Here is a 57,671-nt window from a genome sequence, read left to right as displayed (position 1 = left end):
CTTGGCGTGCTCGCCCCCGTCTGGACCATGTCCCCGTACGAGGTGGCACAGCTGCCCGACAGCATGCGCTTCGACACCGTGCTGCTCGTCGACGCGGGAGCGACCACGCTCGTGGAGAACCTCGGAGCGATCCGCCGCGCCACGCAGGTGGTGGCGTTCGGCGACACCATGACGCAGACTCCGGCCCACTTCGAGATCTCCGTTGGCGCACCGGTCGACGATGCGAGCGACGCCGAAGCGCTGCACCGCCGCTCCGCGTTTGCGGAGCTCGGCGAGGTGCTGCCCACGCTCACCCTCACGCGCAGCTACCGCGCGGGCGGCGAGGATCTCACGCAGCTGGTCAACACTCGGTTCTACGACGGCGCGATCCAGTCGCTGCCGTGGGCCGGCAGCTTCCTCGGCCACTCGAGCCTCACGTACGAGTTCGTGCGCGGCGGCCAGGGGCTGCCCGATCAGCAGACCGGCGCGGTGGAGAGCACCGACGCCGAGGTTGATCGGGTCGTGCAGCTCGTGCTTGAGCACGCCTCCGAGCGCGCCGGCGAATCGCTCATGGTGATCACGGCCAGCGAGCGGCACGCGGTTCGCGTGTACCAGGCCGTGCTGCAGGCGTTCTCGAAGTTCCCGCAGTACCGTGACTTCCTGCTCGGGGAGCGGGCGGAACCGTTCGCGGTGCTCACCCTGGAGCAGGCGACCGCGCAGAGCCGGGACCGCGTGATCTTCTCGATCGGCTACGGCCGCACCCCGCACGGCCGGGTGCTCTCAAACTTCGGTGGCCTCGGTCGGCCCGGCGGCGAGCGGCTGCTCGCGGTCGCGATGACCCGCGCCCGCCGCGCAATGACGATCGTGAGCTGCTTTAAGCCCGAGGATCTCGACTCCGCCCGCATCAAGCACGGCGTGGTTGAGCTGGCGCAGCTGCTCGCGCTTGAGCACCCGGCCCCCGAGCCGCCCGCCCTGCCGGCGGAGCGCGACCCGATGGTGGGGGAGCTCGCCGACCGGCTTGAGGCCCTCGGGCTCACCGTGGCGCTCGACTACCGCGGCGTGATCCCGCTCGCCGCTTCGTACGCGGGGCGCGCGATCGCCATCGAGATCGACCTCGGTGACGGCTCAGACAGCCTGCGCGACACGCTGCGCCTGCGGCCGGCCGTGCTCCGCCGTCTCGGTTGGCACTACCACCGGGTGCAGAGCTTCGACCTGTTCGCCGACCCCGACGAGGCCGCGCGCCGCATCGCGCGGATCGTCGGTCGCGAGGCCGGGGAGGCCGCCGCGGCCGCGGGCCGCGCGTGACCGAGCAGCAGCCGCGCCGCTCGCGGCGCGCGCAGCGCCCCGCGCCCGCGGGCGTGGACCCGCGGCCGTCCGAGCACCCGCTCGACGCGCAGGCCGGCGAAGACCAGGCGGCGGGCTGGGGCGACGGCGACGCCGCACCGGGGTCCGCAGATCGCGCGAACGAGGAGCGGCTGCGCCGCGACAAACCCCCGCACTGGGGGTAGCCCGGGCGTCACCTCGCGGTGCCCCGGAGGAGGTGCGCGGCTAGGAGCTGCTGGAGGAGCTCGAGCTGCTCGATGAGCTTGAGCCTGAGCTCGACGATCCGGATCCGGATCCGCCGGAGCGCGAGTCGGTGCTGTAGAAGCCCGAGCCGTTAAACGTCACGCCGAGCGATCCGAACACCTTGCGCAGCGTGCCCTCGCACTCGGGGCAGACGGTCAGCGCGTCATCTGAGAACGACTGGTAGACGTCGAACGCGTGGCCGCAGTCGGCGCACCGGTAAGCGTAGGTAGGCACAATTACCCATCCTAGTGCCTCTGATCGGGAAAACGCCGGGTGCCCGCCGGGGTGACCGCGCCGTCGACGGGGACATCGTGCGGGTCGCGCGGGAGACGGTCGAGCACGTCCTCGGCAAACACGACCGCGAAGACCGGCACGCGCGGATCCAGCGTGGCGAGCACGCGGTCGTAGTAGCCGAGCCCCCAGCCCAGTCGGGTGCCCGTCACATCGACCGCGCAGGCGGGCACGAGCAGGAGCTCGGCGTCCCGGGCCGCGCTCCCCGGGAGACGCGGCCCAGCGGGCTCCCGGATCCCGTGGCGACCGACGACCTGCGGCGCGACGGAGTGCCGCGCCCAGGCAAGCCCCCGATCCGGCAACGACACTGGCAACAGCACGTCCACGCCGGCGCCGAGCGCCCAGTCGAGGAAGCCGCTCGGGTCCGGCTCGTCCGCCATCGGGAGGTAGCAGGTCACGGTGCGGGCGCCCGCCGCGCGCACCAGCTCGATCAGGTGGTGAGAGAGCTCGGCGGCGTCGCGCTCGCGTCGCTCGGGGGAGCGCGCCGCCCGCCGCGCGCGCACCGTCGCGCGCACCTCGCGCTTGCGCTCGCCGCTCGCCGCACTCGTGGCCGCACCCATAGCCACAGCCTAGCTCGGCCACGGCTCGAATCCGCGGGGGAACTTTGCCTGGGACGCGCACATCATTAGGCTGGCCTGCATGACTGAAGTTCAGCGCGCCCAGAAGTCGGCCGTCACCAAAGCTGTGATCCCGGCAGCGGGCCTCGGCACTCGCTTCCTCCCCGCGACGAAGGCGATGCCGAAAGAGATGCTCCCGATCGTCGACAAGCCGGCGATCCAGTACGTCGTCGAAGAGGCGGCCTCGGCCGGCCTCGGCGACGTGCTCATCATCACGGGGCGCAACAAAGACAACCTCGTGAACCACTTCGACAGCGTCCCCGAGCTTGAGTACTCGCTCGAGCGAAAGGGCGACGACGGCAAGCTCGGCAAGGTGCACGAGTCGAGCGAGCTCGCCGAGGTCTATTTCCTCCGCCAGGGTCAGCCGCTCGGCCTGGGCCACGCGGTGGGCCGGGCGCGCGGCCACGTTGGAGACGAGTCGTTCGCCGTGCTGCTCGGCGACGACCTGATCGACGCGCGCGATCCGCTGCTCGACCGCATGATCGCCGAGCACGACGCCCGCGGCGCGACCGTGATCGCGCTCATGGAGGTGCCGCAGGAGTCGATCCACCTCTACGGCTGCGCCGCCGTCGAGGCCACGGACGACGCCGACGTGGTGCGCATCACCGGCCTCGTTGAGAAGCCGGCCGCCGCGGAAGCCCCGTCAAACCTCGCCGTGATCGGCCGCTACGTGCTGCGCCCCGAGATCTTCGACATCCTCGACGAGCTCCCGCCCGGCCGCGGCGGCGAGATCCAGCTCACGGACGCGCTGCACCAGCTCGCCGAGGGCAAGGGCGAGGCGCCCGTCTACGGCGTGATCTTCCGCGGCCGCCGCTACGACACGGGCGACCGTGCCGACTGGATCAAGGCGAACGTGCTGCTCGGGGTGGACCACGACGAGCTCGGCACCGAGATCTCAAACTGGGTGATCGACTTCGCCGAACAGCTGCGCGCGCGACGCGAAGGCTAGCGGAGCGTGCCGCTCGGCCGCGTGATCGACGTCCCCGCCCCGCTCACCGCGGGCCGGGTGACGCTGCGCGTGGTCCGGGCGGGCGACGCTGAGGCGCTGCGGGCGCTGCTGCGCGGCAACCGCGACTGGCTGCGGCGCTGGGAGGCGACCCACCCGTCCGGGCGCAGCATCGAGCCCGGCTCGGTGCCGATGCGGCCCACCATTCGCGCGTACCGGCGTCAGCTCAAGGCCGGCAGCGGCGTGCCGTTTGTGATCCTCTACGACACCGAGATCGTGGGGCAGCTCAGCATCTCCGAGCTCTCGGGCGGCGCCCTCCAGTCGTCGCAGATCGGGTACTGGGTGTCTGAGCACGCGGCCGGGCGCGGCATCGCGCCCACCGCGGTGGCGCTCGCGATCGACTATGTGTTCGTCACGCTCGGCCTCCACCGGGTGGAGATCTGCATCCGCCCCGAGAACGCGGCCTCGCTGCGCGTGGTGGAGAAGCTGCGCATGCGCCCGGAGGGGCGGCGGGCCGCGTACATCCACATCGACGGGGCGTGGCGCGACCACGACTGCTTCGTCGCGCTGCGCGAGGACGGGCCGATGATCTCGCGGCTGCCGCGAGGCTAGCGGCTCGCGGGTCCGACCCGGTGGCTCAGGTCCGACCCGGTCGGCCGGGTCCGGCCCGGTGGCGCGGATCCGACCCTGTGGCGCGGATCCGACCCGGTGGGCCCGGTCCGACCCGCCCGCCCAGATCCGACCCGCCCGCCCGGATCCGGCCCGGTGGGCCCGGTCCGACCCGCCCGCCCAGATCCGACCCTGTGGGAGAGATCCGACCCGCCCACCCAGATCCGACCCGCTTCGCGCGGGCAGGCCGCCGGGGAAGCGGGTCGGATGTGTGGCTTGGGGTCGGAAATCCAGGCGCCCGAGCCGGCCGCGCGGCCCTCCGATGCGGGGTTGCGGCGTGCCGACGGCTCCACGGCCCGGCGACGCCGTACAGTGAGGCACATGACAGGCGGTGTTCTCGGCGGTGGCGTGATCTTCTTGGTTGCGGCCCTCCTCTGGGCTGCCGTATTGGTGCCGGCGTGGACCCGGCGGCGCGAGTTCCAGGCCGCCGAGAAGAACGCTTTGCGGCTGCAACGCACGCTGCGGGTGCTCGCGGAGACCTCCGAGGTGCCCCAGGAAGTGCGGATCGAAGCGAACGCGCGTGAGGCGCTGGCACACGAGAAGCTGCTGCGGACCGCACAGCGCCAGCAGGAGGCCGAGCGCGCCGCCGATCTCGCCGAAGCCCGCGCCGCGTCAGTGCGAGCCGAGATCCGGGCGCAAGAGATGCGTCGCCGAGAGGCTGCCGCGAAGCGCTCGGCACGACTCCGCCGCCCCAGCGCGCGCAGGCTGCGCGCCGTAGCCGCGCTTGCCGCGCTCTCCGGGGTGCTCGGAACGCTCGTTGGCGTGGGCCTCGCGGTCGCCGGCAGCGGTCCAATGCTGCTCGTGTGCTCCGCCCTGCTCGCGGTCGCGTCCGTCGGCGGACTGGTGCTGCTGGCCCCGGGCCGCGTGCAGGTGCCGCAGATTGAGGCGGAGCAGGTGATCGCGGACGCCGCCCCGGCCGAGATCCCCACCCAGGCCCCGGCGTCGACCGGGGAAACCGGCGATGCCGCGGCGGCTCACGCAGCCGCCCAGCGTGCGGCTGCCGAGCGCATCGCACGAGCCCGCACCATGGCCCGTGCCCGCGCTGAACGGCCGAGCGCCCAGGAAAACCAGACCGACTCGATCCTGCTCCGCGAGGTTCGCGAGCAGGTGGCACGCGAGCGCGCCGCCGGCGCACAAACCACGCCGGCTGCCCCCGCGCCCGCCGCGCCCTCGGTGTCGCAGCCCGAGCGCGCCGCCGCAGAAGCACCCGCGCCCAAGCGCGCCCCAATGTCTGCGGCCGCGGCCGAACAGCGTGCCGCGCAGCAGCGCCTCCGCGGAATGGGCGTGATCGGCGACACCAGCCAGGGGATGCCCGATCTCGACGCCGCCCTGCGCCGCCGCCGCAACGCCGGATAGCGTCGATTTCGCGTCAGTGGCCCTGGATTGCTATGCTGGATCGCTGTAAGGGTCTGTGGCGCAGTTGGTAGCGCGTCTCGTTCGCAATGAGAAGGTCAGGGGTTCGATTCCCCTCAGATCCACTCTGAAAAGCTCCGCGTTCGCGGGGCTTTTCTTCGTTTCGGGGAATCGCGCGGAATCTGGAAACGCTGGCGCGTTTCCGTTGAAGATTCCGCGCCCCTCAGATCCACTCTGAAAAGCTCCGCGTTCGCGGGGCTTTTCTTCGTTTCGGGGAATCGCGCGAGATTTTGAAACGCTGACGCGTTTCATCTGAAAATCTCGCGCCCCTCAGATCCACCACTTTGGCCCCGCAGTAGCGGGGCCTTTTGTCTTCGGGGAATCGCGCGGAATCTGGAAACGCGGGCGCGTTTCCGTTGAAGATTCCGCGCCCCTCAGATCCACTCTGAAAAGCTCCGCGTTCGCGGGGATTTTCTTCGTTTCGGGGAATCGCGCGAAGGCTCGTGCGCGAGCGGCGTTTCGGGACGGGCATTGAGGGTGTGCCATTGCCGGTGCGACCTGGGCCGGAGCGCCACGCGCGCTCGGCGTAGGATTGAGGGATCCGCGCTCGGTTCCGCGCACGGCCCCACACCACACGAGGACGGTGAACTATCGCTCACGAATCGGCTACAGGCGCTCCGCTGGTGCGCTGGGATGCCGCGGGCGCTGCCGAGTCCGCCCTCTGGTGGTCGGCGAACGGACGGCCCGCGCCCAAACGAGTGGTGCCCGTCGACGATCGCCTCACCGCCGACCAGGCCGTGAAGTACGCCGCGCAGGGTACGGCGATGCTGTGGCTGGGCGATTTTCACAACGCGAAGCAGCTGATCGGAGCCGTTGACCGCCGCCTCTCGCGCGAGAAAAAGAAGCCCGCGGCGCGTGCGCCTCTCAGTGACGCCGAGGAGTTCTACCGGATCCGGCAGGCGCGCGCCCAGCGCTCTCGCATGCTCTCGCTGATCCTCGTCCCGCTCGAAGCCGACGCTGCCGGCCGCGGTGTCGTGCTGCCGCTGCCCCGCGCCCCGCGAGTGGCCGAGGCTGTGGCGTTCGCGTACGGGGGGCGTCCCGGTGCGGTCCGCGCCGTTGTGAGCCTGCAGGAGCTCACCGGGGTGCTGAGCGCGCACCAGTGGTATCTGAACGGCGTCGACGTGCCGAGTCTCGGCGCGCGAATCCACCCGCACTACGGCACCTTCCTTCCCACGCGGCACGAGTACGTCGACCTCGTCGCGGGTGCCCCGCTGCCGGCCGAGTCGCTCGCCTTCGATATCGGCACCGGCACCGGCGTGCTAGCGGCCGTGCTCGCGAAGCGTGGCGTGAGCAGGGTGGTGGGCACCGACATTCACCAGCGCGCGGTTGACTGCGCGAACGACAATTTCACCCGACTGGGGATCCGCGAGATCGCCACAGCGCAGCGCACGAGCATGTTCCCGGAGGGCCGGGCCCCGCTGATCGTGTGCAACCCGCCGTGGCTTCCGGGGAGCGCGACCACCACGCTCGACGCGGCGGTCTACGACCCGGGCAGCGCGATGCTGCTCCAGTTTCTCGCGGGGCTCCCGGCGCACCTGACCGAGGGTGGCGAGGGGTGGCTGGTGCTCTCCGATCTCGCCGAGCTCCTGGGGCTGCGCAGCCGACAGCTGCTCCTCGACGCAGTCGCGGGCGCCGGGCTCCGCGTGGTGGATCGGATCGACACGGTCCCCACCCATCGGCGCGCGAGCGACGCCGACGATCTGCTGCACGCCGCGCGCTCGCGCGAGGTCACCTCACTCTGGCGCCTCCGGGTCGGCGCGTAACCGCCACGGTTCGGATCCGCCACTGGATCAGTCCTGCGAATCCCGGTCCGCACTCCGGGCGCGGGTCCAGCCCCGCTCAGCTCCCGCGTCCTGCTCCGCTCCCGCGTCCTGCTCCGCTCCCGTGTCCTGCCCCGGCCCCGGCTGCGCGCCCAGCGCCCCGGGGCTAGCGTTTCTTCGTGCATTGTGACTATCATCGTCAGTAGACGATGCTAGCGATTTGCGGCGATGCAGAATTTGAGTGGACAGTATGGGAATCGGACACGATCACGACGTCACCGGCGGAGCCGCGGGCGCGCACGCCCCCGGTGGGCTCGCGGGTGCTCAGACCGCCGCCACCGCACACCGGAGGCGTCTCAAGATTGTGCTCTCAATCTACGTGACGATCATTCTCGCCGAGGCGATCGGATCCTGGCTCACGAACAGCCTGGCGCTGCTCGCAGAAGCACTCCACATGGCCGTGGACGCGAGCGGGATCCTGATCGCGCTGATCGCCACCTACCTCGCCACCCGGCCGGCAACGAAGCGGCGGAGCTTCGGCATGATGCGTGCAGAGATCGTGGCGGTGCTGATCAACTGCCTGCTGCTGTTCGGTCTCGGCGGCTACATTCTGTTCGAGGCGGTCGATCGCTGGTTCAACCCGGACGAGGTCGCGGGCGGCGGTGTGATCCTCTTCGCGGTCGTGGGGCTCATCGGCTCCGGCATCTCGCTCACGCTGCTGAGCCGTGGCTCGAAGGAGAGCCTCAACGTGAAGGCCGCGTTCCTTGAAGTGATGAGCGACGGGATCGGCGCGGCGGCCATCATTATCTCCGGGATCCTGAATCTGCTGTACGGCTGGAATCAGGGCGACGCGATCGCGGCTGCGGCCATCGGCGTGATCATCCTGCCGCGCGCGTTCATGCTGCTGAAGCAGGCGATCAACCTCATCATGCAGGGCGTGCCGAACGGCATTGAGCTCGCGGAGGTCGAGCTTGAGATCGAAAAGACCCACGGCGTCGCGAGCGTCCACAGCCTCCACGTGTGGGGGCTCACGAGCGGTGTCTCGGTGATGTCGGCGCACATCGTCCCGGACCCCGACGCCACCGGGGGCGTGACCCATGCCCGGCTCCTCGACTCGCTCACCGAGACCATGCGCGAGCGGTTTGGCATCGAACACTGCACCTTCCAGCTCGAAGAGGCCGACCACCTGCTGCACGAGGGGTCGATGCACCGCGATCTCGCCGGGATGAACGAGGCGCCATCCGTGAGCGGCGGCCAAGATGTCGGACACAGCCACTGATGGCGCGCGCGGTGTACGGCGATCGGGCGGTGGGGGCGGGCGCCGGTCCCGCAGGTACCCGCCACCGAAGTATTATCGACTCATGGAGACTACCCCGGGGGAGGAAGCGCCGCACGAGCGCGAGCGTGTGCGCGAGGCCGTCGAGTTGACCCCCGCGGCGCACCTATTTCAGAGCTTTAGCGATCCGTCGCGACTGGTGATCCTGCAGCACCTGCAGCTCGGGGAGCACCGCGTCGTGGATCTCACGCAGCACCTCGGCCTGTCGCAGAGCACGGTGTCGAAGCACCTCGCATCGCTGAAGGATGCCGGCCTGGTCTCGTCTCGGCCGCAGGGGCGCGCCTCCGTGTACTCGCTTCGGCACTCAGCGGAACTGATGGATCTGTTTGCCGCCGCGGAGCGCCTGCTTGCGCTGACCGGAGACATCGTCGCGCTGTGCAAGGTGCACGGTAGCGGGGTCGTGTCGTCCGCCGAGGAAGAGTAGCACTACACTTTCCTGATGACTCTTCCGCTCTGGTTCTCGCTGTTTACCGCGACCGTGGTGATCAGCCTGACCCCGGGGGCCGGGGCGATCAACACGATGTCGAACTCGCTCTCGGTGGGGTGGCGGCGCTCATTCTGGGGCGTCCTGGGGCAGCAGTTCGCGCTGCTGCTGCACATCGCCATCGTCGCCGCAGGAGTGGGAGTTCTCGTCGCAAACACTCCCGCGCTCTTCAACGCGATCCGGTGGCTGGGGGCGGCGTACCTGGTCTATCTCGGCATCCGGCTGATCGTCGCAACGCCGCAGCCCCAGGCCGAGACGGCGGGCGCGGGGGGCGCAAGCGCGTGGGCGCTGCTGCGCCGCGGGTTCTGGGTCAACCTGCTCAACCCCAAAGCGATCGTCTTCTTCCTCGCGTTCCTGCCGCAGTTTATCCGCCCGGACCAGCCGCTCGCGCCGCAGTACCTCATCCTCACGGCAACCGTCGTCGGCGTTGATTTGCTCGTCATGTGGGGCTTTTTCGCCTCGGCGGCGAAGCCGTTCAGGCGCTATGCGGCGACCCCGCGCGGCGCGCGCACGCTCAACTCCGTGTTCGGGGCGCTGTTTATCGCCGTCGCGGGGCTCCTGCTGCTCGTGCACTAGAGCGTCACGATCGGTGCCGGGCGGCCTGCGAGGCGCGGCCGGTGAGGCGCGGGATAGGATCGTTCAGTTCGGGAATCTAGCCCGGGTTGACGAGTCCAATCGGGGTGAGGTGAGGCGTGGACCTGTTTCCGCAGCTCAGTGTGGATCGGGCGCTGCGTGCCCCGCTCGCAGAGCAGCTCGCGACCGCGATTCGCGACGCGGTGCTCGCCGGCCGGATCGCGCCAGGGGAGACGCTCCCGCCGACCCGAGCACTCTCCGCGACAATCGGAGTCTCGCGCGCGGTGGTCGTCGCGGCGTACGAGCGCCTCGTGGGCGAGGGCTTCCTTGAGAGTCGCCAGGGCGCCGGCACCCGGGTGATCCCGGATCTGCCGGGCTGGCGCACCGATCCGGGGCGGGGGGCGCGACGCGGCCGCGACACGGGGGATGACCGCTCCAACTCCGCCGCCGTGGTCGCGCCTCCCCTCGCGGCCGTGACGGCGTCCGGCCCTGGGACCGCGTTCGCGTCCGGCCCTTCGTCCGGCCCTGGCGCCGCGGCCGTGTCCGGCCCTGGGATCGCGCGTGCTCTCGCGGGCCAGGCGCCTGCCGGCGGCGTGATCGACCTCCGCCCCGGCCGACCGCACGCCGCGCCGGCCCCGCCGCGCTCGTGGGTGCGCGCGCTCGGCGCAGCGGCGAAACACCCCTGGTCACCGGACGCCCCCGACCCGCGCGGACACGTCGCGCTGCGGCGGTCCCTCGCGGAGCACGCTCGGCGGGCGCGCGGCATTGGCTGCGCTGCCGACGACGTGACGGTGACCACCGGCACCTCGGAGGCGCTCCTGCTGCTCGCGCTCGCGCTGCGCGCCGTACACGGGCGCGCCCCGCGTATCGCCGTGGAGGATCCCGGCTACCGCGACGGCAGCCGGGTGCTTGAGCGGGCGGGGGCCGAGCTCGTGCCGCTCGCGGTGGGCGCGGACGGTGCGACGGGCGCCGGGTTGCGTGAGCTCGGCGGGGCGCGGCCGATCGACGCCGTGCTGCTCGCCCCGAGCCACCAGTTCCCGCTTGGCGGGCGCATCCCCGCGGCGGAGCGCCTCGCCATCCTGGGCTGGGCGCACGAGTCCGGGGCGATCGTGATCGAGGATGACTACGACAGTGAGTTTCGGCACGCTGGCGCGTTGCTGCCGGCGATTGGCTCGCTCGGCGGAGGTGTCGCCACCATCACCACGCTGAACAAGGTGCTGTCGCCATCGATTCGCTGCGGGGCGATCCTGCTTGGCGGCGGGGACGCGGCTGGCGATGATGACGGCCCGGGCGCTGCGGGCGGTGTGGGTCGCCCGGGGAGCTTGGCCGCGGCCCGGCTCGGCGACGAACTGCGCGCGGTACGCGCCGAGCTCGGGCCGGCCCTGCCGTTGCCGATGCAGCTCGCGCTCGCGGAGTTCCTTGAGAGCGGGGGATTTCGGCGGGAGGTTGCGCGGACGCGGCGAGAGTACCGGCACCGCCGCTCGCAGCTCCTTGACCAGCTTGCCGCGGCAGGGGTCCCCGTGCACGGGGCAGATGGCGGCCTGCACGTGGTGATCCCGCTCGGCGAACGCGATGGTGACGCGGTGGTGGCCGCGCTGGCGCGGCGCGGGGTGCTCGTCGACCGCGTGGCGCACTATCGGCTTGAGCCGGGCGCGGACGGGCTCATTGTCGGCTACGGTGCGGAATCGACGACCAGGCTACAGCGCGGGATTGCGGAGATCGCGGAGGTGCTCGGCGCGGTCCCTGGGCCCTAGCGCACCCGCGCCCGCGTGCGCGCCCGCCCGCGTGTGCGCCCGCCCGCGTGTGCGCCCGCCCGCGTGCGCGCCCGCGCGCCCGCGCACCCGCGCCCGCGCCCCCGCCCCGCGCTCGCACCCCGTCGAGTGGAGCCAAATACACCCGTGGGGGCTCCCGCACGGGGGCCTTACCTACACTCGGCGCGGGAGGACCTCCGTCGACACTGGCGCCAACCCGCGCTGGCCCCTGGTGAGCTGCGAGACGCGGCCGCGTGAGACCCCCAGGATCACGGCCGCCTCGGTGACCGTGAGCCCCGCTTCGCGGAGTGCGCGGGCGACCTCGCGGGAGCGCCGCGCGGCCTCCTCCTGCGCTGACGCGGCAGCCGACGTCGCCTGCCGCGCCGCGCGCACGCGTTCGCCGAGTTCGCCGAGCTCCGGGGCGATGGTGATGTCGCGGTCCGAGTGGTCGACCCCGGGGTGCACGGCGTCGAGATGTTCCCGGATCCGGGCCTCGGCCTTGCCCAGGGCTCGCAACGTGCGCCGCGACCGCGCCGTCGAGCCAGAGGTCCCAGCCCGCACCCTGCCGGGACGCGCGGACGGCGATCTGTGTGGTGGTGCGCAACGCGGCTCCTCTGAGTTCTCGAAGATTCTCAGCGCACTGTCGGAACACCATCCCCCGGCGACCCCCCATGCACTAATGTTTGACTACGAATGTAGTGCATGTGGGCCTGGAGTGAAATCCCAAGCGGTGGGGCTGGGCTGCGCGTTAGAACCGCTCGTCGAGGATCGCGGGCATCACGATCTCTCTGATGTATGCGGAGCCAGAGAGCGCCAGGGTGTGCCGCACCGTGTCGACGACGTCGTGCACCGGGATCAGCGTGCCCGCGCCGCGAGCGGCCGCCCGGGCCCGCGGAACGTCCAGTCCGTCCTCGGTATTGAGGTTGCCGAGCTGCAGGGTGGTGACGGCCAGCCGGTGCGCGCGAAAGCCCTCCCGGAGCGCGTCCGCGAGGCCGTTCAACGCGCTCTTTGTGGCGCCGAATGCGACCTCCGGGCGCCCGCTCCGCGCCAGCGCAGATGTGGATCCTGTCAGGATGATTTTCCGGTGATCGGCGCGCAGGATCCGGGGCAGCAGGGTCTGGATCGTGAGCAGCGGCCCCGTGACGTTGAGCGCGACGAGCGCTTCCGTGGTGGCTGCCGACTGCGCGAGGTAATCGTAGGAGTCGGAGAACGCGTCGGGTTCCCAGACGCCGAGATTCCAGATCAGCACGTCGATCTCGGGCGGGCAGTCGCGAGCGAGACGCGCCGCCGCCTCGTTCGGGCGCGAGAAGTCCGCCTCGATCCACGCGGCGTCCGAGTCCACTGGCGCGCGCCGCGACACCCCGGTGACCTCGTGGCCGTCTGCACGGAGGCCGTCGAGCAGCGCGCGCCCGAGCCCGAGGCTTGCGCCGACAATCACAATTCGCATGACCTCATTATCGGGGGCGGCTCGCCGAGACGGTGACATGCAGTGCGCGGCGCGCGGGGGCTGCCCCACCCGCCCGGCGCTGCCCCGCCCCGCGCTGCCCCGCCCCGCGCTGCCTCGCCCGTGCTGTCCCGCGCCGTTCCCGCTCTGCGCCGCCCTCGAGTGTAGGCAAAGCGCCCCTGCCCTGGGCGCGAAGGGGCACTTTGCCTACACTCGCCCGGGTGACCCGCGCCCGGGCCAGGGCCGGACCGCGCAGACTGGGCCAACCCCGGGAACGGGGAGAGCCCCGGCCTGCAGCTGCGCGCTGCGGACCGGGGCTCCGTGCAGTAGGCCCCGCCGGGCTCGAACCGGCGACCCGCGGATTAAAAGTCCGATGCTCTACCAACTGAGCTAGAGGCCCCTACCTCTCTAATCTATCGTGTTTTTCCGGGCGCCCGATGCACGCACCCGCGACCCGTGCGGCGTAGACTCGCGGGGTCCGTCACGGGGGCGTCGCGCGCAAGTGCCTGCTCCCGCCGCCATCACCCTCGAGGAGTCGCGTGACCCGAGAACACATGCGCCCGGTGCTGCAGCCGAGCACGAGCTTCGACTGGATCATCGGCTCCGACGAAGCGGGGGCCGCGCACCGCCTGGCCCAGGAGACCTCCTGGGCGCTGCTCGACCGCGTCCGCGGCGGCACCGACCCCGCCGTGGTTGAGCGCGTCGTCGGACTTGCGGCGGGCGAGGGGCTGCACGATGTGGCCGAGCTGTGGGCGGGGCAGTCTGCCCATTCTCTCGCAGGGGTGCTGTGGCGGCTCTACCTGTTGCGTCGCGTCGCCGACGCGGATCCCGCGGGGGTGGCGGATCAGTACCGGCGCGGGGTGAGCGTTGCCCACACCATCGACCCGGTCGTGGCCGGTGCCGCCGAACCGGTGACCCCCGGCTCGGTGATCGAGCTGTGCGACACAATTCTGCGGGGCGTGTTCACGGGCGATCTGGGCGCGGCGCTCGACCGCGCGGCGAGCTACTGCCGGGTGATGGCGCTGGGCGCGGCCGACCTCGCCGACACTCGCGACGCGCACGACGACGCGCACGCCGCCGAACTCACCACGCGCGCCCTGCGCTACTCGGCGTTCGCGCAGGAGCTGAGCGCCGGGGCCCGCCGGTGGCGGGACGGCACGCTCGCCTGACCGCTGCGGTCTCGACGAAATCGGGTGCTGCGGTACACTGGAGGTGCCGGGCCGCAGTAACCCCGGGCTCCAATTTTTGCCGCTTCGAGCGGCCTTCCGCCGAGAGGCGTTTCTGCGGCTCGGTCTTTTTCTGCCCGGAAAGCCGCGGCCCTCGCCCGGCCCGGCAAACCGCCCGCCCGAAAGGTGGCGGTCCGAGCCCGGCAAACCGCCCGCCCGGTAGCCCGGCCCGGCAACCGCCCGCCCGGCAGCCGCCCCGCTACCCCACGTGCACCCACGGCCGCCGCCGCGGGTCGGGTTCCGCCTCGCGCAGCACCTCGCGGGTCATCGGCGCGATCTCGCCGTCTCCGAAGAAGAGGAACCGCAGTAGCTGGGTCACCGGGTTTCCCTCGGTCCAGCGGAAGTAGATGTGCGGCGTGCACCCGAGTTCGTTGCGCATGTGGAGTGCCACGGCGGCGATCGCGTTCGGCACTGAACTGCTCTCGACGGTGAGGATCCGCGCGCCGTGGCGCTCGACGCCGCGCACGAGCAGCTCGCCCTCGAAGTCGGAGCTGTCGGAGACGGTGATCTCGATGAAGAGCGGCCGCTCGTCGGGCAGGTGGTGGGCGGCCTTGGCGTGCTCGAGTTTCGCGCGGTAGCGCTCCGAGCTGAGGTCGCTGGGTTCGTGCGCGATGAGCCGGATCGTGCCGGGCCGTTCCGCGACGAACGCCGAGGCCGCCGGGTCGAAGCGCACTGCGGTGGCGCGCAGCTCGGTGGCGCGGCTCACTCGCGAGACGACGCTGACAACAAGGATCCCGAGGATGAAGCAGCCCGCGATTTTGATGCCGTCGGGGCGCTCGATGATGTTCGCGATCGTGGTGTAGACGAAGACGACGCTGATGACGGAGAAACTGACCGTCGCCGCGCGCTGCCGTTTCGCTCGGGCGGAGAGGGTGACGGCGATCGCGGCAGACGTGATGAACACGAGCACGCCCGTGGCGTAGGCGCCGCCCTGTGCATCGACGCTCGCCTGGAAGATGAGGGTGATCGTGAACGCGATGGCCGTGAACACGAGCACCAGGGGCCGTGTGGCGCGCGCCCACGCGGGGGCCATTCCGTAGTGCGGCAGGTAGCGCGGTACGAGGTTGAGCAGCCCGGCCATGGCCGAGGCGCCCGCGAACCACAGGATCGCGATGGTGATGAGATCGTAGGCGGTGCCGAATCCCTCGCCGAGGAACTCGTGGGCGAGGTACGCGAGGGCGCGGCCGTTTGCCTGGCCGCCGGGCGCGAACTGTTCCGCCGGGATGAGCGCGACCGTGGTGATTGACGAGGCGATCAGGAAGCCGCTCATGATGAGGGCGGACGTGGTGAGCAGGCGCTTGGCGCCGCGGATTCTGCCGGCGGGGTTCGCCTCGGTGTCGCTCGCGTCGCCGCGGATCTGGGGCATGACGGCGACCCCGGTCTCGAACCCGGAGAGGCCGAGGGCGAGCTTGGGGAAGACCACGAGGGCGATCGCAATCACGAACAGCGGGTTGCCGTGCTGCGTGGTGAGCACGGTCCACCAGTCGCCGATCACGATCGGGTTGCCCACGAGGTGGGCGATCGCCACCGCGATGACCACGAGGTTCGCGGCGAGGAACAGCCCGACCAGCACGGTGGCGACCCGGATCGCCTCGCGGAAGCCGCGGAGAAACACGATCCCGAGCCCGGCGAGCAGCGCGAGCGTGATCACCACCTCCTGGCCGTGCAGCACGGCCGGGGCGAACGGGTTTTCGACGAGGTGCGCGGTCGCATCGGCGGCCGAGAGCGTCATGGTGATCATGAAGTCGGTGGCGGCGAACCCGAGGAGCGCGAGGATGGTGAGCTTGCCGCCCCAGCGGGGGAGGAGCTTCGCGAGCATCGCGATCGAGCCGGTGCCGTGGGGGCTCTCGTGCGCGACGCGGCGGTACACGGGGAGGGCTCCCGCGAGGGTCACGAGCACGAGCAGGATCGTGGCGATCGGCGCCACCGCTCCCGCAGCGAGCGCGGCGATGGCCGGCTGGTAGCCGAGCGTGGAGAAATAGTCGACGCCCGTGAGACACATCACCCGGAACCAGTGGGTGCGACGGTCTGCGTCGGGGCGGCCGTGCGGTCCGGTGTGCTCCCCGGGCGCCTCGGCGGTTTCCGCAAGGAGCCAGGACCCGAGCGCGGCACGGCCGCGCCGCGCTGCCGGGTCGGTGGGAGGGAATTCGAGGGACGATGTCCCCGAGGTGGTGGTCACGGCGTAACAGTACGCCCGAGCGTGCCCGCGCGGCAAGTGGTGCCGAGGCGACTCCCGGGCATAAAGAACGCGGGCCGGCGGATTCCCCCTGAATCCATCGACCCGCGCCCGGTTTCTGCGGGGCTCCGCTGCCTCTGCGAGGCATGCGATCCCACCCTGGAAGATTACCCGAAGCGACCTGAGACGTAGTCCTCAGTCGCCTGCACGGACGGGGTGGAGAACATGGTGGAGGTGTCGTCGTACTCGATGAGCTTGCCCGGCTTGCCGGTCCCGGCGATGTTGAAGAACGCGGTGCGGTCGGAGACGCGCGAGGCCTGCTGCATGTTGTGGGTCACGATCACGATCGTGTACTCCTGCTTGAGCTGGTCGATGAGGTCCTCGATCGCGAGCGTCGAGATCGGGTCGAGCGCCGAGCAGGGCTCGTCCATGAGGAGCACCTCGGGGGAGACCGCGATCGCGCGCGCGATGCACAGTCGCTGCTGCTGGCCGCCCGAGAGCCCGGATCCGGGCTTGTCGAGGCGGTCCTTCACCTCGTTCCACAGGTTTGCGCCCGAGAGCGACTTCTCAACGAGCGCCTCGGCATCGCCCTTCGACATCTTGCGGTTATTGAGCCGCACCCCCGCGAGCACGTTCTCGCGGATCGACATCGTGGGGAACGGGTTTGGGCGCTGGAACACCATGCCCACCTGGCGGCGCACGAGCACCGGATCCACGCCGGCGCCGTACAGGTCTTCGCCGTCGAGCAGTACCTCGCCCTCGACGCGCGCGCCGGGGATCGCCTCGTGCATGCGGTTGAGCGTGCGGAGGAAGGTTGATTTTCCGCAGCCGGAGGGGCCGATGAACGCGGTGACGCTGCGGGGCTCGATGTTCATCGTGACCCCCTCGACGGCCTTGAACTTCGAGTAGTAGACGTTGAGGTCGGAGACCTCGATGCGCTTCGACATGCGGTGTGTCTTTCCTTTGGGGGCGGGTCGGCGGAAAGTGCGGCTCGCGCTAGCGGCCGAACTTGGGGGAGAACCACTTCGCGATGAGGCGTGCGAAGAGGTTGAGCGCCATGACGATCAGGATGAGGAGGAGGGCGGCGGCCCAGGCGCGTTCCATGAACGCGAAGGCCGGATTGCCCTGGTTTGCGAACTGCGTGTACACGTACACCGGCAGCGACTGCATGCGGTCCGAGAACAGGTTGTAGTTCATCGAGGCGGTGAAGCCGGCGGTGATGAGCAGCGGTGCGGTCTCGCCGATCACGCGGGCGATCGAGAGCATCACGCCGGTGGTGATGCCGGCGATCGAGGTGGGGAGCACGATCTTCAGGATCGTGCGCCACTTGGGCACGCCGAGCGCGTACGACGCTTCGCGCAGTTCGTTCGGGACGAGGCGGAGCATCTCCTCGCTTGAACGCACCACGACCGGGATCATGAGCACCGAGAGCGCGACCGCGCCGACGATACCCATGCGGATGCCCGGCCCGAGGAACACCGCGAACAGGGCGAACGCGAACAGGCCGGCGACGATCGACGGGATGCCCGTCATCACGTCGACGAGGAAGGTGATGATCTTCGCGAGGCGGCCCTGACCGTACTCGACCAGGTAGATCGAGGTCATGAGCCCGAGCGGCACGGAGATGATCGTGGCCGCGAGCGTGATGAGCAGCGTGCCGATCATCGCGTGGAGGGCGCCGCCGCCCTCGCCGGTGACGTTGCGCATCGACGAGGAGAAGAACTCGGCGTCGAAGCGGGCGATGCCGTTGTTCACGACCGTGATCGCGACGGAGACGAGCGGCACCATGGCGAGCAGGAACGCGCCCGTGACGAATGCGGTGATGCAGCGGTCGACCGCCTGGCGCCGGCCCTCGACGAAGCCGGAGAGGATCGTGATGACCGCGACGTAGGCGAGTGCGCCCACGATGATCGCGCCGACGAGCGAGAACGCGCCGCCGGTCGCGGCCGCGAGGAGACCGAACAGCGCGAACGCACCGACGAGGCTCGCGGCGAGCACGATCCACGGGGTGGCGCGTGAGAGCCGGTTGCCGGCCAGGGCCGATCCCGCGTTGACGGGACGGACGGTGAGTGCCACGGGTGTGCTCATCTTTTCTTTCCGTTCAGACTGCTGCAGCATCAGTTTGCGGCCGAGAACTCTGCGCGGCGGCTAATGATCCACCGTGCCAGCGCGTTGACGAGGAAGGTGACCACGAAGAGGATCAGGCCGGTGGCGATGAGCACGTTGATGTTCTCGCCGTAGGCTTCCGGGAACGCGAGCGCGATGTTCGCCGCGATCGTCGACGGGTTCTCGGAGGTGAGTAGCCGGAAACTGACGATGCCGGTGGCGGAGAGCACCATCGCGACAGCCATGGTCTCGCCGAGGGCGCGACCGAGGCCGAGCATCGCGGCGGAGATGATGCCGGGGCGACCGAACGGGAGCACCGCGAGGCGGATCATCTCCCAGCGCGTGGCGCCGAGCGCGAGCGCCGCCTCCTTGTGGAGCATGGGGGCCTGCAGGAAGATCTCGCGGCAGATCGCGGTCATGATCGGGAGGATCATCACCGCGAGCACGAGGGACGCGGTGAGGATCGTGCGGCCGGTTCCGGTCACGACGCCGCCGAAGAGCGGGATCCAGCCGAGGTGATCGTTGAGCCAGGCGTAGATCGGCTGCGCGGCGGGGGCGAGCACGCCGATGCCCCACAGGCCGAACACGACGCTCGGAACCGCCGCGAGGAGATCCACGACGTAGCCGAGCACCTGTGCCAGCTGGCGGGGCGCGTAGTGCGAGATGAAGAGGGCGATTCCGATCGCGAGCGGCAGCGAGATCGCGAGCGCGAGCGTTGCCGCCCACACGGTGCCGAAGACCAGGGGGCCAACGTACGCCCAGAAGTTGCTGCTGAGCAGCGAGGCGGTCTCGTCGGTGGCGACGAATGCCGGGAGGCTGCGCACGATCAGGAAGATCGCGACGGCGGCGAGGGTGACGAGGATCATGCTGCCCGCGAAGAGCGCCGACCGCGAGAAGACGCGATCGCCGAGGCTCAGTACCGGCTTTGATGGGGCGGAGGCGACGCTCACTCAGGCTCCTGGGTTGTAGCGGGTGTGTGTGATGAGGCTACCCGACGTGCGGGGCGCGGCGTGAGCCGCGCCCCGCACGCTGCGGACTAGCTGATTGCGGCGATCGCCGGGGTGATCTTGTCGCGGAGGTCCGACGAGATCGGGGCGGAGCCCGCGGCGTCTGCGGCGACCTGCTGGCCCTCTTCGCTGACGATGTAGGTGAAGTACTCCTTGACGAGCTCGGAGTTCGCCGGGTCGGCGTAGCTCTCGCAGCCGATGAGGTAGCTCACGAGCACGATCGGGTACACGCCGGCCTCGGTGGAGGTGCGGTCGAGCTTGATCGCGAGGTCGTGGTCGGTGCGGCCGTCCTCGAGGGGGGATGCGTCGACGATTGCGGCGGCGGCCTCGGGGGAGTACGCGACGTACTCGTCGCCGACCTTGATCTCGACCGTGCCGAGGTCGCCGGCGCGCGAGGCATCGGCGTAGCCGATGGTGCCAACGCCGTTGGTGACGGCCTCGACGACGCCCGAGGTGCCCTGGGCGCCCTCGCCGCCGAACTCGGTGGGCCAGGACTCGATCGAGCCGACGGTCCAGTCGCTCGGCGCTGCCTCGGCGAGGTAGTCGGTGAAGTTCCCGGTGGTGCCCGACTCGTCCGAGCGGTGCACCGCCGTGATGTTCGTATCGGGCAGCGTAACGCCCTCGTTCTGCGCGGCGATCGCCGGATCGTTCCAGGTGGTGATCGCGCCCGAGAAGATCTTCGCGACCGTGGGAGCGTCGAGCTGCAGCGAGTCGACACCCTCGACGTTGAAGATCAGCGCGATCGGGGAGATGTAGGCGGGGAACTCAACGATGCCGGTGTCGGGTGCGCAGGCCTCGAACGGGCCGGCGGTGATCTCCTCGGCCTTGAACGCGCGGTCCGAGCCAGCGAACGCGCTCGCGCCCTGCTGGAACGTCTCGCGGCCCGCGCCGGAGCCGGTCGGATCGTAGTTGATCGTGACGTCTGCGTGCGTGGTCTGGAATCCGGCAACCCAGGCTTCCTGCGCAGAACCCTGCGACGAGGCGCCCGCACCAACGAGCTCGCCCGAGAGCGAAGAAGCGGAGCCGCCGTCGGTCGGCGTGGCCGTCCCCGACTCGTTCGCGGCGCAGGAGGTCAGCGTGAGTGCGGCGAGACCGCCGATAGCTGCGACCTTGGTGAGTGCTGAGAGCTTCACTTGGGTGTGATCCAATCTGAGAGCGGATGGGGTGGTAGCCGTTCCTGGCTACATCCCCACGCTATGCGGGCTTCGTGAAGCGCGGTCTGCCAGCGGGTGAACAACGGGTGAACGCGCGGGAGCGCGCGAGAGACCCCACCGCTGGCGTCGGTACCCAATCGTTACCGCGGATTCAGCATCCGGCCGCACGAGTGCCCTACTCAGTGCTTCAGCGGGTACGTCTCAACCGCGAGGATCCCTGCGCCCGGCCGTGTTCGGGACAGGTGAAACACCGAGAATCCGGCGGGCGGAAGCGCTGCCGACGCCGTCAGGTAGTCGCCGGGGACGCTCCCCGTTGCGAGCACGAGCTCGCGCGCCAGATCCGGCAGCACGGGGAGGTGGCTGCAGATCACGGTGTTCTTCCCCTGTTTCACAATCTTGCCCACGAGCTTGCGCGTGAGGGACAGATCGCCGGCGTCCCAGAAGTCCTGGCTCAGCGCCTCGGTGACGCGCACCCGCTTGTTGAGTCGCTTGGCGAGCGGCGCGATCGTCTCGAGGCAGCGCCGCGCGGTTGACGAGCGGAGCCGCTGTGGCCCGAACGCTTCGAGGATCGGGACCAGGATCTGCGCCTGCTCCGTGCCCACCGCGGTGAGCGGGCGCAGGTGGTCCGCCGGGGTGCCGGCCCCCTGCGGCTCCGCCTTCGCGTGACGCAGCAGGGTGACGGAGAACGTGTCGAGCAGATCGTGCTCGGCGAGACGCAGAAACACGTCGTAGAGCTCCTGGTCGGCTGTGTAGCTCAGCCGGGCGCGGGCCTCGTCCGCGGGGACCCACTCGAGCGCCTGCACCTCGTTGTTTGGCGTGAACGTCGACGCGAGCGCCGCCTCGCTCGTGACCTCGGCGGCCCAGTACTGCACCGTCTTGCGGCGACTGCCGCCGTTCAGCTTGTAGTTGATGGTGCCGAGCATCACGCCGAGCGAGACCCGCAGCCCGGTCTCCTCGTGTGTTTCGCGCACGGCGGCCTGCGGCATGCTCTCACCCGGGTCGAGCTTCCCCTTGGGGAACGACACGTCCCGCTGCTTGGTGCGGTGAATGAGGAGCACGTGCAGCCGCTCCCCGCCCGCGCTCGGCACCCGCCGCCAGCAGACGGTGCCGGCGGCCAGAATCTCGGCGCTCACCTGGCTCGCCGGGCCCTCGCCTCGGTGCGGTCGAGCATCACGAGATCCTGCAGATCCGGGAGCAGCTCGCCCTCCTCGCTGATCACGCGGCGCTGCCACGTGCCGTCTGGGAGCATGCGCCAGGACGACACGTCGTCGCTGAACGCGAACGCGAAGAACCGGTCGACGCGGGCGAGGTGCTCCCGGTCGGTGATCCGCACGAGCACCTCGATGCGGCGATCGAGGTTGCGGTGCATCAGGTCTGCGCTGCCGATGAACACGTCGCGCTCGCCGTCGTTCTCGAACGCGTAGATGCGCGAGTGCTCAAGGTACCGGCCGAGCACCGAGCGCACCTGAATGTTCTCGGACATGCCCGGCACCCCGGCGCGGATCGAGCAGATTCCGCGCACCCACACCTGGATCGGCACGCCCGCCTGGCTGGCGCGGTACAGGGCGTCGATGATCGCCTCGTCCACCATCGAGTTTGCCTTCAGCTTGATGCCGCTCGGCCGACCGGCGCGGGCGTGGTCCGCCTCGCGCTCAATCCGTTCGAGCAGCCCGCTGCGCAGCTGCAGCGGCGCGACGAGCAGCCGGTCGTAGTCGGTCTCGATCGCGTAGCCGGAGAGCACGTTGAACAGCTTCGTGACGTCGCGGCTGATCTCGGGGGAGGATGTGAACAGGCCGAAGTCCTCGTAGATGCGGCTCGTCTTCGGGTTGTAGTTGCCCGTTCCGATGTGGCAGTAGTGGGCGAGCCGGCCGCCCTCCTCGCGGATCACCTGCACCAGTTTGCAGTGCGTCTTGAGCCCGACGAGGCCGTACACGACGTGCACGCCCGCCTGCTCAAGCTTGCGCGCCCAGGTGATGTTCGCCTCCTCGTCGAAGCGCGCCTTCACCTCGACGAGTGCGAGCACCTGCTTGCCGGCCTCGGCGGCCTTGATGAGCGCCGCCACGATGGGGCTGTCGCCCGAGGTGCGGTACAGGGTCTGCTTGATCGCGAGCACATCGGGATCCGTCGCCGCCTGCTCAAGGAATGCCTGCACGCTCGTGGAGAACGACTCGTACGGGTGGTGCACGAGGATCTCGCGCCGCGCGATCGCCGCAAACGTGTCCGGCTTTTCTCCGGGCGAGTTCGTGCGGAACTGCGGGTGCGTCACTGGGATGTGCGGCTTGAACTTGAGATCGGGCCGGGGGATGCGGGCGAGCGCGAACAGGCCGCTCAGGTCGAGCGGCGCCGGCAGTGTGTAGACCTGCTCCTCGTCGATGTCGAACTCGCGCACGAGCAGCTCAAGCGTCGCCGCGTCCATGTCGTCGGAGATCTCGAGGCGGATCGGCGGTCCGAAGCGGCGGCGCAGCAGCTCCTTTTCGAGCGCCTGGATCAGGTTCTCGGTCTCGTCCTCCTCGATCTCCATGTCCTCGTTGCGCGTGACGCGGAAGACGTGGTGATCGATGACCTCCATGCCGGGGAACAGGTCGTCGAGCTGGTTCGCGATGAGCGCCTCGAGCGGGATGAACCGCACGTCCTCCTCATTTTCCCGCCGATCGACGCGCACGTAGCGCGGGATCATCTGCGGCACCTTGAGCCTGGCGAACTCGGTCTTGTCGGTGCGCGGGTTGCGCACACGGATCGAGAGGTTGAGCGCGCGCCCCGAAATGTAGGGGAACGGGTGCGCCGGGTCCACCGCGAGCGGCATGAGCACCGGGTAGATGCGCTGCTCGTAGTAGTCCGTGAGGATCGCGCGATCCGCGTCGTCGAGCTGCTCCCAGCCCACGATCCGGATCCCCGCCTCGGCGAGGTCGGGGAGCACCTGGTTGCGGAAGCACGCCGCGTGGCGACGCTGCAGCTCGTACGCGGTGCGGTTGATGTCGGCGAGCACGTCGGTCGGCGCCCGGCCCACGTTCGTGGGCACCGCGAGGCCGGTGACAATGCGGCGCTTGAGCCCCGCGACGCGCACCATGAAGAACTCGTCGAGGTTCGACGCGAAGATTGCGAGGAAGTTGGCGCGCTCAAGCAGCGGCACCGTCGGATCCTCCGCGAGTTCGAGCACGCGCTGGTTGAACGCGAGCCAGCTCAGCTCACGGTCGATGTACCGATCCTCGGGCAGGGGCGTGAGATCGGTGGAGATCGCCGACGTGTCTTCGCTCATGCGTCCATTCTGGCACCTGCATCCGGCACTGTGGCCCGTGACCACTGGCGACTGCGTGAATCAATGGTGAACCCGGCCGCCTCGTACATGCGCACGGCGCGCTCGTTCTCGCCGTCAACGTAGAGTGTCACTCGCGCCGGATCGTGCTGGGCCATGCGCGCGAGCGTTGCGTCGAGCAGCGCCTTTCCGAGGCCCCGCCCGGCGTGCGCGGGATCGACTCCCACCGCGTACAGCTCCGTCTCGACGGTGCCGTCGCCCTCGCGCACCGTCTTCACCCAGGTAGAACCGATGACCTCATCCCGCGCGCCGGTGAGCAGGATGAGGTCATCGGGGTCAAACCAGGCCTCTTCGCGCATCAGCGCGAAGTCCGCCTGAGAAATGCGGCCCTGCTCGGGGTGGCTCGCGAACGCCGCGGCGTTCACGCGTACCCACTCGGCGGCGTCGCGCGCCGCGTCGAAGGTGTGCAGGGAGAGTCCGTCGGGGAGCGGGGTGGCGAGCGGGTCGCGGCCGTCGCTCGGCAGCAGCGCGGGATCCAGTGCCATCCGGTACAGCGAGCGCACGGGCGTGAATCCGGCCCCGCGCAGCAGGGCTTCGGCCGCAGGGTTCTCGCCGTGCGCCCACGCGAGCAGCGCCGGGGCGGGCGTCGATCCGGCACCCGCTGGCGCGGCGGAGCCCTCGGTGGCCAGATCGAGCAGCGCGGCGAGCGCCGCGGTACCGACACCGCGGCCGCGGTCGTCCGGACGCACGGCGAGGTCGACTTCGCCCTCGCCGACGATCCCCACCGCGACGATCCGCTCGGCTCCGGGAGCGTCAGCGAAGAGGGCGAGGTCGCGCTTCCCCTGCGACACGGCGAGCAGCGCCTGATCCGACACCGGTGAGGCGCCGTCGAACTCCGTCGCCTCGGCGATCACCGACCGCGCCGCGACGAGTGCCGCCTCGGGGGTCGCATCGAGTCGGTGCAGCGTGATCATGCGGGGGCCTCCTCGTCGTCGATCCGAGACCGCGCGAACCCGTACCCCACGCCGCGCACCGTGCTGATGAGCGCTTCGTGGTCGCCGAGCTTGGCGCGCAGCCGTCGGACATGCACGTCAACCGTGCGTGTCCCCCCAAAGTAGTCGGTTCCCCAGACCTCGCTGAGCAGCTGGTCGCGCGTGAACACGCGGCCGGGGTTGCCTGCGAGGAAGTGCAGCAGCTCGAACTCCTTGTAGGTGAGATCGAGCGGCCGGCCAAACAGCCTGGCCGTGAAATTCGATTCATCAATGACAACGCCCGCGGCTTGGACCGCGGGCGGAGGTGATTGTGATGCTGGCTGCTCGAGCAGGCGCAGGCGGACTTCAATTTCCGCGGGACTCGCGGTGGGAAGCAGCAGTTCGCTCACCCCCCACTCAACCGTGAGCGCGGTGAGCGCCACCTCGGGCAGGATGACCACGCGCGGGGTGTTCGCTCCGGCCTTGAGCCCAAGGCAGGCGGCGCGGGCGCGGCGAGCGTCGAGCGTGCCGTCGATCAGCAGCGCGTCGTAGCGTGCGGCCAGCGTTTCCGGCACCCGGAGCGACAGCGGCGACGTGCGCACGTCGTGCGGCAGCAGGTCGAGTCCGGGCAACGACTCGGCCGGATCGCGATCAGTGAGGCAGAGCAGCTGCATCGCGTCGCTCCCTTCATCGTTCCCTATAACGCTGAGTCCCAGTGTATGTCGGGAACTGTTTCACACCCGTTTCACGCGAGTGCCCGAGCGTAACCTCCGCGCAACAGTACGCCGTGCTGCGACCCGGTCAGGCGCGCAATTCCCGGAGTGTGGAAGAATGACGACGTGACCGAACCCACTCACGACGACGCCCCGGAGATGCCCGACGCGCACTCCTGGCACATTCCGCGCCTCATTATTGCGTGGGCGGTCGCGGCGATCATCGGCACGCTCGTGACGATCCTCGTCCCGGCGGACGACCGGTTCGCCTGGCTCGCGTTCGCGGTGGGGGCGAGCACGCTCGTCACCTTTGCGCTGCAGCTCGGCACGGCGCAGCGTGTCGGGTTTATTACGCGCGTCGCCTTTAGCGTTGCCGGATCGGTGCTCGTCATCGCCGTGATCGACGTGGCAAACTTGCTGTTCGGTTCCTGACCCGGTGATCCCGGCTCGGTTCGGGTAGACTTGAAGCATGTTGCTTGCGCTGGAACTCTTCTTCATTGGTCTCCTGGGCCTCGCGTCGCTCGCGATCGCCTGGATCTCGGGCACCGTCATCTACAAGCTCTTCAAGGGTCAGCGCTAGCACCGCGCCGAGTTCCCGGACTCCGGTGAACCGATGACAGGATTCAGCGAACTCCCGGGGGCGGTGCTCGTCCCCGAGCTTGGCGTGGCCGCACACTACGGCGAGCCGTTGGCTGAGCAGCGCGCGCTCGACGAGGGCGCTGCGATCGTCGACCTGTCGCACCGCGGCGTGGTAATCGTTGAGGGGCAGGACCGGCTCAGCTGGCTGCACTCGATGACGAGCCAGCAGCTGACCGGGCTGCGACCGGGCGAGAGCACCGAGACGCTGCTGCTCGACCCGAACGGGCGCATTGAGCGCGCGATCAGGATCGTCGACGATGGCGAGCGCGCCTGGCTACTCGTCGACGAAGGGTCGGCCGAGCCGCTCACCGATTTCCTCACGCGGATGCGCTTCGCGCTGCGCGTGAGCGTGCGCAACGCCTCGGACGAGTTCGCCGCCGTGCTCGCGTTCGCTGGCCCGGCCGCCGAACTGCTGCGCGCCGCGGGGCCCGCCGCTGAGTGGCGTGATCCGTGGGCCGGGGTGCTCCCCGGCGGCGTGCAGTACGCGCGCGGTGAAGCTCACGCCGGCGCGGAGTGGACCGCGTCGCAGTTCGTGTTTGCGCGCGAAGCGCTCCCGGGCCTCGCGGCCCGTGTCGGCGCGGGCGAGGTGCGCGCGGCCGGCCTGCTCGCGCTCGACGCGCTCGAGGTGCGGGCCTGGCGCCCCACGCAGCACGCTGACGTGGACGAGCGCTCGATCCCGCACGAGTTTGACTGGCTGCGCACCTCGGTGCACCTCACCAAGGGGTGCTACCGGGGCCAGGAGACCATCGCCAAGGTGCACAACCTGGGCCACCCGCCGCGCCGGCTGGTGCTGTTGCACCTCGACGGCTCCCGTGGCGAGCTGCCGGTGCCGGGCGCGATCGTGCACCTCTCCGGCACGGCCGCGGACTCGGACGCGCGCCCGGTCGGACGTGTGACCCGCGCGGCGCTGCACCACGAGTGGGGCGGCATCGCGCTGGCGCTGCTCAAGCGCTCGGTGCCCGAGGACGCCGAGCTTGAGGTGCGCGGTGGCGAAACGGGCGACGACGCGAAGGCCGAGGTCACCGAGACGATCGCGGCGGCGCAGGAGGTCATCGTGCCCGCAGACGCCGGAGCGGCGCGCGAGATCCCCCGCCTCAAGCGCCTCTAGCGGCGCGGGCTCGCACCCGCGGCGCGGGTGGGGTCGCACGGGATAGGCTTGGAGTATGACGAACACGCTGATCTTGCTTCGCCACGGCCAGAGCGAATGGAACCAGAAGAACCTCTTTACCGGGTGGGTTGACGTTCGACTCACCGAGCAGGGTCGGGGAGAGGCCGCCCGCGCGGGCGAGCAGCTTGCCGCCGCGGGAATTCTGCCCGACGTGCTCCACACCTCCGTGCTGAGCCGCGCGATCCAGACCGCGAACCTCGCGCTCGACACCGCGGACCGGCTGTGGATTCCCGTGCAGCGGTCCTGGCGCCTGAACGAGCGCCACTACGGCGCGCTCCAGGGGCTCGACAAGGCGGAGACGCTCGCCAAGTACGGCGAGGAGCAGTTCATGGAGTGGCGGCGCTCGTTCGACACCCCGCCGCCGGTGCTCGACGACGCCAGCGAGTGGTCGCAGGCGAACGATCCGCGCTACGCGGGGATCGACGGCACGCAGCCCCAGACCGAGTGCCTCAAAGACGTGATCGACCGCCTGGTTCCCTACTGGGAGCAGCAGATCCTGGGCGATCTGAACGCCGGAAAGACCGTGCTCGTCACGGCACACGGAAACTCGCTGCGCGCACTCGTGAAGCACCTCGATGGCATCTCCGACGAGGACATCGCAGGCGTCAACATCCCCACGGGCATGCCGCTCGTGTACGAGATCAACGCCGACGGCACCCCCGCGGGCCCGAGCCGCTACCTCGATCCCGAGGCCGCCGCCGCCGGCGCCGCCGCGGTTGCCGCGCAGGGCAAGCACTAGCCGCGCGACCGCGCCGCTCGATTCGGCCCCGCTGTGGACGTCACCGCAGCGGGGCCGAGTCGTATCCTGCGGCGTTCGGGCGTTCGGGCGTTCGGGCGTTCGGGCGTTCGCGGGTTCGCTCGTCCGCGCACGGCTGGTCCGCGCAGCGTGGATCACCGGAAGTGGGTCGGCAAATCGCGGGTGACGCCGCGCACGTCAACGCGCGGCGTCTTCCCCCGGTGTGCCCCCGCACACTTCACTGCGGCATTGCCCAATGCGGCGCGCAAACGAACGAACGGACACGACACCGCACTGCGATGCGTGCCCGCTCAAGCCGTACGCTACCGGCCGAGAGGGAGCGACGAAACTAGTCGTCGTCCTCGTCGTCGGTGTTGTACTTGTCTGCGTACTCCGCCCAGGATTCCTCGCTCGAATGCTTCTCGGATTCTGATGCGAGCTCTCGCTCAAGCGCCGAGTAGTTCGTGTCAGGGCTGAAATACTTCAGCTCCCTGGCGACCTTGGTGTGCTTTGCCTTCTGACGGCCGCGCCCCATGCGTGACCCCCTTACACATTCGGGCCTCGCAGCTATATACACCGCGGGGCAAGTACCAATTCAAATAGACGTATGGAGCAGATTCTAGCATGACCCAGATGCCGAAGCGGTGGCCGGATACGATGAACGTATGACCCCTTCCCGCCCCCGCACGTTTCGCATCGTATTGATCGCGCTGCTCGCCGTCGCCGTGCTGGTGCTCGCGGGCGTGTTGATCGTGCTGATTCCGATCCTGACGCACCAGAGCGCTGGCGGATCCGGCCAAAACCTGCCCACCGAGTTTGTATCCGAGGTGAGCGCGACCGGAGCGGACGGCCGCACCCGAACGCTTGAAGCGACCACGCCAGACGGAACACCCGCGGAACTCGATCAGGTCACGCCGGGCGAGTCGCTCGTGATTTCGGGGACCGGCTTTGATTCCGGTATCGGAATATACCTCGCGATCTGCGCGATCCCCGAGTCGCCCAGCGAGAAGCCCGGCCCCTGCCTCGGCGGGATCCCGGAGGGCGCCGAATCGGGCGACGCCAACGCGACCGTGGGGCTCGCGAGCGCCTGGATCACCGACGCGTGGGCGTGGCGCGCGTTCGCTACGCACGGCTACGACGACCCCGAGACCGGCGCGTTCGCCGCGATGCTCACGGTCCCGGACCCGGTGATGGACGGCCTCGACTGCCGCGAGACCCGGTGCGCAATCGCCACGCGCGCGGACCACACCGCCGCGTCGGACCGGGTGCAGGACATCCTGCTGCCCGTCGCGTTCGCGGAGTAGCTCGGCGCACGGCCCGCGGTGCGCGGCCCCTTACCGCTCACGCCCGCCCGAACTCACGCAGGAGATCCGAACTCAGGCGGACCGAATCACGGGATTTCCTCCGCCTGAGTTCGGATCTCCTGCGCGGGCGCGGGCGCGGGCGCGGGCGCGTGCGCGAGTGTGAGTGGGGTGCGGGTGCTGACGCTGGCGCGGTGGGGCGTGCGCGGCGTTAGGAGGCGAGCGGCGCGATCACGAGGGTGGCGATCGCGTAGATCGCGAGACCGGCGAGCGAGCCGACCACCGTGCCGTTGATGCGGATGAACTGCAGATCCTTGCCCACCTGCAGCTCGATCTTTTCGGCGGCCTCCCGCGCGTCCCAGCGCTGCACGGTCTCGGAGATCACTCCGGCGAGGTCGTGGCGGTAGCGGCTCACGAGGTGCTCGACCACGCCCATCACCCACACGTCGATCTTGTACTGCAGAGTCGCGTCCGAGACAAGCTTGCGCCCGAAGTCCTGGGCGGCGCTGACCACGCGAACCCGCAGATCGCTCGCCGGATCCTCAAACATCGACACGAGCGCGGCGCGCGCCGTCTCCCACGTGCTCGCGGCGAGTGCGCGGATGCGGGGGCTGTCGAACACCTCGTGTTTGAATGCCTCGAGCTGCTCCTGCAACCGCTCCTGCTCCTGCAGATCGCGGGCGAGATCGCCGATGAACTTGCCCACGGCGAGGCGGAACGGATGCTCGGGATCAGCGGCGACGGTCTGCGCGAAGCGCACGGCCTCCGCGTGCAGCCGGTTGTCCACGAAGCGGTCGACGATGCTCGGCACCCACGACGGGAGACGGGACGACACGACCCGATCGAACGCTTCCGGGTGGCCCACGAGCCACTCTTCGAGCCGCCCGGCCGCGATGTCGAGCAGCGCCTCGTGGTGCCCGCCGTCCACGAACGACTCCGCCGCGCGGCCCAGAAGCGGCCCCCACTCGGGCTCGACGATGTGGCGTCGCACCAGCACCTCAATGAGCTCCTGCACGTCGCCGTCGTCGAGCACGGTGAGCGCACCGAGCCCCGCGCTCGCGATCATCTCGCCCACGCGCTCGGCGTTCGGCCGCTCGGAGAGCCACGCGCCAGCGGTGCGCGCGCCGCTGATGCGCGAGAGCTTCTCGTGCACCACCTCGTCGGCGAGGAAGTTCTCCTCGACGAATGAGCCGAGGCCCTCGCCGATCTCGTCCTTCTTGTTCGAGATGAGGTTGGTGTGGGGAATCTTGATGCCGAGCGGATGGCGGAACAGCGCCGTCACGGCAAACCAGTCGGCGAGCGCGCCGACCATGCCGCCCTCGCTTGCGGCGCGCACGTACCCGAGCCAGGGGTAGCGCTCCTGCAGGATGAACGAGACGACGAACACCACCGCCATGAACACCAGGAGGCCGACGGCGATCGCCTGCATCCGCCGCAGATCGCTCAGGCGCTGAAAGTCTGCGGGGGTGACGGCACCGAGGGTGCGCCTCGTTTGGGGCTGCGGCATGACGCCATTATCCCGGGTCGGAGGTGCATCCCGCGACGGTACTCAGGAAACGGATGCGCGGTTCTGCGCGGCGCATGAAATAATCAGGCTCATGCACCTGCTCACGGCGCTTAGCCTGAAAAACCGTGCCCTGATCGCGCTCGTGACAATTGTCGCGGCAGTCTTTGGGCTCATCGGCGTCGGATCCCTCAAGCAGGAATTGATGCCGTCCGTCCAGTTCCCGGCGATCGCGGTCGTGACCAGCTACCCGGGGGCGTCCCCGGAGGTGGTCAATAAAGAGGTGTCGGGGCCGATCGAGACCGCGCTCCGTGGCGTGCCGCAGCTCGAATCGTCGACCGCCACATCGAGCACGGGCGCATCCATGGTGCTCGCGCAGTTCACGTACGGCGTCGACCTCGCCGCCACCGAGCAGAAGGTTGAGCGCGCGGTTTCGCGGATCTCGCAGCTGCTGCCGGAGGCCGCGGACACGCAGGTGGTGTCCGGCAGTATCGACGATTTCCCGGTGATTCAGATCGCAGTGACGCCGGCCGACGGGGACACACCGGAGCAGACCGCGCAGGTGATCGAGCGCATCGCGATCCCCGAGATTTCAGACATCGACGGGGTGCGCGACGCGCAGCTCGCGGGCGCGCGTCCCGACCGGGTCACGATCGTGCCAAACGCGGAGGCGCTCGCCGCACAGGGCTTCTCGTCGCAGGTGATCGCTGACACGCTGCAGCAGAGCGGGGTGCTCGTCGCGGCGGGCTCGATCACGGAGGGCGACCAGACGCTCTCAGTGCAGGCCGGGAGCACGGTCACGACCGCGGAGGACATCGCGGCGCTCCCGGTTGCGGTGAGCGCCGACCAGATTATCGCGCAGCAGCAGGCGCTCGCCGAGCAGCAGCAGGCTCCCGTGCGCCCGGGGGAGACCCCCGAGGAGGTCCCGGCACCGGAGCTCACCCCGCTGACTATCGGGGACCTGGCGACCGTGCAACTGGAGCCCGGGCCGGTCGAGAGCATCTCGCGCGTCGACGGCGCCCCGGCGCTCACGATCGCGGTGACCAAGACCTCGGCGGCGAACACCGTCGACGTGTCTCACGCGGTGCAGCAGTCGCTCGACGAGCTGTCGGATCAGCTCGGTGGCGCAAAGCTCAGCATCATCTTCGACCAGGCGCCCTACGTGGAGCAGTCGATCGAGACGCTCACCACGGAGGGCATGCTCGGGCTGCTGTTTGCGGTGCTCGTGATCCTCGTGTTCCTGATGTCGGTGCGCGCCACGCTCGTGACCGCGATCTCGATCCCTACCTCGGTGCTCCTCACGTTTGTTGGCCTCAACTTCGCCGACTACACCCTGAACATGCTCACGCTCGGCGCGCTCACCATCTCGATCGGCCGCGTCGTTGACGATTCGATCGTGGTGATCGAGAACATCAAGCGGCACCTGGTGTCTGACACCGACCGCGGGGCCACGATCATTGAGGCGGTGCGGGAGGTTGCCGGCGCGATCACGGCGTCAACGATCACCACGGTCGCGGTGTTCCTGCCCATGGCGTTCGTCGCTGGCATGGTGGGGGAGCTGTTCCGCCCGTTCGCGTTCACGGTCACAATCGCGCTCATCGCGTCGCTGCTCGTGTCGCTCACCATCGTCCCCGTGCTGGCCTACTGGTTCCTGAAGCCCGAGCGCTCGGGGCGCCGCTCCACCACGGTCACGGCGGCGCCGGATCAGCCGACCCGGCTGCAGCGCTGGTACCGGCCCGTGATCGACTGGACGCTGCGGCGGCCGGCGGCGACGCTGCTCATCGCCGCACTCGTCCTCGGCGGCACGATCGCCGCGAGCCCGCTGATGAAGACCAGCTTCCTGGGCGCAGACGAGCAGAACTCCGTCGGGCTGGTGCAGACGCTCGCGCCGGGCACCAGCATCGACGCGCAGCTGGCGCAGGCCGAACGGGTTGAAGACGCGCTCTCCGCGGTGCCCGCGGTGCAGTCGGTGCAGGTGACGATCGGCAGCGGCGGTGGCGGCATGGCCGCGATCTTCGGCGGCGGTGGCGACGGCGCGGTGAACTACTCGCTGACCACCGATCCAGACGCGAATCAGGAGCAGGCGAAGGACGCGATTCGCGCCGCGGTGAACGAGCTCTCCGACGCCGGCGAGTTCTCGCTCGGCGAGTCGAGCGGGGGCGTCTCGATGTCGAGCGCGATCGAGGTCAACGTGACCGCGCCCGATCAAGCGACGCTCGAGGAGGCAAGCGACGCGGTGCTCGCGGCGATGAGCGAGCAGGAAGAGCTGAAGCAGGTCGAGAGCGATCTCGGGCAGTCGCGGCCGTACCTGAGCATCTCGATCGACCGGGCCGCAGCCGCTGCAGCCGGGCTCACCGAGGCCGGTGTCGCCGGTCAGGTTGCCCAGCAGATGCAGCCGCGCCAGATCGGCCAGATCACCTTCGACGCCGACACCACCGACGTGTACCTCGCAGACGGGGTGGCTCCGGAGGACCAGGCGGGCGTCGCGGCGCTCGTGATCCAGACGGCCACGGGCCCGCGCACGCTCGACACGCTCGCGACGATCACCATTGAGGACGGTCCGGTCACGATCCGCACCGAAGACAACGCGCGCATGGTGACCATTTCGGCACTCTCGCAGGGCGACGACCTCGGCACGGCGAGCGCCGCGGTCACCGCCGCGCTCGAGAGCGTCGAGCTGCCCGCGGGCGCGAGCGCGAGCATCGGCGGCGTCATGTCGCAGCAGGCCGAATCGTTCGGGCAGCTCGGGCTCGCGCTGCTCGCGGCGATCCTGATCGTGTACGTCGTGATGGTGGCGACGTTCCGCAGTCTGCTGCAGCCGCTGCTCCTGCTCATTTCGGTGCCGTTCGCGGCGACGGGCGCGATCCTGCTGCTCATCCTGACCGGGATCCCGCTCGGTGTAGCGTCGCTGATCGGTGTGCTGATGCTCATCGGCATCGTGGTGACCAACGCGATCGTGCTGATAGACCTGGTCAACCAGTATCGGGATCGCGGCGAATCGCTGAAACACGCGGTGACACACGGCTCCCTGCAGCGTCTGCGCCCGATCGTGATGACGGCACTCGCGACGATTCTCGCGCTCACCCCGATGGCCCTCGGGATCACGGGTAAGGGCGGATTCATCTCGCAGCCGCTCGCGGTGGTGGTGATCGGCGGCCTGCTGTCGTCGACCGTGATGACCCTGATCGTGCTCCCCACGCTGTACTACGCCGTTGAGCGTCGCCGTGAGGGCGGGGCCGAGCGCCGTGCGAAGCGCAAGCCGAAGGGCGGCGGAGACGACGATCTCGTGATCGCGGGCTCCGGGCTGCTGACCGCGGGGGCAGGGGCCGCCGCCGGTGCCGGGCTCGCTGGGAGCGGCGCGCTCCGCACCAGGGCGAGCGCCGCGCCGCCGGTGTCTGGCTTGGCGGGCGGGGAGCTCGACTCGACCGGTGCGCTCGGATCGCTAAGCCTGAGCGGTGGCGTGAGCGACGGCCCGGTCGGCGAAGTCGCGGGTGTTCCGAGCGCCCCAGTCGCCGCCGCGGGCGTGTCTCGCGCCGCCGTGGGCTCGCCCCTCTGGGTTGCTGAGGGAGACGCGGCTGACGCGGCGGGCGCGACCGAGGCGACCGAGGCGCTGCACCTTCCGGAGCCGGCGGCGTCCCACGCCGCGCCCGCGGATGCCGAGGACCTTTCCGCGGAAGCCGCCGCCCGTGAGGCCGCCGCGGCAGATGCCGCAGCCGCGGCTGAGGCGCACGCCGCCGCCGAGGCGCGGGCGGTCGCGGAGGCCGCTGCGGACGCGGCGGCCGCCGCCGAAGCCGAGGCCCGAGCGGCCGAGGCCGAAGCGCAAGCGGCAGCCGAGGCGGAGGCCGCCGAGCGTGCTGCTGCGGAGGCGCAGGCCGCCGCCGAGGCAGACCGGGTGCGTGAGGCCGCCGAGGCGCGCGTCGCCGCTGAGGCCGCTGCCGCTGAGGCCGCCGCGGAGGCGCGGGTCGCCGCGGAAGCCGCGGCTGCGGAGGCCGCTGAGGCCGCGCGCCACCAGTCGATTCTCGACGCGCTCATGACCGCGGGCCTCGCGGCACCCGAGACGTCCGGGGCCGCGACCGCGCAGCACGCGCCCGCCGAGGCAGACATGGGCCCCGAGACGCAGCAGATGTCCCTCAACCTCGCTGATCTCGGCTTTACGGGTGACGAGAATCCGCTCGAGCCCGCGGTGCCGGTCGATCCTGCGTCGCCGGCTGCCGCGGCCGCCGACGAGCTCGACGCGCCCACCGTGCCAGTGCCGGCCGTCGCGCACGCCGCGGTGACGGACGATCCGCCGCTGCCGGCTGTCGATGCGGCGGCCCCGTTCGCCGCGCCCGAGCCCGTGGCTGATCCCGAGCCCGTGCTCGGGGCTGAGCCTGAGTCTCAGCCCGTGGTTGAACCCGAGCCCGCGGCTCCGGAACACGCGGCTGCGCCCGAGACGGCGCTGCCCGCCGCACCCGAGCCGGAGACGCCCGCCGCGCCGGTCACGGGAGAACTCGATTGGGAACAGCTACTCTGGCAGGCGACGCAGGAAGTGAACGAGGAACTCTCGGGAGACGCCGCTGCAGAGCCGGACGAGTCCCGCTCTGACCACACGAACACGACGGACGGCGCAGACGGCGCCGATCCGCACACTGACGAACGGTAATCATGGCGCAGAAGGGACGGCGGGGCTTCAAGGCGCCGGCGAACTACGAACCCGGGCGGAAGCCGAGCGGGCGGAAGTTCCACGGCGGCGGGCGGCCCGGCGCCGCCGAGCCCGGCCGCGGCGGGAAGTCCGCCGCGGCTGACTCGCAGCGCGACCGGGGCGACGACGGCCGCCGCGGGCCCGGCGAGCGCCGGGGAGCCGGCGAGCGGCAGAGCGGCGAGCGCCGTGGGGCAGGCGAGCGCCACGGCGCCGGCGACCAGCGAGCCCAGCGTGACCCCCGCGATCAGCGCGCGGAGCGCCAGGCCCCGCGCGGGCAGCGGCCCCAGGCAGCGCGCGGCGACGACCGCCTCGCCGATCGTGAGCGGCGTGCGCCGGAGGCTCCGCTCGCGCGCCTCGACGCGAAGGTGACTACTGCGGCGGACGCCGCGGGCAAGACGTTCGCCGATCTTGGGCTCGGCGGCAACATCGTGCGCGTGCTCGGCGAGCTCGGCGCCGAGCAGCCGTTCCCGATCCAGGTCGCCACGATCCCGGACACGATCGCGGGGCGAGACATCCTCGGCCGCGCCCGCACCGGCTCGGGCAAGACGATTGCGTTTGGTGCTGCCCTCGTGGAGCGCATGCTGAAGCTCAAGGCGTCCGGTGCGTTTGGCGCGAAGCCGGGTGGCAAGGCCCCCCGCGCGCAGCGCGGCGTGCGCGTGAAGCAGACGCAGAACCGCAACCCGCGTGCGCTGATCCTCGCGCCGACCCGAGAGCTGGCTCTGCAGATCGACCGCACGATTCAGCCGATCGCCCGCTCGGTGGGCTTCTACACCGCGCAGATGGTCGGCGGGATCCCGATCGATCCGCAGATCCACGCGCTTGAGCGCGGTGTCGACATCGTGATCGGGACACCGGGCCGGGTGCAGGATCTTGTGACCCGGCGCAAGCTCGACCTGCGCGAGGTGCTCATCACTGTGCTCGACGAGGCGGACCACATGTGCGATCTCGGGTTCCTGGAGCCCGTGCAGCAGGTGCTGCGTCAGACCGAGCGCGAGGGGCAGCGACTGCTGTTCTCGGCCACGCTCGACAGCGGGGTGTCTGAGCTGGTGCGCGAGTTCCTGAAGGATCCGGCCGTGCACGAGGCCGAGGCTGAGACCGACGGCAAGATCCGCCACCGCGTGCACGTGGTGCAGCGCGATCACAAGGACCAGGCGCTGATCACGCTCGCGAAGACGCCGGGCCGCGTGCTCGTGTTCTGCCGCACGCGCGCGTACGCGGAGCAGGTCACGGAGCTGCTCGGCGAGGCCGGTCTCAACGTGGTGTCGCTGCACGGCGACCTCAGCCAGTCGCGCCGCGAACGCAACCTCGCGCAGTTTGCGTCCGGGAAGAAGCAGGTGCTTGTCGCCACCGATGTGGCCGCGCGCGGGATCCACGTCGACGACGTCGACCTCGTGATCCAGGCGGATCCGCCCAACGACTACAAGACGTACCTGCACCGCGCCGGCCGCACGGGGCGTGCGGGTCGGGACGGGCTCGTGGTGACCGTGATCTCGCGGGTGCGTGAGCAGCGGACGCGCGAGATGTTTGAGCACGCCGGGGTCACTCCGGAGACCTTCAGCGACTGGGTGCCGAAGGGCGCTGGCGGCTCGCGCAAGTCGGCGCCGGGCGGCGCCCGCAAGGCGGCTCCCGGGGGGACTCGCAAGTCCGGGGGCGCTGGCCGCGGCAGGTAGCGGTGCTCCCGCGGAGCCCCTGATCGTGGCTCGGCGTGCCGCAAAATGCGCAGGGAATCCTCTAGCTTTGGAGTGCGCAAACTAGAGAGTTTCTACAGTGGTGCGCGAGCGCCCCGGGGCCCAGTTGTGGGGTGCGCGCTGACCGGTTGAGCGCGGCGGCGGACCGGCCTAACCTGGCAACACGCTTGGGCGGTCGCGCACGCGACCACGCCAGTCACGCCGAAGGAGCCACGATGAGCGACACCACCTCCCACCCGGATCCCCGCATCAACGTCGACGTTGTGAGCGACGCGCTGCTCGGCAAGTGGAAGAAGGAGCGGCTTGAGTCCCGCGCCCTCGCCGCAGATCCGAGACTGCACACGATCAATGGGCAGTCGATGGACGAGCACCGCGCCCGCGTGCTTGAACAGCTCGGCATTCTCGTGGAGAACGGTGCGATCCAGCGCGCGTACCCGAGCGACCTGGGCGGCAGCGACAACCACGGTGGCAACATCGCCGCGTTCCAGGAGCTCGTGCTCGCCGATCCATCACTGCAGATCAAGAGCGGGGTGCAGTGGGGGCTGTTTGGTGCCGCCATCCTGCACCTCGGCACGCGCCCCCACCACGAGCGGTGGCTGCCAGACGTGATGAGCCTGAAACTGCCCGGTGCGTTCGCGATGACCGAGATCGGGCACGGCTCAGACGTCGCCTCCGTTGGCACCACCGCCACCTACGACCCAGACACCGAGGAGTTTGAGATCCACACCCCATTTGCCGGGGCGTGGAAGGAGTTCCTCGGAAACGCGGCGCTGCACGGCCAGGCCGCCGTGGTGTTCGCGCAGCTCATCACCCGCGACGTCAACCACGGTGTACACGCGTTCTTCGTGCCGATCCGCACCCCGGAGGGAGACCTCCTGCCGGGGGTCGGGTCGCAGGACGACGGGGTGAAGGGTGGTCTCAACGGCATCGACAACGGGCGCCTCCACTTCACACACGTGCGGATCCCGCGCACCAACTTGCTCAACCGCTACGGCGACGTGGCCCCCGACGGCACGTACTCCTCGTCGATCGAGAGCCCGGGGCGCCGCTTCTTCACGATGATCGGCACGCTCGTGCAGGGCCGCGTGTCGCTCGACGGCTCGGCGGTCCGGGCGATGGAGGCCGCGCTCGCGATCGCGCTGCGCTACGGGTCCGAACGCCGCCAGTTCCCCGGGGCCTCCGGCCGCGACACCGTGCTGCTCGACTACGGCCAGCACCAGCGCCGTCTCATCCCGCGCCTCGCGCAGACCTACGCGATGGCGTTCGCCGACGAGCGGCTGCTCACCGTGTTCGACGAGGTGTTCTCGGGCGTGGGCGACACCGACGAGAACCGCGAGGACCTCGAGACGCTCGCCGCCGCATTCAAGCCGCTGTCGACCTGGGCCGCGCTCGACACGCTCCAGGAGGCGCGCGAGGCCTGCGGCGGTGCTGGCTTCATCGCTGAGAACCGGCTCGTCGGGTTGCGCGCCGACCTCGATATCTACGTGACATTCGAGGGCGACAACAACGTGCTGCTGCAGCTCGTGGGCAAGCGGCTGCTCACCGACTACGCCAAGCAGTTCGCCGGCGGCGACAAGGCGGCGCTCGCGAAGGCTGCGGCGAGCCAGCTGGGCGACCGCGTGAGCCGCTTCGGGCTGCGGCAGATGGGCCAGAGCATCGCCGACCTCGGCCAGGTCGCACGCTCGGTTGAGAGCATGCGTTCCCCGGAGTCGCAGCGCGCCCTGCTCACCGACCGCGTCGAGACGATGGTCTCGGAGATCGCGCTCGCGCTGCGCGAGGCGACCAAGCACGTGCCGAAGGGCGACGCGACGGCTCGGGCGATCGCGAACGAGGACGCGTTCAACGCCCAGCAGCATAAGCTCATCGAGGCGGCGCGCGCGCACGCCGAGCTGCTCCAGTGGGAGGCGTTCACCGACGCGCTCGCGCAGATCACCGATCCGGGTTCGCGGCAGGTGCTGACCTGGTTGCGCGACCTCTTCGGCCTCGGCCTGATCGAGCGCAACGCGGCCTGGTACCTCGTGCAGGGCCGCATCTCGGGCCAGCGTGCGCAGGCGGTCACCGCGTACGTCGACCGCCTCATCGGGCGGCTCCGCGGCCACGCCCTCGACCTCGTCGACGCGTTTGGGCTGAGCCCCGAGACGCTGCGCGCCACGATCGCGACCGGGATCGAGGCGGAGCGCCAGGAGGAGGCGCACGCATACGTTGAAGCGCAGAAGGCGGCGGGCACCTGGCCGATCCACGAGAAGGAGCTGCGGAAGCGCGCGCAACAGGAGAAGCAGCGGGTCGCCGGCTAGCGCGACGCACACACCCGGTCCGTGAACGATGGGCGTCTCGCACACGCGGGGCGCCCATTCGGCGTCTCAACACCCACTACACTCGGCACCAGGGAACAGCTCAGCCTCGCCGCACCGGATCGCGGGGCCGGGCATCTGAAATCGCGGGATTGGGGTACCGGTGACGTTTAACGACAACGTGCAGATCGACACGAGCAAGGTGTCGAAGCGCAGCGGCGCTCGCCGCGGCGGCATGATCGCCGGCGGGGGCGTGGGAATCGCGCTGCTGCTCGCCCTCGGATCCCAGCTGTTCGGTGTGAACCTCAACATGTTCGCGCCCGCGATCAACCAGGCGCTCGGCTCGGGCAGCGCGATCTCCGAGACCGCGTCTGGCACGGTCGAGGGCTGCGAGTCTGGGGCTGACGCGAACCGCGACGTCGAGTGCCGCATGACCGCGGCGAGCGACTCGCTCGATCGCTACTGGGCCACGCAGGTCGGCAACTACCGTGCCCCCGCCCCCGTCGTGTTGTTCAGCGGCCAGACCCAGTCCGGCTGCGGCGCGGCGTCTGCCGCGACCGGCCCGTTCTACTGCCCGGCGGACGAGACGATCTACATCGACGTGGCATTCTTCGACACGCTGAGCCAGGACTACGGCGCCTCGAACGGCTCGCTGTCGCAGATGTACGTGCTCGCGCACGAGTGGGGCCACCACATCTCAAACCTGATCGGCACGCTTCAGAGTGTCGGCCGCGAGTCGGGCGCGGCGTCGAGCTCCGTGCGGCTGGAACTGCAGGCTGACTGCTTCGCCGGTGCCTGGGTGCAGAACGCCTCGACGGTCACCGACGACCAGGGGGTTCCGTTCTTGAAGCCCGTCACGCAGCAGCAGATCGCGGACGCGATGAGCGCGGCGGCTGCCGTGGGCGACGACCACATTATGGAGTCCGCCGGTGTGACGGTGAACCCCGAGGGGTTCACGCACGGCACCTCGGAGCAGCGCCAGCGCTGGTTCCAGATCGGCTACGAGCAGGGCCCCACGGCCTGCGCCACCTTCGACGTTCCGGCCGCTCAGCTGTAACGGGGGCGCGGCCCGCGATTGCGGCCCGTGGCTCGCACCTGCCGTCCGCGATTGAGGCCCGTGGCCGTCCGCGGCCCGTGGCACGCGAACTCGCCCCGCTGTCGCGGCCCGCGGCGGCCGAGCGGCCCGCGGCGGCCGAGCCGCTAGCGCTAGCGCTTGCGCCGGTGCGGCGGCTTCTTGCGAGTCGCCGCGAGCTGTGCGCCGCGCGAGCCCGGTTTGGGCCCGGGCTTGCTGCTCTTCGCCGGCTTCGCTGCGGCTTTGCGTTTCTTCGCGGGGACAGCCTCGGCGGCGTCCGCCGACTCGGTGTTCGAGCGCGAGCTGCGCGCGGTGCGGCCTCGAATCACTCCGATGAGCTGCTGAACGTCTGGCGCGTCGCGCTCCACTGCCCAGCTCGCCCACACGGCGGTGCGGGGGAGCTCGTCGGCGTCGGTGACCGGGATCATCGCGTGCTGGCGCTTGTCGACGAGGTGCCGCGCAAGGAGCGTGGGAAGCAGGATCGCGCCTGCACCGGTTGCGACGAGCGCGAGCGCGTCGGGCACCGTGCGCGGCGTCCAGCTCGGGTCGGCCCACGGCTGGGCTGCCGGCCAGGCCTCCGGGTGAAACGGGTGGTCGAGCAGGTGCACGTCGGCAACCTTGCTGAGCGCGAGCGACTCGCGCTTCGCGAGCTCGTGGTCAGCGGGAACCACGAGCGTGATCGTCTCGGTGTAGAGGCGGAGTGCGTGCCGCGTGCGATCCTCCCCGGACGATCCCGCCGGGCGGTGGTCCGGGAGCGCGCGCTCGAGCATCACGTCGCAGTCGAGCTGGGCAGGCCGGCCGAAGGCCACGTTGACGGGCGCGAGCTCGAGCGGCGCTCCCGTCACGGTCTCCCAGCGCTGCGCCCAGGTGCTCGGCGCGATCCCGCGGGCGAACCCGAGGCGAAGGGGCGTGGACCCTGCCGCAGGGTCAGCCGCGGGCGTCGCCTCGGGATCCGCTCCGGGATCCGGCGCGGGTGTTTTGGCGGCGGGATCCGGGGCGGGTGTTTCGGCGGCGGGATCCGGGGCGGGTGTTTCAGCGGCGGGCAGAGGCGCCTCCGCGGGGGCGGCTGGGACGGTCGTCTGGTCGTCGCTCATAGCGCCACCTCCGAGTAGATTTCGTGCGTGTACGGGAGCCTGGCCGCTGAGAGGGCGATCCGGTATTCGCGCGCGGTGGCGCGCCGGATCGGGGTGCCCTCTTCGAGGTAGCGGGGGAGCGCGAGTGCGGCGTGCCCCTGCGGTGGGAGCCCGCTTGCCGGGACCACGCGCCACCAGTGCGTGCCGTGGCCGTACAGGGCCATGACCCGACCGATCGCGCGGGGTGCGTTCGAACCGATCGCGAGGGCCACGTCGCCGTAGGTCATCACGCGTCCCGCGGGGATTTTCGCCACCACCGCGAGCGCTGCGTCGACGAACTCGGGGCTGGGCATGGGAATAGCCTACGGCGTGCGCGAGCTCCCCCGATCAGGGTTCCTTGCGGGGCACCCTCCCGGGACCCTCGCCCGGGCGGGCTAGCCGATGCCTGAGACGCCGAGGAGCTTGCCAATCGTGTAGGTGACAAGCACGGCGATGCCGCCGAACGTGAGCTGGCGGATCGCGCCCACGATCCAGTTCCGGCGGGTGGTGCGCGCGGCGAGGCCACCCGCGAGGAGCAGGCCGAGTCCGCCGAAGGCGAGACCCCAGCCGAGGGATCCGAACCCGAACAGGAACGGCAGGATCGGGATGAGTGCGCCGACGCTGAACGAGAGCAGCGACGAGACCGCCGCGACCATCGGCGACGGCTTCTCTTCGGGGCTCAGACCGAGCTCGTGCGCGAGGTGGACCCGGACAGCCTGTTCGCTGTTGGTGTGCACCTGGCTCGCCGCGGTCGTGGCGATTTCGTCGGTCATGCCGAGCCGCTGGAAGAGGAGGGCGAGCTCGGCCTGCTCGCCCGCGGGGTTGCGGGTGTGCGCCTCGCGCTCGGTGCGCACCTCTGCGTCGAGTTGCTCGTTCGCGGTGCGGACCGAGGTGAATTCTCCGAGCGCCATAGAGATCGCGCCGGCGATGAGGCCGGAGACGCCGGTGACCACGACCATTCCGGGGGACGCCCCGGCCGCAGCAATACCCGCGATCAGACCCACATTTGATACGAGGCCGTCCATCGCGCCGAACACGGTGGCCCGCAGCCAGCCAGACGACACGTCCGCGTGCCGATGGTCGTATTCATGTGGGTTCGCGATATTAATCTCGCTCACTGATATTCCCCCTGCTATCCCCGCGCAAGAATTGCGCATAAGCAGCAAACGTAACAAGTTTCGCGGGGGAGGGAGAACCTCGCTCGGAGCTTAGGAAGCGCGTTGCTCAGGCGTTCGAACTGGCGGAGTTGCTCCTTTCGGCTCATCGGGTTGAAGGCTTCGGCATGCCGAACTCTGCTGCCCGGGCTCAGGCCCCGCTGATGGTGAGTACGTCGCCGGTCCAGCGGCTGCGGAGCCAGCGATCGTGGGAAGCCACCAGGAGTGCTCCCGGGTACTCGGCAAGTGCGGCTTCGAGCTCCTCGACGAGGGTGAGTGAGAGATGGTTTGTGGGCTCGTCGAGGATGAGCACGGGCGGTGGATCGGCGACGAGCGCGGCGAGCGCGAGGCGCCGGCGCTGTCCGACGCTGAGGTGCCCCACCTGCCGGGCGAGGTCCCGCCGCGCGAGCAGCCCCGTAGCTTCGAGCGGGCGCGCTTCCGCCCGCGCGATACCAACGCTGTCCTCGTAGTGCTGGGCCGCGGTTCGTTCCGGCCGCGCGAACGTCACTTCCTGAGGAAGATAGCCCACGCGAGCGGTCCTCGTGACACGGCCGTTGCCCGCGGGGAGCTCGCCCGCGAGGATCGCGAGGAGCGTGGATTTTCCTGACCCGTTTGCGCCAGCGAGCAGGAGCCGCCCACCGGAACCGAGCGCGAACGACACCGGCGCGAGCCGCCCTGAGAGCGCAACCCGGTGTGCGGCGAGCACCGATTGGAGGTCGCCTCCCACTCCGACGCCCGTGTCCCGGACCTGGGCAGCGGCGACATCCCCGGTGACCGGGGCTGTGGTTGTGGGTGTGGCTTGGGCCGTGGGCGTGGGTGTGGCTTGGGCCGTGGCCGTGGGCGTGGCTTGGGCCGTGTCTGGGGGTGTGATCGTGGGCGTGCGCGCGGCTGGTGTGGAGGGAGCGGCGATTCCGGTGAACCCGGCGAACCGCAGCGGCTCGGGCGGGCGCCGCACCCGGTCGCGCTCGAGCTGTTCGAGGCGCACTCGCGCGTTGCGCGCGCGCCGCGCAGTGACCTTGGCGTCCTTGTCGGCGTAGAACTTCCGGGTGATCCGGCTCTCCGACTTCGACTCGTGCTTCCGGTTCACCTCTCGGGAACCGACCTCGACCTCGTGCGTGAGGGCGGCGACCTCCCGCTGCTCTGCCTCGTACCGCGCGCGCCAGCGGGCGAGCTCGGCCTTGCGTTCGGTGCGAGCTGCTGAGTAGCCGACGCCCCAGAGCCTGATTCCGAACCCCGATCCCGGGTCGTCCGTGTGCGGGCTCTCAGACCGTCTCTGCGGATCGGTGAGATCGTTCACTCGCGGGACATTGCCGACCGTCCGCATTCCCGTGGAATTCCTCGTGAGCGCTCCGAGCGTCCCCGCACGGGCGGCTGCCAGCCCGGATGCGGCCTCGTCTGCCGCGGGCGTCGCGTCGGCGAGACTCCGGGCGGGCACGGGGAGCGGGTCGAGATCGAGGATCCGCGTCGTCACCGCATCGAGCAGCGTTCGATCGTGGCTCGCGAGGAACACGATCCCGGGCCAATCGTGCAGCACTCGCTCGACGTACTCGGCGGAGCCGTCGTCGAGGTGGTTTGAGGGTTCATCGAGCAGCAGTGTGTGCGGCGCCGCGAGCAGGACCGCGGCGAGCGCCAGTCGCCTCCGTTGTCCTCCCGAGAGCGCACCGATGGTTCGTGTCTCGGGGAACCCGCCAAGACCCAGCCCGGTCATCACCTCGCCGCGGTGCGCGCCGGCGGCCCAGGCTCCCAGACGCTCGGCGTCCTCCAGCGCTGTCGAGTACGCATCGGCGACTCCCGCATCCTGAGGTGCTGCCGCAAACTCGCTGCCGAGCCGCTCGACCGCTGCGAGGGCCGATACAGCCCCGGCTTGCGCGTCGTCGAGGACACGGGCGATCGAATCGTGGTCAGCGTAGGGAAGCTCTTGTTGGAGCAGACCCACGGATTCCGGAACGCTGACCGTGCCGCTGCTCGGTGCGAGATCTCCCGCGAGAATTCGCAGGAGCGTCGATTTACCCGTCCCGTTCTCGCCGATGATCCCAATTCGATCCCCGGCACGGGCGGTGAACGTGATGTCGCTCAGCACTCGCCGACCCGCGTAGCTGAGCGAAACACCGTCGACCACCAGGTGGGCGGCGCGGGAACTCGCCGCAACCGGGGAGGCTGCGTAGGCGGCGGCACGACTCGCCGCGCCCGCACTGGGGGCGGTGTGGGAGTGTGCAGCTCGGACAGCGGACGCGCCGCCCGGGTGCGAACGAGACTCAGAAGAATGTGGTGCCGGCATGACTGCGGCCTCTCAGCGTGAACGTGTGACTCCGCGGGGCTCTGCCAGATCAGACGGGAGGTGCTGCCCGTCAGTTTTCGCCGCGGCTCGATGACGCGCGGGGATCCGGCGCCTCTCGCGCGGAATGGAGGAAACGTTAGCTCTTCACACCGGAGATTGTATGTCATGTACACCGGGTCCCTGCAACCCCGGAGTGCACGTCGCTGGCTGTGAGAGTGCCCGCACGCGTGAGTCGAGGCGTGCCCCACGGTCATGCCCGAGTACGCTACAGATGACAACAGAGGGGAACCACCATGACTATGGAGGCAAGCGGACGCCTGGTGAAAACCGCGCGCGGCCTTGACCTGGTGCTGGCGCGCTCGTTGGCGCTGCCAATCGCCGAGGCCTGGGAGTACCTCACGAACGCTGAGCTGACTGAGCAGTGGTTCGGCCCCTGGGAGGGGGACGGCAGGGCTGGCGGGAGCGTGCGCATCCGGATGCGTTTCGAGGAGAGCATGCCGGCGATCCGCGCCCGAATCCTCGCGTGTGACGCCCCGAACAGGCTTGCGCTGCACACGGTCGACGAATACGGCAGCTGGGAACTCGATCTCTTCCTCGAAGCGGACGGCGACGAAGACACGCTGCTCCGCTTCGTGCACCACCTTGATGCGGACGCCGAGATTGGGGACGTGGGGCCGGGCTGGGAGTTCTACCTTGACCTGCTTGTCGCCGCGACCGAGGGCACCGAACAACCAGGTTTTGATATGTACTACCCAGCGCTTCGCGAAGCCTACCTCGCGCTTCGCCCGGCGACGTAGTCCGAGTCTTCTGCCGCGCAGCCGCCCCGGTGCACGGGCGACGCGCGGCGCCCGGAGAACTGCGCACGCATCAGCGATTCGGCGGCGTCCCGCCCCGAGGGCTGCGCTCTGCGCACCCGGGCTCACTGCGCACCGCCGGCCGCAAATATGTTCTGCGAGATCTTCTCCAACTGAGTGCGGAGCTGCTCGAGCTCATTTTTTGCAGTGTCGAGCGCGGCCTTAGTCTCAGGCCATACGGAGCCCCGGAACTCTGCCGCGAGCGGTCCGTCCCACACGCTTGGATCAGACAGGATGCGTCCCTGCGCGTCCAATCGCGCGATCTGATCAGCGAACCCGCCGCCTACGATCGACTGGATCTGTCGAATCGCTGATTTGGCTTCCTCGGTTGAGAGTATTCGCGACATCTCGGTGACCTCCTCGGTGAGTAACGCGGCGCCCGGGACGAGCGACGCTGCTCTACACAACGTAGGCGGGTGCTCGCGGCCCCGGCAATGGCCTCTCGAATGCTGTGGATAAGTCGTCCCTGTGAGCGAAGTCGGGTGTCGGGGCCCGTCCACATCGTCCGTCGAGTTCGCAAATTCTCGTGTGCCCGAGACCGGATGTGGATAACTCGCAGAGGGTGCTTGCGCGTGCCTACACTCGCCGCAACCCTCCGCCAGCCGTAGTCCCCAGGGGTGAGCGGAGACACATCGCGGGGCCGCCATGGCCGCCGCGTTGCACGATCGCGGAGAGGACCGACACCCGACAATGCGCATCCTGATTGAACTTGGAGAAACGTCACTGACCGCCGAGCTTCGACGTGTGACCCCCAACACCACGGTGCGGGAATTGCTCGTCAAGCTCGGGGTGGAGTTAGGTCTGGCCGATGAGCTGTTCCTCGACGGAGCACGCGTTCATCAGAACACGAAGCTTCGAGCGCTTCACCTGGTCGAAGGCTCAGGGCTGTCGAACCGGGAGCCGCTCCCACCTGTCCCGGCGCGGGGGTGGGGAGTCGCGGTCTCGGCGGGGCGAGAACTGCACGGCCCGGTCGCAGTCCCCACAGCTGGCCGAGTCACCGTGGGGAGGTCACCGCACGCGGACCTCCGGGTGAATTCGGCCGCCGTATCTTGGCAGCACTGCACTCTTGAACTGGAGAGGGACGGTGTCCGGATCAGGGATGTCGGTTCCACGAACGGGACAGTGGTCGAAGGCGTGCACATCGACGCGGGCGGGGCTCACATTACCTCGGAGAGCACGGTGCTGATCGGGGGTGCTGTGCTTCGTGTCAGCCGCGAGCGGGCGCCCGGTCGACCAGGTGCTTCCGGGGCCACTGGCCAACGCACGGCGCCGACGACGCCATTCAACCGGCCGCCGCGACCAACCCCAGGCTTCGTGGTGAATCCGGTCAGTCTGCCGGTGCCACAGGAGGTTCCCGCTGCCCCCGCGTTCAACCTGGTCACGGTCGCGGTGCCATTCCTCATCGCGTGCGTGCTCGTGCTTACACTGGGCGACCTGAGATACGCGCTGTTCGCGGTCTTGAGCCCCGTGATGGCAGTGGGGATGCAACTTGAGCAGCGCCGGCGCCGCGCACACCAACTGCGAGCAGAAGATGAACGATTCGGCGAGGAGCTCACCGCCTTCCGGGCGGCGCTCGCCGCTGAGGTGCGGAGCGAGCTTGCGCGGCGCAGAGCGCTCGCCCCTGACCCAGCGCAGATGCTCGGCGTGCCACAGCTGCCATCGCCTCAGCTCTGGGAACGTCGCAGCGAATCCCCGGATTTCCTGCACGTGCATCTCGGAGTGGGCGATGTGCCGTGGCGGCCGCCGCTTGCTCAGGCACACCCTGAGCGTGCCGAACCGCGAGTACAACGGATCCTCGACGCGGTCGTCCTCCCAGCGGCTCCGGTGATCGCAAACCTCAGCAACGCGGGCGTCATCGGCGTCGTGGGCGATCGCAGCACGGCCCTGGCGCTCTCGCGAAGTCTTGTGGTGCAGGCCGCCGTGCAATCCGGCCCAGCGGATCTCACAGTCGTGGTCTGCTGCGACTCGGATCGAGCTGCTGCGTGGGAGTGGGCGGGGTGGCTACCGCAGACTCGCGCCCCCGGCAGTGGCCCCGTGCACCGCTGGCTCTCCAAAGACAGCGAGACAAGCGATGCTCTGATTCGCGCGCTCCTGAGCTCGTTCGATGGGGGAGCGCCACCAGCAGTGCTCGCGGTCATCGACTCAGAGTCGCTGACCGCGGGGCGAGATTCGCCCGCCCGCGCACTGCTGGGGCTCGGCCGGGAACAGAGGGCGCCGTCACCGCACGCGCCGAGCTCGCCCACACAGGCAAGCGGGATCGTGGTCGCGGCAACCGCGGACCAGCTCCCCGCGGCGTGCACCGCCGTGATTGAAGTTCGAGCTGACGCCACGGCGACCGTGCACGGGATCGGAGCGCACTCTCCCGACGAGCCGGTGCTCGTCGCCGGTGTGTCCGTGCGCGAGGCCGCCGATTGCGCGCGACGGCTTGCCCGATTCGACGATCCTGAACTCCGGGAGACTGCGGGGAACCTCCCGGGTCGGATCAGGCTCGCCGACCTGCTCGGCGCCGGCAGCATCGACCAGTCCTTCGTGCGCAGGCGCTGGGCCGAAGCGGGCAGCCCGTCCACCCCGATCGGGGTCAGTGCGTGCGGAACGTTGAGCATCGACATCGTGGCCGACGGTCCACACGGTCTTGTCGGTGGGACGACAGGGTCCGGCAAATCAGAGTTTCTCCGCACGCTCGTGACCGGACTTGCCGCTCGAACCGCACCCACAGCCCTGAACTTCATCCTCATCGATTTCAAGGGAGGCGCGGCGTTCGCGGCGTGCGAGCGTCTTCCGCACACCATCGGCACGGTCACTAACCTTGACGAGCAGCTCGCCAACCGCGCGCTTCGGGCGTTGCAGGCAGAACTCGAGCGGCGTCAACGCCTGTTCACCGAAGCCGGCCCAGACGTGGACAGCCTCCCGGCGTACCTGGCGACCGGGCCCGCCGAACCCCTCCCGCGATTGCTGCTCGTCATCGATGAGTTCGCAATGCTCGCGAAAGACTTCCCGGAGGTGCTCGATGCCCTCGTGTCGATCGCCGCGGTGGGGCGAACGCTTGGCGTCCACATGCTCCTCGCCACGCAGCGCCCCGCCGGAGTCGTCACCGAAGACATCCTCGCGAACACTAATCTCCGGGTGGCGCTGCGGGTGCAGAGCCGCGAAGACTCACACAACGTGATTGGCGTCCCCGAGGCGGCGGCTCTCTCACGCGCCGACGCCGGGCGCGCGTATGTCAAGCGGGGCCAGGGGGACATCGTTCAGACCCAAACCGCACTCGTCACTGGGACCCCTCCCGTGAAGGACCATGCTGAGATCGACGTCCGGGTGTCCGATGCCTTCGCGGCGACAGCTGCAGCGCCGGTGCCAGCTGAGACGCCTGAGCCCGGCAGGGCGACAGATCTTGACCTCCTCATCACCGCCATCGTCGAGGCACACGCAGCCGAGGGACTCCCGGCTCCTCGGGCGGTCTGGCCGGAACCGCTTGGCGCACGCGTGCGGCTCTCCGGCTACGCACACGACCCCACGAGCTTGCGCGTTGGGCGAGGCACCCCGCCGCAGGTGGGCGGCACCGCCGGGGGGACGCTTCGAGTGGGGCTTGCCGATGAGCCCGCGTTGCAGCGGCAGTCCTCGACGGGGTGGCACCTCGGCTCAGGAAACCTCCTGCTCATCGGGATTCCAGGGAGCGGTACAAGCACGGCCCTCGCGAGCATCGCTCTCGCGCTCGCGCAGACCACCGCACCGCACGAACTCGATGTGATGTGCTTGGGATGGGGGACCCACGACCTCTCACCCCTCGCAGACCTGCCGCACACCACGTCATACGCGGGGCCCGAGGACGGCGAGCGTCGTCTTCGCTTTGTCCGCTGGCTTGGCGCTGAGGCGCACCGTCGCAGAGCCGCGGGAGCGCCGCACCGAAAGACCGTGGTCCTCATCGACGGGTTCAGCGCCCTTCGGGAAGACCTGCAAGACTACGCCGGGCAGCAGCTCCTCGACGGGCTGCTGCGAGCGTACGCGGACGGCCCAAACCTCGGCTTGCACTTCGCAATCTCGGTCACGCGCGCGAGCGCCGTCCCCGCGGTGGTCGACGAGATCACTACTCAGCGCTGGGTCTTCCGACTTCCGGACCGCCAGAGCTACGCTGCGCTCGATATCCGCGGGAGCGACGTGCCCGCGGCACTCCCCGGGCGGTGCATCGAGCTCCCAGCCCGGCGACAGATGCACATTGCCACCCCAGATTTCGGCCTCCGCTCCGCAGTCGCTGAGGCCCAGCTCCGCTGGGCGCAAGCCCCCTCCAAAGCCCACGTCGTTGGTGATTTTCCCTCGGTCGTGGCGGCGCCGGAACTCGCGGGCTCCTGCGAGATGTCATCGGAACCGAAACGAATTCCAGTGGGCATCCGAGAGGATACGCTCGATCCCGCGGTCATTGAGCTGTACGAGGGCGAACACTTGTTCATCTCCGGACCGGCGCGATCCGGGAAATCGAGCCTGCTCGCGGCGCTCGCGGCCATGATGAGCACCCAGAGCAGCGCTCCCGCGACCAGGATCGGTCACCACGGGCGTCCCACACCGCACCACACCGGGACGCCGAAACTGTGGGGGATTTTCGATCGACGGTCGCCGCTTCTCGACCTCGATCTCCATCTCGACCGGGTCGCGAGCGGGCCGAGCGAGGTCGCAACACTCGTCGAAGCGCTCGCCGCAGAGCCCGGGGCGATTGTCCTGCTCGTTGATGACGCGGAGCGCATCGCCGACCCAGACCTGCGGCTTGAGTCGCTCCTGAGCGCTCCACCACGGGAACTCACGGTCATCGCAGCTGGGAGAAACAGCGAGTTGAGGAGCGGGTACGGTCACTGGACCCGGCTTGTGCGCTCGTCCCGCGCGGGAGTCCTGCTCCAGCCAGACATCGACTTCGATGGAGACCTGCTGAGCGTTCGACTGCCCAGGGACTCGCCGGTAACACTGACGCGGGGGCGTGGCTACCTCTGCGTCGGCGGCGAGATCACGCTCATTCAAGGGGTGAGCACCCCGCGAGGTCACGGGACCGGCGTGCAGCGCCGAACCGGGACGGGGTGAGCCGTGAACCCCGGATTCGATCCTGCCGCTGCGGGAGTGCTGATTGAGGCGGCGACTTCCGCCGCTGCGACGCTGCGTGCTCAGGGAACAGCACGCCGGGGAGCCGCCGAAACCGCACTCCGCGGGTTTGTTGGACCGTTTGCAGAGCGGCTGAAGCTGGCGAGCGTGGTGGAGGCGGAAGACCGGGAGCGCCTCGCCCGGGCGCTTACGGAACTCGCGAGCCGCGTCACTGAGGTCCGCGAGTACGCGGATGCAATGGACGCTCAGCCGGCCGCCGCGGCCGCCCCGAACCCGGGAGAGCCGCCGGATGGGAACGGTGAGCCACCCGGAGAGGCCCCGCTCGTAGGCGGAGGCGACCCCTCGGCGCGCGGGCGAGATCCACGCACTGCATCGCATTCGGGGGTTCCACCGGCAGTTTCCATCTCGTTTGCGGCGCGCACCCGAGTGCGCGCTCGTGCACCCGGGTCGGCGGCCCGCAGCGCCGCACGGCCGAGCAACCTGCTCGTGTTCGTGGGAGTTGCTCGGCGAAACAACAGTGAGCTCCGAGACACGCTTGCCCAGCTCTGGGGAGCGTGGTCAGCCTTCGTTGAATCGTGCACTTGCGTCAGGATCGACGCGGCATCGTTTATCTCCGGCTTCCACAAGCTCATCAGCGAGAGCGAGGCGGACTCGGAGTGGATTGCACGAATCGCCGCGGCATTCGCGATGGCCGGCGCCGGAACGCTCAATAGCGAGAAGCTCGCCGTGCTCGTCACCGCACCGCCTCGCGCTCTGCGCGCGGAGGAGCTGCTCAGACGCCTCGAATCGTTCGCGGCACCGGAGATCGCCACTCTGATTGAGGTCACCCCCGGCCTGGCTGTGCGCTTGCAGAGCGTCTCCGCCGAGAAGATCGCTGAGTGGTGGGCCGGGCTGGGAAGCGAGAGCGAGCCCACCGAGCTCTCGCGCCGACAGTCGTTGCTCCTGCTTCGATTCCCCGGGCTACTCGCCTCGCTCGACGGCGTGCCAATTGCGGTGCGGATCCGCGCGAATCGGCTCTGCGCACCCAAGCAGCTGCGGGAGGCGCGGACCGAGCTCCGCACGCTTGCCGGAGGGCCGGGGAGACCCGACCCGGCCAGAGAGACGTTCCTGCGGCGCGAGATTTCATACCTGCAACGCGTGCGCTCTGGTCAGGTGCAGCTGTACCTCTACGACCGCAACGAATCGCGGATCGTCGAGGTACTCGGGGACATCGGCCCCAGTACCGAACGCAGCATTACCTACGTCCCGGGCACCTACACGAGCCTGGAAAGCTTCTACACCGGGGGAGTGCAGCAGGTCGGCGAGTACCTCACCGAACACCTTCCCGGAAGCGTCACCTTCGTCTACAAGGACGGCCTGTTTCCAGGCGAAGAGCAGACCTCCCGCGCACCCAGGATGCTACGCATCACCGAAGCAAACGACGGCGACCGCGCACGACTCGCGGGTGCACAGCTCGAGAGATTCAACCGTGGCATGCGCGCGGATCCGCAACTCGCAACTGGAACGCACATCGGCATTGGGCACAGCTGGGGTCTCGCAAACCTCACCAGCTCGGAAGTGGCGGGCAGCAGCTACGACACCGTCGTCTCACTTTCCGGGGCCGGAATGCTCCCCGAGTGGGAGGGCAACCCGAACACCGGATACTTCGACCTGTCGTACCCGGACCTGCTCCAGGGCGCACAACAGCAGGGATACGTCTGGCGCGGCAACACCCCGCGCTCGCACCCCCGCTTTACCAACATCCCCTACTACCGCGGCCAACACGATGAAGTGCTCGACAGCCCCTCGCTGAAGGACTTCGGAAAGAAACTCGACGTGCTCACTCGCAACCACAACCTGATCGCCACCCGGAGCAGCGAGAACCAAATGGCTCTCGACGATCTGCGGGAGTTGGTCAGCCAATGAAGGCCAGCCTGCTCATCGTGACGACGCTGGGACTCGCGGTGGTCGTCGGATCGCTGTTCTCCGGTTGCGCTCAGTCGCCGGACCAGCAGAGCGGGACGCCGCCCACAGCATTGGACGCCCTCGGCGCCGCGAAGTCCCAGACGCAGCGGCATGCGCTTGCCATCGCACGGCTCCTCGCAGCAGGGCGCGAGGATGCAGAAGTCGTTCAGAACCCCGACGGAACGCTGCTCGAATGCGGCGAATCCACACTGAGCTGGAACGGCCTCACCACGGTTCAGCTCGCCGATGGGCGCGGGGCCGAGACCGCAGTTCAGGCGCTCGCGGCAAGTCTCGACCCCGCAGAATACGACATCGTTGCCGACCGCTCGGCGTTGGGAAACTCCAGGATTCAGGCCACCAGACGAAACCACGCTGAGAACCACATCGTGGTCGTTGCGGGCCCGAGCACCATCAGGATCGCTTCCGGATCCGAGTGCTTCACGCTTCCCGAAGACACCTACCCGGGAGGTGCGTGGTGACCCCCGGGCACCTGGAGCTGTGTGCGCCCGCGGTGACAGCGCGGTCCCGGGCACCCCCGAGTAGGGTGGCGGCATGGAGCTTGATCGGGTCCGCGATGCATACGCAGCGCGCGCCGCTGACTACGTTGCGGCGGTCGGCCGGATTGAGCACGCCGCGGAGTCGGACCGGCTGCGGGTGCGGGACTGGGCGCGGCAGACCGCCGGCCCGCACCTTGACGTGGGGTGCGGCCCCGGGCAGTGGACGCACTTCCTGCATGAGGCCGGCGTCGACATCGAGGGCGTGGATCCCGTGCCCGAGTTCATTGCCCTGGCGAGTGACACCTACCCAGGGGTGCGGTATCGCGTCGGTCGCGCGGAAGAACTGGGCATGCCCGAGCGAACACTGGGCGGGGTCCTGGCCTGGTTCTCCCTCATCCACACCGAGCCGCACGCGATCGACGAGGCGCTCAGCGAGTTCTCCCGGGTCCTGCGAGTCGGCGGCAGTCTGCTCCTCGGGTTCTTTGCGGGCAGCCCCGAACGGCCGTTTGCGCACGCGGTCGCGCCCGCGTACTACTGGACAATCGCCGCGCTCACGGAACGGCTCGAGCGTGCGGAGTTTCGAGTGGTGCGCAGTTGGGAACGCGCGGAACCGGGCGCGAGACCCGTGGGTGCGATCGTCGCCCAGGTGCCGCGCGCCTAGGCCGGCGCTTGCTCCCACCCCGACTCAGGTCCGAAGCGCAAGGTGCACAAGCGGGTAGGGACGACCGTCCCCGTCGAGCTCGCTGCGGCCAATCTGTGTGAAGCCGTGGCTCAGATAGAACCGGTGCGCGCCCGCGTTCTGCTCGTTCACGTCGACCCTGGTCACGCTGTGGCGGGAGACGGCCTCCGCGAGGAGTGCGGTCCCAATCCCAGAGCCGCGGGCAGCGGCCGACACAAACAGCATCTCCAGCCCGCCGTCGGCAACCCCCGCGAACCCGAGCGGCACGCCGCCCCGCTCCGCGACGAGAAGCGTCACCGCAGGAAAGTAAGCCGCCGCGAGGTTCTGTTCGATGCGCTCGAAGTCTGAGCCGGCGAGGAAGTCGTGGGTGGCGAGCACCGCGCTGCGCCAGATGGCGACCAGCGCGGGGTACTCAGCGGGGCCGAGCGTGGGCCTGAGTGTCAGCGGGTGGTCCTGTTCGTGCACCGGGCAAGTATCGCATCGCCGCGCTGGGTGCGCAGAATATGGGCGGCGTCATGACCGCGTGCGTTCGCGCGCGGTCCCGGTCCCTCCGCGCGCGGTCCCGGTCCCTCCGCGCGCGGTCCCGGTCCCTCCGCGGCCGCGTGCGGCAGCGGCCTGGCCTGGCCTGGCCTGATCTGGCCTGGCCTGATCTGGCCTGGCCCCGCTCAAGGACTCTAGGCTAGTCGTGGACGAGCGTCTTGCGCATTTTCACGCTCGTCGTCTCGTAACCGAGCGACTCGTACAGGCCGCGAGCCGAGCTGTTGAACCCGAACACGCTCAGACCCAGCGTTGAGGCTCCGAGGGAACTCGCGTACTCCTCGGCGAGGCGCATTCCAGCCTTGCCGTACCCCCGGCCGCGGTGCTCCGGCTCGACGGCGATGTCCCAGATCCACCAGGCCCGCGGATCGTCGGAGTGGTCAGTTCCTACCCAGACGTATCCCACGGTGACGCCTTCGCCGTCGACCAAGTCGAAGACCGCATTGTCGGCGGCGGCTCGCGCCTCCGGGAACGCCCCCGCAATTGTCGCCCGCGCCTGAATTCGCGCCTCGTCGTCGGAGCTGCCCAGCGTGACGAGGTCTGCCGCGTACGCGCTGGAGCAGCGCTCGATCCAGAGGCCGAACTGCTCGGGAGTCACTGGGACGAGATGTATAGGCACTCGCTCAGCCTAGCCGCGAGTATCGGCCGAGAGCGTCACCGGCGTCTCGACGCGGCGATGCGTGCTCGTGCGGGCTGGCCTTGCGCGGGTAGCGCGCACCTGTGAGGATGGGGCAGCGACCGGGACGAGCTTGGCAGGGGCGGCAGTGAGCAATCGAAATACGCTGAGCGTGGCCGACGGTGCGTTCGTGGTGATCCCGCGCGGCATGGACCGGGTCTGGGGCTTTCGGAAACGCATCACGGTCCCACTTGACCGGATCGCGGAGGTGGGCGTCGAACCTCATCCGCAGCGTGTCCCCACTGGCTGGCGCGGCCCCGGGCTCGACGCATTCGGGAAACTGAGCGGCACGTTTCACCCATCGGGAGAGCGGAACTACTTGAACGTCTCTGGGGCCGGACCGGCGTTGATGATCCGAATCGATGGCGGGGACCCGTTCGATCGCCTGTACCTGTCCGTTGCCGACGCGGATGCCTCGTGCCGGCTGGTCTGTGACGCGGTGAAGCTCTGGGGCGCAGCCTCGCCCGACGAATAGTGAGGGGCAGCCGCCGGGTGGCGCTGCTTCGGAGGCCCGGGCGGTGACGAGATTCGGCGCGCAGTTCGCGCGGCCCGGGCGACCGGGCCCCGACCTGCGAGGCTCCGATCCCTTGTGTAGGGTCAGAGTTATGCGTGCGGGTCCGGACGCCAGGATCGCCGACATCGCCCCCGAGGTCGGCGTCGCAGTGCTCGCCGGAGGGCTGGGGTGGCTCGCCGCCCCACCGAGCGGACTCGTGCTCCACTGGAGTGCCGACGGCGACCCCGGGTGGTCGATGGCGGCCCCCACCTACGCGATCGTGGCCGCACTGACCACCCTGGTTTTGGGGCGCTGGATCCGCCTCTTCGTGGCACACCGGACCGGGCTGCTCTTCAGGCTTTCCGGGACTCTCGCGGCCGCCACGCTGTGCGTGTCCTTCGCCGGGCTGCAGCGGTTCTGGGTGGGCGGCGGTCCGATCTTCGGCGCGCTCGGCCTGGCGGCCGTGGTCTACACCGCCCTGGTCTGGTTCAGCCCGCGGGACGAGACGCAGCAACTCACGGCCCCACAGTGGGAAGCGGACGACGAGTACGAAGAGGACGGCGAGGATCGGGGCGAGTAGCGCGCTGCCGCTACCCCGTGAGGTCAGCGAACGCGTCCGCTTGGGCGCGTTGGGTGCGAGCCGCCTGTGCGTTCAAGTTCGTGTTCCACGGGGGATACACCCGAAACCCGCGCTTTCCTCGGGCGCGCGAGGACCGCACGACACCGAGCTTCGTGAGGTGTTCCCGCGTGAACGTGAACACCCCGAACCGGTCCGCGTCACTCACGAACACCATGAGGCCGGCGCACTCGTCGGAACTCTCGAACGGCTCGGTCGCCCCCGACGGCGAGCGTCGCCACACGGCCACGAACGCCCCCGGCTTTGTGGGCGTGATTCGTGCGGTTCGGATACGCCACGTGCCAGATCCGATCGTTGCCAGACCTGACTCGTAGTCGCTGCTCTGCTCCTCGGGGAGAACGTGAGCCGGCTCGGCCCCGATGCGCCGCTGGTACCGCTCGAACGCTGAAAATATCATTCACCGAGCGTACCCAGCTGTCGCAGCCCCGTCGGAAACGGCGGTTCTGCGGCAGCTGGGTGAGTGGTCACACTGCGTCTCCCACCACCGGCCCCTCCGTGTTCGGCTTCCACCCGAGCGCCGGGGCAACGTGCTCGGCGAACGCCTGCATGATGTGCAGGTTGTACTCCGGGCCGAGCTGGTTGGGGATGGTGAGCATGAGGGTGTCCGCCGCCATCACCGCGTCGTCGGCGAGCAGCTGCTCGATGAGCTTGTCGGGGGTGTCCGCGTAGGTCTTGCCGAACGTGGAGCGCATGCCGTCGATGATGCCGACCTGGTCTTGCCCGTCGCGGCCGCGCAGCCCGAAGTAGAGCTCGTCCTGCTCGGTGACGATCGGGAACACGCTGCGGCTCACGGAGACGCGGGGCGCCCCGGTGTGGCCCGCGGCCTTGTACGCGGCGCGGAACCGATCGATCTGATCCTTCTGAAGCACGTGCAGGGGTTCGCCGGTCGCCTCGGTGAGCAGGGTTGAGCTCATGAGGTTGAGGCCCTGCCGCCCGGTCTGCTCCGCGGTGTCGCGGGATCCCGCACCCCACCAGACGTGGTCACGCAGGGTGGGGGACTGCGGCTCGATCGCGAGGCGTCCCGGGGGCGCCATCTGCGGGTCGCTGTCGACGAGGGCGTCGCCCTCGATCGCGCTCATGAAGAGCTCAAACTTGTCGCGGGCGATGTCGGCGCCGCGCGGATCCTCGGAGCCGTGGTAGCCGAACGCCTCGTAGCCGCGGATCGCGGTCTCGGGTGATCCCCGGCTCACGCCGAGCGCCAGTCGCCCGTCCGAGA

The 57,671-nt window shown here is 69.8% G+C and carries 50 protein-coding genes and 2 tRNA genes (2 of these 52 cut by a window edge); 27 read left to right on the top strand and 25 right to left on the bottom strand.

Going from position 1 to position 57,671, the window contains the following annotated elements; translation table 11 throughout:
* On the top strand, positions 1-1,284 hold the 3' portion of the coding sequence (locus EV139_RS08235; RefSeq protein ID WP_241988998.1) for an AAA family ATPase. Its footprint begins 2,499 nt before the window's first position; 1,284 of the gene's 3,783 nt are visible here — the last part of the coding sequence; its start codon lies off the left edge, out of view; it ends in the stop codon at positions 1,282-1,284.
* Positions 1,281-1,487 (top strand): hypothetical protein, encoded by a 207-nt coding sequence (locus EV139_RS08230; protein WP_130453832.1) that lies wholly within the window; start codon positions 1,281-1,283, stop codon positions 1,485-1,487. The genes EV139_RS08235 and EV139_RS08230 overlap by 4 nt, the downstream gene beginning before the upstream one ends.
* 40 nt (positions 1,488-1,527) lie before the next feature.
* Here EV139_RS08230 and EV139_RS08225 read toward each other — a convergent pair whose 3' ends face one another.
* Together EV139_RS08225 and EV139_RS08220 are read right to left on the bottom strand one after the other, a co-directional pair.
* A complete protein-coding gene (locus EV139_RS08225; protein ID WP_130453831.1) occupies positions 1,528-1,779 on the bottom strand; it encodes an FmdB family zinc ribbon protein in 252 nt (83 codons plus the stop codon).
* Between the two features lie 11 nt (positions 1,780-1,790).
* Complete coding sequence (locus EV139_RS08220) at positions 1,791-2,396, bottom strand: 5-formyltetrahydrofolate cyclo-ligase (RefSeq protein WP_130453830.1); 606 nt, start codon at positions 2,394-2,396, stop codon at positions 1,791-1,793.
* A gap of 79 nt (positions 2,397-2,475) precedes the next feature.
* Between EV139_RS08220 and EV139_RS08215 the strand changes: the two genes are divergently transcribed.
* From EV139_RS08215 to EV139_RS08170, 9 genes are all read left to right on the top strand, one after another.
* Positions 2,476-3,402, top strand: a complete 927-nt coding sequence (locus tag EV139_RS08215; protein ID WP_130453829.1) for a UTP--glucose-1-phosphate uridylyltransferase — start codon at positions 2,476-2,478, stop codon at positions 3,400-3,402.
* 6 nt (positions 3,403-3,408) lie between these two features.
* Positions 3,409-4,011 (top strand): GNAT family N-acetyltransferase, encoded by a 603-nt coding sequence (locus EV139_RS08210; RefSeq protein ID WP_130453828.1) that lies wholly within the window; start codon positions 3,409-3,411, stop codon positions 4,009-4,011.
* A 378-nt stretch (positions 4,012-4,389) separates the two neighbouring features.
* The gene (locus tag EV139_RS08205) at positions 4,390-5,424 is read left to right on the top strand and encodes a hypothetical protein (protein WP_130453827.1); all 1,035 of its coding nucleotides are present in this window, start codon (positions 4,390-4,392) and stop codon (positions 5,422-5,424) included.
* A gap of 49 nt (positions 5,425-5,473) precedes the next feature.
* Positions 5,474-5,546, top strand: a tRNA-Ala gene (locus tag EV139_RS08200).
* A 558-nt stretch (positions 5,547-6,104) separates the two neighbouring features.
* A complete protein-coding gene (locus EV139_RS08195; RefSeq protein WP_130453826.1) occupies positions 6,105-7,244 on the top strand; it encodes a methyltransferase in 1,140 nt (379 codons plus the stop codon).
* A 247-nt stretch (positions 7,245-7,491) separates the two neighbouring features.
* Positions 7,492-8,520 (top strand): cation diffusion facilitator family transporter, encoded by a 1,029-nt coding sequence (locus EV139_RS08185; RefSeq protein ID WP_130453825.1) that lies wholly within the window; start codon positions 7,492-7,494, stop codon positions 8,518-8,520.
* Between the two features lie 82 nt (positions 8,521-8,602).
* Complete coding sequence (locus EV139_RS08180; RefSeq protein ID WP_130453824.1) at positions 8,603-9,001, top strand: ArsR/SmtB family transcription factor; 399 nt, start codon at positions 8,603-8,605, stop codon at positions 8,999-9,001.
* Positions 9,002-9,016: 15 nt separating this feature from the next.
* Entirely contained in the window at positions 9,017-9,637 is a 621-nt protein-coding gene (locus EV139_RS08175) for a LysE family transporter (protein ID WP_130453823.1), read from the top strand.
* 116 nt (positions 9,638-9,753) lie between these two features.
* The gene (locus EV139_RS08170) at positions 9,754-11,388 is read left to right on the top strand and encodes an aminotransferase-like domain-containing protein (RefSeq protein ID WP_130453822.1); all 1,635 of its coding nucleotides are present in this window, start codon (positions 9,754-9,756) and stop codon (positions 11,386-11,388) included.
* 171 nt (positions 11,389-11,559) lie between these two features.
* On the opposite strand, the gene EV139_RS08165 is transcribed toward EV139_RS08170, so the two are convergent.
* From EV139_RS08165 to EV139_RS08155, 3 genes are all read right to left on the bottom strand, one after another.
* A complete protein-coding gene (locus EV139_RS08165) occupies positions 11,560-11,901 on the bottom strand; it encodes a sigma factor-like helix-turn-helix DNA-binding protein (RefSeq protein WP_130453821.1) in 342 nt (113 codons plus the stop codon).
* 232 nt (positions 11,902-12,133) lie between these two features.
* On the bottom strand, positions 12,134-12,832 hold the full coding sequence (locus EV139_RS08160; RefSeq protein ID WP_130453820.1) for an SDR family oxidoreductase: 699 nt from the start codon (positions 12,830-12,832) through the stop codon (positions 12,134-12,136).
* 324 nt (positions 12,833-13,156) lie between these two features.
* A tRNA-Lys gene (locus EV139_RS08155) sits at positions 13,157-13,229 on the bottom strand.
* A gap of 139 nt (positions 13,230-13,368) precedes the next feature.
* Here EV139_RS08155 and EV139_RS08150 point away from each other — a divergent pair.
* Entirely contained in the window at positions 13,369-13,998 is a 630-nt protein-coding gene (locus EV139_RS08150; RefSeq protein ID WP_241988997.1) for a hypothetical protein, read from the top strand.
* 256 nt (positions 13,999-14,254) lie between these two features.
* Here the strand turns inward: EV139_RS08150 and EV139_RS08145 are convergent, their stop codons facing one another.
* The 9 genes from EV139_RS08145 to EV139_RS08105 all read right to left on the bottom strand — a co-directional run bounded on the left by EV139_RS08145 (position 14,255) and on the right by EV139_RS08105 (position 25,396).
* A complete protein-coding gene (locus EV139_RS08145; protein WP_130454026.1) occupies positions 14,255-16,057 on the bottom strand; it encodes an APC family permease in 1,803 nt (600 codons plus the stop codon).
* Between the two features lie 341 nt (positions 16,058-16,398).
* Complete coding sequence (gene pstB / locus EV139_RS08140; protein WP_130453819.1) at positions 16,399-17,178, bottom strand: phosphate ABC transporter ATP-binding protein PstB; 780 nt, start codon at positions 17,176-17,178, stop codon at positions 16,399-16,401.
* 49 nt (positions 17,179-17,227) lie between these two features.
* Complete coding sequence (gene pstA / locus EV139_RS08135) at positions 17,228-18,319, bottom strand: phosphate ABC transporter permease PstA (RefSeq protein ID WP_130453818.1); 1,092 nt, start codon at positions 18,317-18,319, stop codon at positions 17,228-17,230.
* A 29-nt stretch (positions 18,320-18,348) separates the two neighbouring features.
* Entirely contained in the window at positions 18,349-19,287 is a 939-nt protein-coding gene (gene pstC, locus EV139_RS08130) for a phosphate ABC transporter permease subunit PstC (RefSeq protein WP_130453817.1), read from the bottom strand.
* A gap of 86 nt (positions 19,288-19,373) precedes the next feature.
* Positions 19,374-20,477 carry a phosphate ABC transporter substrate-binding protein PstS gene (pstS, locus tag EV139_RS08125; RefSeq protein WP_130453816.1) on the bottom strand — a complete coding sequence of 368 codons (1,104 nt, stop codon included), beginning with the start codon at positions 20,475-20,477 and terminating at the stop codon, positions 19,374-19,376.
* A gap of 200 nt (positions 20,478-20,677) precedes the next feature.
* Entirely contained in the window at positions 20,678-21,631 is a 954-nt protein-coding gene (locus tag EV139_RS08120) for an NUDIX hydrolase (RefSeq protein ID WP_130453815.1), read from the bottom strand.
* On the bottom strand, positions 21,628-23,754 hold the full coding sequence (locus EV139_RS08115; protein ID WP_130453814.1) for an RNA degradosome polyphosphate kinase: 2,127 nt from the start codon (positions 23,752-23,754) through the stop codon (positions 21,628-21,630). The genes EV139_RS08120 and EV139_RS08115 overlap by 4 nt, the downstream gene beginning before the upstream one ends.
* Positions 23,751-24,725: a mycothiol synthase gene (gene mshD / locus EV139_RS08110; RefSeq protein ID WP_130453813.1), complete on the bottom strand. Its 975-nt coding sequence runs from the start codon at positions 24,723-24,725 to the stop codon at positions 23,751-23,753. Before mshD ends, EV139_RS08115 begins: the two co-directional genes overlap by 4 nt.
* Positions 24,722-25,396, bottom strand: coding sequence for a winged helix-turn-helix transcriptional regulator (locus EV139_RS08105; RefSeq protein WP_130453812.1), 675 nt, complete (start codon positions 25,394-25,396; stop codon positions 24,722-24,724). The genes mshD and EV139_RS08105 overlap by 4 nt, the downstream gene beginning before the upstream one ends.
* 165 nt (positions 25,397-25,561) lie before the next feature.
* Between EV139_RS08105 and EV139_RS08100 the strand changes: the two genes are divergently transcribed.
* From EV139_RS08100 to EV139_RS08090, 3 genes are all read left to right on the top strand, one after another.
* Positions 25,562-25,867, top strand: a complete 306-nt coding sequence (locus EV139_RS08100; protein WP_130453811.1) for a hypothetical protein — start codon at positions 25,562-25,564, stop codon at positions 25,865-25,867.
* 181 nt (positions 25,868-26,048) lie between these two features.
* Positions 26,049-27,182: a CAF17-like 4Fe-4S cluster assembly/insertion protein YgfZ gene (ygfZ, locus tag EV139_RS08095; protein ID WP_130453810.1), complete on the top strand. Its 1,134-nt coding sequence runs from the start codon at positions 26,049-26,051 to the stop codon at positions 27,180-27,182.
* A 55-nt stretch (positions 27,183-27,237) separates the two neighbouring features.
* Positions 27,238-27,981 (top strand): phosphoglyceromutase, encoded by a 744-nt coding sequence (locus EV139_RS08090; RefSeq protein WP_130453809.1) that lies wholly within the window; start codon positions 27,238-27,240, stop codon positions 27,979-27,981.
* A gap of 346 nt (positions 27,982-28,327) precedes the next feature.
* Here EV139_RS08090 and EV139_RS08085 read toward each other — a convergent pair whose 3' ends face one another.
* Complete coding sequence (locus EV139_RS08085; protein WP_130453808.1) at positions 28,328-28,513, bottom strand: DUF3073 domain-containing protein; 186 nt, start codon at positions 28,511-28,513, stop codon at positions 28,328-28,330.
* Between the two features lie 130 nt (positions 28,514-28,643).
* Between EV139_RS08085 and EV139_RS08080 the strand changes: the two genes are divergently transcribed.
* Complete coding sequence (locus tag EV139_RS08080; RefSeq protein ID WP_130453807.1) at positions 28,644-29,282, top strand: hypothetical protein; 639 nt, start codon at positions 28,644-28,646, stop codon at positions 29,280-29,282.
* A 208-nt stretch (positions 29,283-29,490) separates the two neighbouring features.
* Here EV139_RS08080 and EV139_RS08075 read toward each other — a convergent pair whose 3' ends face one another.
* The gene (locus EV139_RS08075; protein ID WP_130453806.1) at positions 29,491-30,786 is read right to left on the bottom strand and encodes a DUF445 domain-containing protein; all 1,296 of its coding nucleotides are present in this window, start codon (positions 30,784-30,786) and stop codon (positions 29,491-29,493) included.
* A 91-nt stretch (positions 30,787-30,877) separates the two neighbouring features.
* Here EV139_RS08075 and EV139_RS08070 point away from each other — a divergent pair, with 91 nt between their 5' ends.
* From EV139_RS08070 to ypfJ, 4 genes are all read left to right on the top strand, one after another.
* Positions 30,878-35,425, top strand: coding sequence for an efflux RND transporter permease subunit (locus EV139_RS08070; RefSeq protein WP_130453805.1), 4,548 nt, complete (start codon positions 30,878-30,880; stop codon positions 35,423-35,425).
* Positions 35,426-35,427: 2 nt separating this feature from the next.
* Positions 35,428-37,134 (top strand): DEAD/DEAH box helicase, encoded by a 1,707-nt coding sequence (locus EV139_RS08065; protein WP_130453804.1) that lies wholly within the window; start codon positions 35,428-35,430, stop codon positions 37,132-37,134.
* A 233-nt stretch (positions 37,135-37,367) separates the two neighbouring features.
* Complete coding sequence (locus EV139_RS08060; protein WP_130453803.1) at positions 37,368-39,446, top strand: acyl-CoA dehydrogenase family protein; 2,079 nt, start codon at positions 37,368-37,370, stop codon at positions 39,444-39,446.
* A gap of 160 nt (positions 39,447-39,606) precedes the next feature.
* Positions 39,607-40,500, top strand: coding sequence for a KPN_02809 family neutral zinc metallopeptidase (gene ypfJ, locus EV139_RS08055; RefSeq protein ID WP_130453802.1), 894 nt, complete (start codon positions 39,607-39,609; stop codon positions 40,498-40,500).
* Positions 40,501-40,649: 149 nt separating this feature from the next.
* Here ypfJ and EV139_RS08050 read toward each other — a convergent pair whose 3' ends face one another.
* The 4 genes from EV139_RS08050 to EV139_RS08035 all read right to left on the bottom strand — a co-directional run bounded on the left by EV139_RS08050 (position 40,650) and on the right by EV139_RS08035 (position 44,861).
* The gene (locus tag EV139_RS08050; RefSeq protein ID WP_198677495.1) at positions 40,650-41,609 is read right to left on the bottom strand and encodes a LysR substrate-binding domain-containing protein; all 960 of its coding nucleotides are present in this window, start codon (positions 41,607-41,609) and stop codon (positions 40,650-40,652) included.
* Complete coding sequence (locus EV139_RS08045; RefSeq protein WP_130453801.1) at positions 41,606-41,941, bottom strand: MGMT family protein; 336 nt, start codon at positions 41,939-41,941, stop codon at positions 41,606-41,608. Before EV139_RS08045 ends, EV139_RS08050 begins: the two co-directional genes overlap by 4 nt.
* 81 nt (positions 41,942-42,022) lie before the next feature.
* Positions 42,023-42,745 (bottom strand): VIT1/CCC1 transporter family protein, encoded by a 723-nt coding sequence (locus EV139_RS08040; protein WP_130453800.1) that lies wholly within the window; start codon positions 42,743-42,745, stop codon positions 42,023-42,025.
* A gap of 187 nt (positions 42,746-42,932) precedes the next feature.
* Positions 42,933-44,861, bottom strand: coding sequence for an ATP-binding cassette domain-containing protein (locus EV139_RS08035; protein WP_198677494.1), 1,929 nt, complete (start codon positions 44,859-44,861; stop codon positions 42,933-42,935).
* A 491-nt stretch (positions 44,862-45,352) separates the two neighbouring features.
* Between EV139_RS08035 and EV139_RS08030 the strand changes: the two genes are divergently transcribed.
* On the top strand, positions 45,353-45,856 hold the full coding sequence (locus EV139_RS08030; protein ID WP_130453798.1) for an SRPBCC family protein: 504 nt from the start codon (positions 45,353-45,355) through the stop codon (positions 45,854-45,856).
* 122 nt (positions 45,857-45,978) lie between these two features.
* Here the strand turns inward: EV139_RS08030 and EV139_RS08025 are convergent, their stop codons facing one another.
* Positions 45,979-46,260, bottom strand: a complete 282-nt coding sequence (locus EV139_RS08025) for a pyrophosphorylase (protein WP_130453797.1) — start codon at positions 46,258-46,260, stop codon at positions 45,979-45,981.
* 298 nt (positions 46,261-46,558) lie between these two features.
* On the opposite strand from EV139_RS08025, the gene EV139_RS08020 reads away from it, so the two are divergent.
* The 4 genes from EV139_RS08020 to EV139_RS08005 all read left to right on the top strand — a co-directional run bounded on the left by EV139_RS08020 (position 46,559) and on the right by EV139_RS08005 (position 54,094).
* Positions 46,559-50,974 (top strand): FtsK/SpoIIIE domain-containing protein, encoded by a 4,416-nt coding sequence (locus EV139_RS08020; RefSeq protein WP_337248735.1) that lies wholly within the window; start codon positions 46,559-46,561, stop codon positions 50,972-50,974.
* Positions 50,975-51,418: 444 nt separating this feature from the next.
* A complete protein-coding gene (locus EV139_RS08015; RefSeq protein ID WP_130453795.1) occupies positions 51,419-52,897 on the top strand; it encodes a hypothetical protein in 1,479 nt (492 codons plus the stop codon).
* A complete protein-coding gene (locus tag EV139_RS08010; RefSeq protein WP_130453794.1) occupies positions 52,894-53,415 on the top strand; it encodes a hypothetical protein in 522 nt (173 codons plus the stop codon). The genes EV139_RS08015 and EV139_RS08010 overlap by 4 nt, the downstream gene beginning before the upstream one ends.
* A 73-nt stretch (positions 53,416-53,488) precedes the next feature.
* Complete coding sequence (locus EV139_RS08005; RefSeq protein WP_130453793.1) at positions 53,489-54,094, top strand: class I SAM-dependent methyltransferase; 606 nt, start codon at positions 53,489-53,491, stop codon at positions 54,092-54,094.
* 24 nt (positions 54,095-54,118) lie between these two features.
* On the opposite strand, the gene EV139_RS08000 is transcribed toward EV139_RS08005, so the two are convergent.
* Both EV139_RS08000 and EV139_RS07995 read right to left on the bottom strand, forming a co-directional pair.
* Positions 54,119-54,577: a GNAT family N-acetyltransferase gene (locus EV139_RS08000; RefSeq protein WP_130453792.1), complete on the bottom strand. Its 459-nt coding sequence runs from the start codon at positions 54,575-54,577 to the stop codon at positions 54,119-54,121.
* A 214-nt stretch (positions 54,578-54,791) separates the two neighbouring features.
* On the bottom strand, positions 54,792-55,268 hold the full coding sequence (locus tag EV139_RS07995; RefSeq protein WP_130453791.1) for a GNAT family N-acetyltransferase: 477 nt from the start codon (positions 55,266-55,268) through the stop codon (positions 54,792-54,794).
* 145 nt (positions 55,269-55,413) lie between these two features.
* On the opposite strand from EV139_RS07995, the gene EV139_RS07990 reads away from it, so the two are divergent.
* Together EV139_RS07990 and EV139_RS07985 are read left to right on the top strand one after the other, a co-directional pair.
* Positions 55,414-55,800 (top strand): hypothetical protein, encoded by a 387-nt coding sequence (locus EV139_RS07990; protein ID WP_130453790.1) that lies wholly within the window; start codon positions 55,414-55,416, stop codon positions 55,798-55,800.
* A 130-nt stretch (positions 55,801-55,930) separates the two neighbouring features.
* Positions 55,931-56,398, top strand: coding sequence for a hypothetical protein (locus EV139_RS07985; protein WP_130453789.1), 468 nt, complete (start codon positions 55,931-55,933; stop codon positions 56,396-56,398).
* A gap of 10 nt (positions 56,399-56,408) precedes the next feature.
* Here the strand turns inward: EV139_RS07985 and EV139_RS07980 are convergent, their stop codons facing one another.
* Together EV139_RS07980 and EV139_RS07975 are read right to left on the bottom strand one after the other, a co-directional pair.
* A complete protein-coding gene (locus EV139_RS07980) occupies positions 56,409-56,852 on the bottom strand; it encodes a MepB family protein (RefSeq protein WP_130453788.1) in 444 nt (147 codons plus the stop codon).
* A 67-nt stretch (positions 56,853-56,919) separates the two neighbouring features.
* Positions 56,920-57,671 carry the 3' portion of an LLM class flavin-dependent oxidoreductase gene (locus tag EV139_RS07975; protein WP_130453787.1) on the bottom strand. Its footprint extends 298 nt past the window's final position, so only the last 752 of its 1,050 coding nucleotides appear in the window; its start codon lies off the right edge, out of view; its stop codon occupies positions 56,920-56,922.

It is taken from the genome of Leucobacter luti (genome assembly GCF_004217175.1).
GTDB classification, from domain to species: domain Bacteria; phylum Actinomycetota; class Actinomycetes; order Actinomycetales; family Microbacteriaceae; genus Leucobacter; species Leucobacter luti.
Note: the sequence above shows the minus strand (reverse complement) of the source record. Positions and strands in the feature narration are given on the sequence as shown.

Excerpts from the sequence above, each read along its gene's own strand:
- EV139_RS08220 (WP_130453830.1), bottom strand. The coding sequence starts at position 2,396 with ATGGGTGCGGCCACGAGTGCGGCGAGCGGCGAGCGCAAGCGCGAGGTG.
- EV139_RS08005 (WP_130453793.1), top strand. The coding sequence starts at position 53,489 with ATGGAGCTTGATCGGGTCCGCGATGCATACGCAGCGCGCGCCGCTGAC.
- EV139_RS08080 (WP_130453807.1), top strand. The coding sequence starts at position 28,644 with ATGACCCCTTCCCGCCCCCGCACGTTTCGCATCGTATTGATCGCGCTG.
- EV139_RS08160 (WP_130453820.1), bottom strand. The coding sequence starts at position 12,832 with ATGCGAATTGTGATTGTCGGCGCAAGCCTCGGGCTCGGGCGCGCGCTG.
- EV139_RS07980 (WP_130453788.1), bottom strand. The coding sequence starts at position 56,852 with ATGATATTTTCAGCGTTCGAGCGGTACCAGCGGCGCATCGGGGCCGAG.
- EV139_RS08070 (WP_130453805.1), top strand. The coding sequence starts at position 30,878 with ATGCACCTGCTCACGGCGCTTAGCCTGAAAAACCGTGCCCTGATCGCG.
- EV139_RS08185 (WP_130453825.1), top strand. The coding sequence starts at position 7,492 with ATGGGAATCGGACACGATCACGACGTCACCGGCGGAGCCGCGGGCGCG.
- EV139_RS08180 (WP_130453824.1), top strand. The coding sequence starts at position 8,603 with ATGGAGACTACCCCGGGGGAGGAAGCGCCGCACGAGCGCGAGCGTGTG.
- EV139_RS08050 (WP_198677495.1), bottom strand. The coding sequence starts at position 41,609 with ATGAGCGACGACCAGACGACCGTCCCAGCCGCCCCCGCGGAGGCGCCT.
- ygfZ (WP_130453810.1), top strand. The coding sequence starts at position 26,049 with ATGACAGGATTCAGCGAACTCCCGGGGGCGGTGCTCGTCCCCGAGCTT.
- EV139_RS07985 (WP_130453789.1), top strand. The coding sequence starts at position 55,931 with ATGCGTGCGGGTCCGGACGCCAGGATCGCCGACATCGCCCCCGAGGTC.
- EV139_RS08065 (WP_130453804.1), top strand. The coding sequence starts at position 35,428 with ATGGCGCAGAAGGGACGGCGGGGCTTCAAGGCGCCGGCGAACTACGAA.
- EV139_RS08175 (WP_130453823.1), top strand. The coding sequence starts at position 9,017 with ATGACTCTTCCGCTCTGGTTCTCGCTGTTTACCGCGACCGTGGTGATC.
- EV139_RS08025 (WP_130453797.1), bottom strand. The coding sequence starts at position 46,260 with ATGTCGCGAATACTCTCAACCGAGGAAGCCAAATCAGCGATTCGACAG.
- pstB (WP_130453819.1), bottom strand. The coding sequence starts at position 17,178 with ATGTCGAAGCGCATCGAGGTCTCCGACCTCAACGTCTACTACTCGAAG.
- EV139_RS08020 (WP_337248735.1), top strand. The coding sequence starts at position 46,559 with ATGGCCGCCGCGTTGCACGATCGCGGAGAGGACCGACACCCGACAATG.
- pstA (WP_130453818.1), bottom strand. The coding sequence starts at position 18,319 with ATGAGCACACCCGTGGCACTCACCGTCCGTCCCGTCAACGCGGGATCG.
- EV139_RS08205 (WP_130453827.1), top strand. The coding sequence starts at position 4,390 with ATGACAGGCGGTGTTCTCGGCGGTGGCGTGATCTTCTTGGTTGCGGCC.
- EV139_RS08215 (WP_130453829.1), top strand. The coding sequence starts at position 2,476 with ATGACTGAAGTTCAGCGCGCCCAGAAGTCGGCCGTCACCAAAGCTGTG.
- EV139_RS08105 (WP_130453812.1), bottom strand. The coding sequence starts at position 25,396 with ATGCAGCTGCTCTGCCTCACTGATCGCGATCCGGCCGAGTCGTTGCCC.
- EV139_RS08085 (WP_130453808.1), bottom strand. The coding sequence starts at position 28,513 with ATGGGGCGCGGCCGTCAGAAGGCAAAGCACACCAAGGTCGCCAGGGAG.
- mshD (WP_130453813.1), bottom strand. The coding sequence starts at position 24,725 with ATGATCACGCTGCACCGACTCGATGCGACCCCCGAGGCGGCACTCGTC.
- EV139_RS08060 (WP_130453803.1), top strand. The coding sequence starts at position 37,368 with ATGAGCGACACCACCTCCCACCCGGATCCCCGCATCAACGTCGACGTT.
- EV139_RS08010 (WP_130453794.1), top strand. The coding sequence starts at position 52,894 with ATGAAGGCCAGCCTGCTCATCGTGACGACGCTGGGACTCGCGGTGGTC.
- EV139_RS08045 (WP_130453801.1), bottom strand. The coding sequence starts at position 41,941 with ATGCCCAGCCCCGAGTTCGTCGACGCAGCGCTCGCGGTGGTGGCGAAA.
- EV139_RS08030 (WP_130453798.1), top strand. The coding sequence starts at position 45,353 with ATGACTATGGAGGCAAGCGGACGCCTGGTGAAAACCGCGCGCGGCCTT.
- EV139_RS08075 (WP_130453806.1), bottom strand. The coding sequence starts at position 30,786 with ATGCCGCAGCCCCAAACGAGGCGCACCCTCGGTGCCGTCACCCCCGCA.
- EV139_RS08145 (WP_130454026.1), bottom strand. The coding sequence starts at position 16,057 with ATGTGTCTCACGGGCGTCGACTATTTCTCCACGCTCGGCTACCAGCCG.
- EV139_RS08115 (WP_130453814.1), bottom strand. The coding sequence starts at position 23,754 with ATGAGCGAAGACACGTCGGCGATCTCCACCGATCTCACGCCCCTGCCC.
- EV139_RS08090 (WP_130453809.1), top strand. The coding sequence starts at position 27,238 with ATGACGAACACGCTGATCTTGCTTCGCCACGGCCAGAGCGAATGGAAC.